57 protein-coding genes and 2 tRNA genes (1 of these 59 cut by a window edge) are annotated in these 57,671 nt (G+C 43.2%); 45 read left to right on the top strand and 14 right to left on the bottom strand.

All coding sequences use genetic code 11. The annotated features are described in order from the left end of the window. Positions 1–48: 48 nt before the first annotated feature. Together ABFV72_RS12450 and metH are read right to left on the bottom strand one after the other, a co-directional pair. Positions 49–3,957, bottom strand: a complete 3,909-nt coding sequence (locus ABFV72_RS12450; RefSeq protein ID WP_347163976.1) for a restriction endonuclease subunit S — start codon at positions 3,955–3,957, stop codon at positions 49–51. Positions 3,958–4,223: 266 nt separating this feature from the next. Then, positions 4,224–8,039: a methionine synthase gene (gene metH, locus ABFV72_RS12445; RefSeq protein WP_347163974.1), complete on the bottom strand. Its 3,816-nt coding sequence runs from the start codon at positions 8,037–8,039 to the stop codon at positions 4,224–4,226. A 572-nt stretch (positions 8,040–8,611) separates the two neighbouring features. On the opposite strand from metH, the gene ABFV72_RS12440 reads away from it, so the two are divergent. Together ABFV72_RS12440 and ABFV72_RS12435 are read left to right on the top strand one after the other, a co-directional pair. Then, positions 8,612–9,166, top strand: a complete 555-nt coding sequence (locus ABFV72_RS12440) for a fasciclin domain-containing protein (RefSeq protein WP_057758533.1) — start codon at positions 8,612–8,614, stop codon at positions 9,164–9,166. Between the two features lie 415 nt (positions 9,167–9,581). Further along, entirely contained in the window at positions 9,582–10,187 is a 606-nt protein-coding gene (locus tag ABFV72_RS12435) for a fasciclin domain-containing protein (RefSeq protein ID WP_057758535.1), read from the top strand. Between the two features lie 407 nt (positions 10,188–10,594). Here the strand turns inward: ABFV72_RS12435 and ABFV72_RS12430 are convergent, their stop codons facing one another. Next, positions 10,595–12,142, bottom strand: a complete 1,548-nt coding sequence (locus ABFV72_RS12430; RefSeq protein WP_347163973.1) for an alanine/glycine:cation symporter family protein — start codon at positions 12,140–12,142, stop codon at positions 10,595–10,597. A 956-nt stretch (positions 12,143–13,098) separates the two neighbouring features. Here ABFV72_RS12430 and ABFV72_RS12425 point away from each other — a divergent pair. The 4 genes from ABFV72_RS12425 to ABFV72_RS12410 all read left to right on the top strand — a co-directional run bounded on the left by ABFV72_RS12425 (position 13,099) and on the right by ABFV72_RS12410 (position 16,845). Further along, positions 13,099–13,731, top strand: a complete 633-nt coding sequence (locus ABFV72_RS12425) for a LemA family protein (RefSeq protein WP_057758539.1) — start codon at positions 13,099–13,101, stop codon at positions 13,729–13,731. A 123-nt stretch (positions 13,732–13,854) separates the two neighbouring features. Beyond that, on the top strand, positions 13,855–15,051 hold the full coding sequence (locus ABFV72_RS12420) for a TPM domain-containing protein (RefSeq protein ID WP_347163972.1): 1,197 nt from the start codon (positions 13,855–13,857) through the stop codon (positions 15,049–15,051). 70 nt (positions 15,052–15,121) lie between these two features. Further along, positions 15,122–15,646 (top strand): TPM domain-containing protein, encoded by a 525-nt coding sequence (locus ABFV72_RS12415; RefSeq protein WP_347163970.1) that lies wholly within the window; start codon positions 15,122–15,124, stop codon positions 15,644–15,646. Positions 15,647–15,846: 200 nt separating this feature from the next. Beyond that, positions 15,847–16,845, top strand: a complete 999-nt coding sequence (locus ABFV72_RS12410; protein WP_347163969.1) for an adenosine deaminase — start codon at positions 15,847–15,849, stop codon at positions 16,843–16,845. Between the two features lie 100 nt (positions 16,846–16,945). Here ABFV72_RS12410 and ABFV72_RS12405 read toward each other — a convergent pair whose 3' ends face one another. Further along, positions 16,946–17,746, bottom strand: a complete 801-nt coding sequence (locus ABFV72_RS12405) for an SIR2 family NAD-dependent protein deacylase (protein ID WP_347163968.1) — start codon at positions 17,744–17,746, stop codon at positions 16,946–16,948. A 35-nt stretch (positions 17,747–17,781) separates the two neighbouring features. On the opposite strand from ABFV72_RS12405, the gene ABFV72_RS12400 reads away from it, so the two are divergent. Beyond that, a complete protein-coding gene (locus ABFV72_RS12400) occupies positions 17,782–18,144 on the top strand; it encodes a hypothetical protein (RefSeq protein WP_102091131.1) in 363 nt (120 codons plus the stop codon). A gap of 136 nt (positions 18,145–18,280) precedes the next feature. Here the strand turns inward: ABFV72_RS12400 and ABFV72_RS12395 are convergent. Beyond that, positions 18,281–18,357, bottom strand: a tRNA-Arg gene (locus ABFV72_RS12395). 367 nt (positions 18,358–18,724) lie between these two features. Between ABFV72_RS12395 and ABFV72_RS12390 the strand changes: the two genes are divergently transcribed. The 4 genes from ABFV72_RS12390 (at position 18,725) to queF (ending at position 22,325) form a co-directional block, all read left to right on the top strand. After that, the gene (locus ABFV72_RS12390; RefSeq protein WP_431192104.1) at positions 18,725–19,291 is read left to right on the top strand and encodes a c-type cytochrome; all 567 of its coding nucleotides are present in this window, start codon (positions 18,725–18,727) and stop codon (positions 19,289–19,291) included. A gap of 318 nt (positions 19,292–19,609) precedes the next feature. Further along, positions 19,610–20,572, top strand: coding sequence for an ABC transporter ATP-binding protein (locus tag ABFV72_RS12385; RefSeq protein WP_101204942.1), 963 nt, complete (start codon positions 19,610–19,612; stop codon positions 20,570–20,572). Between the two features lie 29 nt (positions 20,573–20,601). Next, positions 20,602–21,375, top strand: coding sequence for an ABC transporter permease (locus ABFV72_RS12380; RefSeq protein ID WP_057762348.1), 774 nt, complete (start codon positions 20,602–20,604; stop codon positions 21,373–21,375). A 65-nt stretch (positions 21,376–21,440) separates the two neighbouring features. Further along, positions 21,441–22,325 (top strand): NADPH-dependent 7-cyano-7-deazaguanine reductase QueF, encoded by an 885-nt coding sequence (queF, locus tag ABFV72_RS12375; protein ID WP_347163965.1) that lies wholly within the window; start codon positions 21,441–21,443, stop codon positions 22,323–22,325. Between the two features lie 123 nt (positions 22,326–22,448). Here queF and ABFV72_RS12370 read toward each other — a convergent pair whose 3' ends face one another. After that, complete coding sequence (locus ABFV72_RS12370; protein ID WP_102093514.1) at positions 22,449–24,167, bottom strand: proline--tRNA ligase; 1,719 nt, start codon at positions 24,165–24,167, stop codon at positions 22,449–22,451. A gap of 592 nt (positions 24,168–24,759) precedes the next feature. Between ABFV72_RS12370 and ABFV72_RS12365 the strand changes: the two genes are divergently transcribed. After that, positions 24,760–25,500, top strand: a complete 741-nt coding sequence (locus tag ABFV72_RS12365) for a DUF4230 domain-containing protein (protein ID WP_347163963.1) — start codon at positions 24,760–24,762, stop codon at positions 25,498–25,500. Positions 25,501–25,521: 21 nt separating this feature from the next. Here the strand turns inward: ABFV72_RS12365 and ABFV72_RS12360 are convergent, their stop codons facing one another. Beyond that, entirely contained in the window at positions 25,522–27,138 is a 1,617-nt protein-coding gene (locus ABFV72_RS12360; RefSeq protein WP_347163961.1) for a cryptochrome/photolyase family protein, read from the bottom strand. A 171-nt stretch (positions 27,139–27,309) separates the two neighbouring features. Between ABFV72_RS12360 and ABFV72_RS12355 the strand changes: the two genes are divergently transcribed. The 7 genes from ABFV72_RS12355 to ABFV72_RS12325 all read left to right on the top strand — a co-directional run bounded on the left by ABFV72_RS12355 (position 27,310) and on the right by ABFV72_RS12325 (position 35,561). After that, positions 27,310–28,011, top strand: a complete 702-nt coding sequence (locus ABFV72_RS12355; protein ID WP_347164009.1) for a phosphoribosylanthranilate isomerase — start codon at positions 27,310–27,312, stop codon at positions 28,009–28,011. Between the two features lie 161 nt (positions 28,012–28,172). Beyond that, complete coding sequence (gene trpB / locus ABFV72_RS12350; protein ID WP_057758619.1) at positions 28,173–29,447, top strand: tryptophan synthase subunit beta; 1,275 nt, start codon at positions 28,173–28,175, stop codon at positions 29,445–29,447. Between the two features lie 142 nt (positions 29,448–29,589). Continuing rightward, the gene (gene trpA, locus ABFV72_RS12345) at positions 29,590–30,414 is read left to right on the top strand and encodes a tryptophan synthase subunit alpha (protein WP_102091139.1); all 825 of its coding nucleotides are present in this window, start codon (positions 29,590–29,592) and stop codon (positions 30,412–30,414) included. A gap of 397 nt (positions 30,415–30,811) precedes the next feature. Next, positions 30,812–31,759 carry an acetyl-CoA carboxylase, carboxyltransferase subunit beta gene (accD, locus tag ABFV72_RS12340; protein WP_201556172.1) on the top strand — a complete coding sequence of 316 codons (948 nt, stop codon included), beginning with the start codon at positions 30,812–30,814 and terminating at the stop codon, positions 31,757–31,759. 182 nt (positions 31,760–31,941) lie between these two features. After that, positions 31,942–33,315, top strand: coding sequence for a bifunctional tetrahydrofolate synthase/dihydrofolate synthase (gene folC, locus ABFV72_RS12335; protein ID WP_347163959.1), 1,374 nt, complete (start codon positions 31,942–31,944; stop codon positions 33,313–33,315). A 258-nt stretch (positions 33,316–33,573) separates the two neighbouring features. Beyond that, on the top strand, positions 33,574–34,779 hold the full coding sequence (locus ABFV72_RS12330; protein ID WP_347163958.1) for an SPOR and LysM peptidoglycan-binding domain-containing protein: 1,206 nt from the start codon (positions 33,574–33,576) through the stop codon (positions 34,777–34,779). Between the two features lie 251 nt (positions 34,780–35,030). After that, positions 35,031–35,561: a DUF2726 domain-containing protein gene (locus ABFV72_RS12325; protein ID WP_347163956.1), complete on the top strand. Its 531-nt coding sequence runs from the start codon at positions 35,031–35,033 to the stop codon at positions 35,559–35,561. 81 nt (positions 35,562–35,642) lie between these two features. On the opposite strand, the gene ABFV72_RS12320 is transcribed toward ABFV72_RS12325, so the two are convergent. The 7 genes from ABFV72_RS12320 to ABFV72_RS12290 form a co-directional block, all read right to left on the bottom strand. Beyond that, the gene (locus tag ABFV72_RS12320) at positions 35,643–36,620 is read right to left on the bottom strand and encodes a DUF1853 family protein (RefSeq protein WP_347163954.1); all 978 of its coding nucleotides are present in this window, start codon (positions 36,618–36,620) and stop codon (positions 35,643–35,645) included. A 372-nt stretch (positions 36,621–36,992) separates the two neighbouring features. Continuing rightward, positions 36,993–37,988, bottom strand: a complete 996-nt coding sequence (locus tag ABFV72_RS12315) for a hypothetical protein (protein ID WP_347163953.1) — start codon at positions 37,986–37,988, stop codon at positions 36,993–36,995. 214 nt (positions 37,989–38,202) lie between these two features. After that, a tRNA-Pro gene (locus ABFV72_RS12310) sits at positions 38,203–38,279 on the bottom strand. 114 nt (positions 38,280–38,393) lie between these two features. Then, positions 38,394–39,920, bottom strand: coding sequence for an Asp-tRNA(Asn)/Glu-tRNA(Gln) amidotransferase subunit GatB (gatB, locus tag ABFV72_RS12305; protein WP_347163951.1), 1,527 nt, complete (start codon positions 39,918–39,920; stop codon positions 38,394–38,396). Then, positions 39,920–41,416, bottom strand: a complete 1,497-nt coding sequence (gene gatA, locus ABFV72_RS12300; protein WP_347163949.1) for an Asp-tRNA(Asn)/Glu-tRNA(Gln) amidotransferase subunit GatA — start codon at positions 41,414–41,416, stop codon at positions 39,920–39,922. The genes gatB and gatA overlap by 1 nt, the downstream gene beginning before the upstream one ends. Before the next feature lie 81 nt (positions 41,417–41,497). Beyond that, a complete protein-coding gene (gene gatC, locus ABFV72_RS12295) occupies positions 41,498–41,812 on the bottom strand; it encodes an Asp-tRNA(Asn)/Glu-tRNA(Gln) amidotransferase subunit GatC (RefSeq protein WP_057758683.1) in 315 nt (104 codons plus the stop codon). Positions 41,813–42,337: 525 nt separating this feature from the next. Continuing rightward, positions 42,338–42,466, bottom strand: coding sequence for a hypothetical protein (locus ABFV72_RS12290; RefSeq protein WP_347163947.1), 129 nt, complete (start codon positions 42,464–42,466; stop codon positions 42,338–42,340). Between the two features lie 25 nt (positions 42,467–42,491). Between ABFV72_RS12290 and ABFV72_RS12285 the strand changes: the two genes are divergently transcribed. From ABFV72_RS12285 to rplO, 26 genes are all read left to right on the top strand, one after another. Then, entirely contained in the window at positions 42,492–43,529 is a 1,038-nt protein-coding gene (locus ABFV72_RS12285; RefSeq protein WP_057758685.1) for a rod shape-determining protein, read from the top strand. A gap of 313 nt (positions 43,530–43,842) precedes the next feature. Beyond that, positions 43,843–44,703 (top strand): rod shape-determining protein MreC, encoded by an 861-nt coding sequence (mreC, locus tag ABFV72_RS12280; protein WP_102077941.1) that lies wholly within the window; start codon positions 43,843–43,845, stop codon positions 44,701–44,703. Between the two features lie 141 nt (positions 44,704–44,844). Next, on the top strand, positions 44,845–45,330 hold the full coding sequence (mreD, locus tag ABFV72_RS12275) for a rod shape-determining protein MreD (RefSeq protein ID WP_347163945.1): 486 nt from the start codon (positions 44,845–44,847) through the stop codon (positions 45,328–45,330). Positions 45,331–45,435: 105 nt separating this feature from the next. Next, entirely contained in the window at positions 45,436–46,119 is a 684-nt protein-coding gene (locus ABFV72_RS12270) for a Maf family protein (protein WP_347163944.1), read from the top strand. A gap of 120 nt (positions 46,120–46,239) precedes the next feature. Further along, positions 46,240–47,841, top strand: coding sequence for an Rne/Rng family ribonuclease (locus tag ABFV72_RS12265; RefSeq protein WP_102092408.1), 1,602 nt, complete (start codon positions 46,240–46,242; stop codon positions 47,839–47,841). Positions 47,842–48,255: 414 nt separating this feature from the next. Further along, the gene (gene rpsJ / locus ABFV72_RS12260; RefSeq protein ID WP_010196670.1) at positions 48,256–48,567 is read left to right on the top strand and encodes a 30S ribosomal protein S10; all 312 of its coding nucleotides are present in this window, start codon (positions 48,256–48,258) and stop codon (positions 48,565–48,567) included. A 49-nt stretch (positions 48,568–48,616) separates the two neighbouring features. Next, positions 48,617–49,255 (top strand): 50S ribosomal protein L3, encoded by a 639-nt coding sequence (rplC, locus tag ABFV72_RS12255; RefSeq protein WP_057758696.1) that lies wholly within the window; start codon positions 48,617–48,619, stop codon positions 49,253–49,255. A gap of 14 nt (positions 49,256–49,269) precedes the next feature. After that, on the top strand, positions 49,270–49,872 hold the full coding sequence (gene rplD / locus ABFV72_RS12250; RefSeq protein WP_057758698.1) for a 50S ribosomal protein L4: 603 nt from the start codon (positions 49,270–49,272) through the stop codon (positions 49,870–49,872). Next, positions 49,869–50,219, top strand: a complete 351-nt coding sequence (rplW, locus tag ABFV72_RS12245; protein ID WP_057758700.1) for a 50S ribosomal protein L23 — start codon at positions 49,869–49,871, stop codon at positions 50,217–50,219. The genes rplD and rplW overlap by 4 nt, the downstream gene beginning before the upstream one ends. Positions 50,220–50,230: 11 nt before the next feature. Next, entirely contained in the window at positions 50,231–51,058 is an 828-nt protein-coding gene (gene rplB / locus ABFV72_RS12240) for a 50S ribosomal protein L2 (protein ID WP_057758702.1), read from the top strand. Between the two features lie 12 nt (positions 51,059–51,070). Then, positions 51,071–51,346 (top strand): 30S ribosomal protein S19, encoded by a 276-nt coding sequence (gene rpsS / locus ABFV72_RS12235; RefSeq protein ID WP_010196682.1) that lies wholly within the window; start codon positions 51,071–51,073, stop codon positions 51,344–51,346. Between the two features lie 10 nt (positions 51,347–51,356). Further along, entirely contained in the window at positions 51,357–51,686 is a 330-nt protein-coding gene (rplV, locus tag ABFV72_RS12230) for a 50S ribosomal protein L22 (RefSeq protein WP_021813373.1), read from the top strand. Positions 51,687–51,689: 3 nt separating this feature from the next. Further along, a complete protein-coding gene (gene rpsC, locus ABFV72_RS12225; RefSeq protein ID WP_057758704.1) occupies positions 51,690–52,412 on the top strand; it encodes a 30S ribosomal protein S3 in 723 nt (240 codons plus the stop codon). Positions 52,413–52,415: 3 nt separating this feature from the next. Then, entirely contained in the window at positions 52,416–52,829 is a 414-nt protein-coding gene (gene rplP / locus ABFV72_RS12220; protein WP_025644399.1) for a 50S ribosomal protein L16, read from the top strand. Then, positions 52,829–53,026 carry a 50S ribosomal protein L29 gene (rpmC, locus tag ABFV72_RS12215; RefSeq protein WP_025644397.1) on the top strand — a complete coding sequence of 66 codons (198 nt, stop codon included), beginning with the start codon at positions 52,829–52,831 and terminating at the stop codon, positions 53,024–53,026. The genes rplP and rpmC overlap by 1 nt, the downstream gene beginning before the upstream one ends. After that, the gene (gene rpsQ / locus ABFV72_RS12210; RefSeq protein ID WP_021813375.1) at positions 53,023–53,298 is read left to right on the top strand and encodes a 30S ribosomal protein S17; all 276 of its coding nucleotides are present in this window, start codon (positions 53,023–53,025) and stop codon (positions 53,296–53,298) included. The genes rpmC and rpsQ overlap by 4 nt, the downstream gene beginning before the upstream one ends. A gap of 183 nt (positions 53,299–53,481) precedes the next feature. Further along, positions 53,482–53,850, top strand: a complete 369-nt coding sequence (rplN, locus tag ABFV72_RS12205; protein WP_010196702.1) for a 50S ribosomal protein L14 — start codon at positions 53,482–53,484, stop codon at positions 53,848–53,850. Positions 53,851–53,858: 8 nt separating this feature from the next. Next, complete coding sequence (rplX, locus tag ABFV72_RS12200; protein WP_101204866.1) at positions 53,859–54,176, top strand: 50S ribosomal protein L24; 318 nt, start codon at positions 53,859–53,861, stop codon at positions 54,174–54,176. A 21-nt stretch (positions 54,177–54,197) separates the two neighbouring features. Continuing rightward, entirely contained in the window at positions 54,198–54,734 is a 537-nt protein-coding gene (rplE, locus tag ABFV72_RS12195) for a 50S ribosomal protein L5 (protein WP_101204865.1), read from the top strand. A gap of 12 nt (positions 54,735–54,746) precedes the next feature. Next, positions 54,747–55,052, top strand: a complete 306-nt coding sequence (rpsN, locus tag ABFV72_RS12190; protein WP_010196705.1) for a 30S ribosomal protein S14 — start codon at positions 54,747–54,749, stop codon at positions 55,050–55,052. Positions 55,053–55,063: 11 nt separating this feature from the next. Then, positions 55,064–55,462, top strand: coding sequence for a 30S ribosomal protein S8 (gene rpsH / locus ABFV72_RS12185; RefSeq protein WP_101204864.1), 399 nt, complete (start codon positions 55,064–55,066; stop codon positions 55,460–55,462). A gap of 176 nt (positions 55,463–55,638) precedes the next feature. Continuing rightward, complete coding sequence (gene rplF / locus ABFV72_RS12180) at positions 55,639–56,172, top strand: 50S ribosomal protein L6 (RefSeq protein WP_057758710.1); 534 nt, start codon at positions 55,639–55,641, stop codon at positions 56,170–56,172. An 11-nt stretch (positions 56,173–56,183) separates the two neighbouring features. Further along, positions 56,184–56,534, top strand: coding sequence for a 50S ribosomal protein L18 (rplR, locus tag ABFV72_RS12175; protein ID WP_057758713.1), 351 nt, complete (start codon positions 56,184–56,186; stop codon positions 56,532–56,534). A gap of 2 nt (positions 56,535–56,536) precedes the next feature. Further along, a complete protein-coding gene (gene rpsE, locus ABFV72_RS12170) occupies positions 56,537–57,052 on the top strand; it encodes a 30S ribosomal protein S5 (RefSeq protein WP_057758716.1) in 516 nt (171 codons plus the stop codon). 20 nt (positions 57,053–57,072) lie between these two features. After that, the gene (gene rpmD / locus ABFV72_RS12165) at positions 57,073–57,252 is read left to right on the top strand and encodes a 50S ribosomal protein L30 (protein WP_057758718.1); all 180 of its coding nucleotides are present in this window, start codon (positions 57,073–57,075) and stop codon (positions 57,250–57,252) included. Further along, on the top strand, positions 57,252–57,671 hold the 5' portion of the coding sequence (rplO, locus tag ABFV72_RS12160; RefSeq protein WP_057758719.1) for a 50S ribosomal protein L15. The gene runs 21 nt beyond the window's last position; 420 of the gene's 441 nt are visible here — the first part of the coding sequence; its start codon is at positions 57,252–57,254; the stop codon falls past the right edge of the window. The genes rpmD and rplO overlap by 1 nt, the downstream gene beginning before the upstream one ends.

Here is a 57,671-nt window from a genome sequence, read left to right as displayed (position 1 = left end):
CTTAAAAAACATCTACATTATCGATACGATGAAAATCACCCTACAAAACTATAAATAGCTCTTAATAATTGCGTGTTTTTTATCTGTGCTTGTATCAATGATAGCTTGAGCTTCTTCGAGCTTGAGTTCTAAAACCTTTATGTCATTAGCTATTTTGTTTTGCTCTTCAATAGTGTTAATAACTATATCGATATTATCTATATTTGTGACGGATAATCCAGGCTGTGCAACGCCTGTAGCATATTGATTTAAATCCAAATTGACTAATTTATAATATAGCCAAGTTTCGTTTATATCTGTCAAAGGAGTAACGACTACAGCATGTTCAGTAGCGTGAAACTTGCCTGACACGCGAGTAATATTGCCACATAATGCGCCTTGTCTACCTATAAGACAATAATCTCCTTCGTGAGTAAACGTTCTAGTATATCCGCGCAAACCATTACCCCCATAACAAGGGTATAATGATTCGTGATAATTATTAGTTATATCAGAGGCAGAAATAAATTTTCCAGCTTTCAAATCTAATGCTGAACCTATTTTAGTTTTTTGGCTATTAAGAGAGTTGGCTGATTCATTAATAATCTTATCAATCTCATTTCTTAATTCTTCAGTTTGATCTTTAGCCTGTTCAGCTTCGTTGTCTACTATCTGACAGTCATTTATAATCTGTTCTTGGACTTTTATTGGAGGTAATGGAATTTTGACATTACTCTCGAGGAATGATTTATTTAAACTCTGTCCAAAAGTATTTAAACCACTTTTAGTTAATGGAATAATACCTGCATTAAATATTTGAAAAATGAAACTGTTTAGTAACTTGGAATTATCCTTGGGTACAAGTCCTGCTATAGCTTCATTAGTATACAAATCTTGTCCTGCTATTGCTGTTTTACCTATAGATAATTTAAAACTAAGCAAAGTTGTACCCTTGGGTATAAGTTTGACATTTGAATTGGCAACACCTAAATCAGTGATCTTCTCTTTAGTATCAATAATGGTATGACCGTTCATCTCTGAAATTGATAACCATAGGTGATTACCATCAAAATAACTATTATTGCTTCTTGAAGGCGTACCACCGATCAACACATCGACTACATCACCTAAATAGCTAATATTCCACTGTGTATCAATGTTTAAATCTATTTTAGGAGCTAAACTTATTGCTTTGTTAAAATCTACGACTTTGAAATCTAACATATCAATCAAACTAGATTGGGTTACAAAACTTTCTAATTCATCTGGAATCAAGAAGTTCTCTTTCTGAAAGTTTTGGCTAATCAAATAATTAATCTTAGTATCGTCACTTTTATCTTTAGGGTTATAAAGTGGTGTATTGATATTATCCAAATTATATAGGTTACTTAGTACTCTTTTGTCCTCTTCTTCTATCGCCACCTCTCCGCTGTCCTCATCGACTGCTTCTAGGTCATCCATTTTGAAACCGCCTAAATATTTAATACCCTCATTACCTTTGGCGCTGCTCCATTCATACCCCAAAAAGGCTTTCATCTCTTTGGTTTTGCTTGGGCTTTTTATTATAAGCACAGGTTGCGAGTTTAGGCTGGCTAGGACAAAATAATACACTTTGTCTTTTTCAGTCGCTTTTAGATAATTTACCAAACGTCTATTTAACTCTGCCTTTTGCTTATCTTTAGAGAATGCTTTAAACGTTTTACTGTTTTTTAGCCTTTTAATCTCTGTCCACTTATCAAACTCTTTGACATAACTTGCAAAGTATTCGCTATTCATCAGCGCTTCATTAGGAGTACCAGCCAGTAGCGTTTTATAATCATCAGCATCTAATGCAAGATGCGTACAGTAATCATCAATAAAGTGACTGTCAGCAAATACTGCACCAGTATCTACAACCTCATTCGAAGATAAGCTACTATTTTGAATAGGATTAAACCAGTTATCTACTCTCTGTGCATAGTGGTCAGCTTCAACAGGCGCATCCGTTGTTTTGCGTCGCAAGAATAAAGTGACAGTATTCGTACCTGTCTTGCCAAAAGTACCGCTACCAAATTCTGCTATAGCCACGATATCGAAGTGTTTTAATATGATTTCACGAGTAGCGACGTATATATTTTTAGATGATGAGGTACTACTGGCTTTACCTTTGGTCAAAATAGAGGACGGCACAATAATAGCGGCAACTCCGCCCGTTTTGAGTAATTGCTTGGCACGTTCGATAAAAAAGGTTTCAATGCTATTATTGACGGTATAGCTTTTTTCCTCAATATACTTGAGCAGCTCAAACTGCTTACGTTCGCTAGGTTTTAGCGTATCCAAAAAGCCTTTGACACTATAGGGCGGGTTGGCAACCAATACTGAATAACTGTTGTTCTGGATATCTTCGTTACTACCTAAAGCATCTGCATAAATAATATTGATATCGTCTTGCCCATACATGAAGGCGGAAACTTTAGCGACTTTTGATAGTCGATACTCTTTTTCAATCCCAGTGATATTGTCATAATATTCTGACAAGTTTTTATCAGAGTTATTCTCGATAGTTGGTCTTATCGAGGTGGCATACTCGTTTAAAAAATGTCCTGCACCGCAAGCGTAATCAATGACTTTGGGTATGTCATCCGAAGTTGCAATTAGATTATCCAAAGGTAGCGCATTCATAATAAACTTTACAATCGGCATCGGTGTAAAAAACTGCCCTTCGGACTGCTTAACGCCTTGATCGAGAAAGCCCTCAAACATATCGCCTAAGAATTGATTTTCCTCATTCGTTTTTAAGCGAATATCCTGTAGCATCTTGACTATTTTAAGCAAGACATCAGAGTTCTGCCCAAATAGTCTTTCATTGTGGACATCGATAAAAGCAAAGTCATTGTTAGTAAAAAACTTTAAACGGCGAAACATTGCTTTAATGGCTTTTTGCGTCTCTACTGGGTCATTCTTATAAAACCGAAAAGCTGTTTCGACTTCATCGTCGCGCACATAAGTCACTTCTTCATCCAAAAACTTCTTCATACCTTGTTGATACAAGGCTTGCAGACGGTCTTGCAAATCAAAAGGACTATCGTAACTAATACCTTTCCAGTTAAACTTTAAATCCTGCGGATTATGCGTCTCATCAACAATCTTGCATAAGAATAAATTAACTAATTTATCAAAAGCATTTTCACGACCTGAGACGTTATGTTGACGCATAATAGTCGCAAACTCGTTATATTTACCTTGAATATCATTACTACTAATAGCGACAAGATCATCCAGTGAGTAGTTTTGCTTACCAATATTATAGGGTTGGATATCAGGCTCAAATAATCCGCGCGTCGTATAATCACTTTGATAAGTATCTTTCCAAGTGGCAACGATATCCTCAACATTACGTAATTTGCTGTCTGCATACGTTGACACAGGATCATCACTAACTTCACTAAGTTCATTAATCAGCTTTTCATTATCATTCAATGAAATCAGGTAATAATTAGGTTTGACCTGATCATCAATCCAGTTAGAGGCATACAGACAAATAAACTGTGTGGTACTTGTTTGTTTAACATAACTAAATAACTGACCGCCATCTTGCTGCGTACGATTCCATGCCTTATTAAATTCGGAACCAGCGGTTTTACATTCAATAATAAGCAACGTATCGCCTTGATTGTCTTTAATTAAAACATCCGCGCGACCGCCACTTGCACCGTGACCCACTTGCCATTTTGGTTCAAGCTCAATATGTTCAGGTTTATACCCTTGAACAAGCAAACGATGTACACATTCAAATACGACAAAGTTTTCATTCTGCGAAAAGTTGCACGTTTGACGCTCGTTAACAGTCAGACCTTGATCTTCTGGATAAATTAAATGTTCAGTATTGAAGTCAACTTTCAAATAAGAATTGCTATCGTATTGATTGAGAAAAACATTATTATTTTCTTGAAAGTCTAAAGATCTCAGTACATCTGGAAAATTATTTTTATCAATCATTTTGTCGTTCCATTGGAGTATTTAAAGTTTAGTTACGATGGATAGTAGCAAGAACAAGATGCTGCCGCTAGCCCCGATTGTCGTGGATATCCTGATGGGTTTGGTAAGTTGCGGTGGATCGTTTTGAGACGGTATCGAGGAAACAGGAACTGCTCAAAACTTAACCACCGCCTAACCTAGACTGGCAGATAGAAGTAAAAGCGGTATTGGCTATAAAAACCAATACCGCTTCAAGTAACTTTTATAGAATTTTAGCCAAACTATCCTTACAAATTCGGATTCAACCACTTCTCAGCAGTTTTCATATCCCAGCCTTTACGCTCAGCATAACTCTCTAACTGGCCACGGCTGATTTTACCGACGTTGAAATACTCACTATCAGGATGCGAGTAATAGAATCCGCTGACAGATGATGCAGGCCACATCGCATAGCTTTCGGTTAGCGTTGTACCGATTGCATCTACTGTACCTAGCCAATCAAACAATTTACCTTTTTCCGTATGCTCAGGACAGGCAGGGTAGCCAGGTGCAGGGCGGATACCGACGTATTTTTCTTTAATCATCTCATCATTGGTGAGTGACTCGGTCGGCTGATAGCCCCAGTACTCTTTACGGATGAGCTCATGTAAATGCTCGGCGAAGGCTTCGGCTAAACGGTCAGACAGTGCCTGTACCATAATCGCATTATAGTCATCACCTGCCGCTTTATATTGTTCAGCCAGTGCTTCTGTACCGACGATGGAGACAGTAAAGCCGCCCAAGTGATCGGTATGCGTCTCTGATGGCGAGATAAAGTCTGCCAAGCTAAAGTTTGGCTTGCCACTGGCCCCCTCTTGTGAACGGTTGCTTTGCTGACGTAAATGCTCAAACTGGTAAGTCGGTTTACCGCCATCAGCAGGCGCATTGTCATAGACCGTGACCGTATCGGATCCAGTACGGCGCGCGGGCATGAGTTTAAACACACCTTTCGCTACGATTGATTTTTCATCAATCATCTTTTGTAGCAGCTCTTCTGCATTTTCAAACAGATCGCGAGCCGCTTCACCAACCACATCATCTTGCAATATTTTCGGGTATTTACCAGTCAGACCCCAAGAGATAAAGAATGGTGTCCAGTCAATATAAGGCAGTAGGTTGGTGATTGGATAGTCATCCAGTATCACTTGTCCTAGCTTATTTGGCACTGGTGGCACGTAGGTTTCCCAATCATACTGAAACCCAATCTTGACCGATTCAGCATAGGTGACTTTGGCGGCTTTTGGTTGACGCTTAGCCAGACGCTCACGAACTTTGACATACTCTTCACGGGTCTCATCGATGAGCGCTTGACGGTGCTCTTTCGACAGCAATTTGGTCACCACGCCGACTGAGCGCGAAGCGTCCGATACATAGATGACGCCATCATTTTGATATTGCGGCTCGACCTTGACGGCAGTATGCGCTTTCGACGTCGTTGCACCGCCGATCATCAATGGTAGCGTCATGCCGCGCTCTTGCATCTGCTTGGCGACATAGACCATCTCATCGAGACTTGGGGTAATCAGACCAGACAGACCGATGATATCGACTTTTTCTGCGATGGCAGTATCGAGGATTTTTTCACATGGCACCATGACGCCCAAATCGACGATATCATAGCCGTTACAGCCAAGCACCACGCCGACGATGTTTTTACCGATATCATGCACGTCGCCTTTGACGGTTGCCATTAGGATTTTACCTTTGACTTCGCCTTCGACTTTTTCCGCTTCGATATATGGGTTTAGCCATGCGACAGATTGCTTCATTACACGGGCAGATTTTACGACTTGCGGTAGGAACATTTTACCAGCACCGAATAGGTCACCGACGATATTCATACCGTCCATGAGTGGCCCTTCGATGACTTCTAGCGGTTTAGGATACTTCTCCCATGCTTCTTTGGTATCCGCTTCGATAAAGGTCGTCACGCCTTTGACCAGTGCGTGGGCGATACGTTCTTCTACCGTACCTTCGCGCCAGCTCATATCGACGGTACTGTCTTTTTTCTTGCCGCCATCTTGGTAGTTTTCAGCGACCGTCATCAGACGCTCAGTCGCATCCTGACCAGTTTCACCTTGATTGCGGTTGAGCATGACGTCTTCGATAGCGTCACGGGCTTCCTTTGGAATATCATCGTACAGCTCAAGCATGGCTGGGTTGACGATACCCATGGTCAGACCGTTTTTGATCGCGTGGTATAAGAATACGGAGTTGATCGCTTCACGGATTGGGTTACCACGGAAACTAAACGACACGTTGGATACGCCGCCCGAGACCATCGCGTTCGGTAGATTTTCCGTAATCCAACGTGTGGCATTGATAAAGTCAGCACCGTAGTTGTTGTGCTCGGTGATACCCGTGGCAACGGCAAAGATATTTGGGTCAAAGATAATGTCTTCTGATGGAAAGCCCACTTCATTGACCAGTACGTCATAGCTGCGTTTAGATATTTCAATCTTGCGCTCGTAAGTGTCAGCCTGTCCGTCTTCATCAAATGCCATGACGATAATCGCAGCACCATAACGCATGCATAATTTGGCACGCTCAACGAACTCAGCATGACCTTCTTTTAACGAGATAGAGTTGACGACCGACTTACCCTGTGTACGTTTAAGACCTTCTTCGATAATGTCCCATTTAGACGAGTCAATCATCAGTGGCACACGGCTGATATCTGGTTCGCCTGAGACCAAGTTGACGAAGTGAATCATCGCCTGCTTGGAGTCAAGCATGCCTTCGTCCATATTGATATCGACGATTTGCGCGCCGCCTTCTACCTGATCGCGAGCGACATCGAGTGCTTCGGTATAGGCTTCTGTTTTGATCAAACGTAGGAATTTTTTAGAGCCTGTGACGTTGGTACGCTCACCGACATTGACGAACAAGCTATCAGAGTTGATTGTAAATGGCTCTAGACCAGACAAGCGGCAGGCAGGTGCTATCTCAGGGATGACACGCGGCGGATAGTTCGCCACGACTTTAGCGATTTGACGGATATGCTCGGGCGTTGTACCACAGCAGCCACCGACGATATTTAAGATACCTGCTTTGGCAAACCCTTCGAGTAGGGCAGCCGTTTCTTCAGCGGTTTCATCATACTCACCAAACTCATTGGGCAGGCCAGCGTTTGGATGCGCAGATACAAAAGTATCAGCGATATTCGATAGCGTTTGGATGTGCGGGCGCAGCGCATCCGCCCCAAGCGCGCAGTTAAAGCCAACGGATAGTGGCTTGGCATGGCGGATAGAGTTATAAAACGCCTCGGCTGTTTGACCCGATAACGTGCGACCTGAGGCATCGGTGATCGTGCCCGAAATCATGATTGGCAGCTCAAAGCCAATATCGTCGAACACACCCGTGATGGCAAATATTGCCGCCTTGGCATTTAACGTATCAAATATCGTCTCAATCAAGATTATATCGACGCCGCCTTCTATCAGGCACAAGGTCGCTTCACGGTAGTTGAGTACCAACTCATCAAAGGTAATGTTACGAAACGCAGGATCATTGACATCAGGCGATAGCGAGCACGTACGCGAAGTCGGACCCACGACGCCCGCAACGAAGCGCGGTTTCTCAGGCGTTGTTGCGGTAAATTCATCCGCTGCTTCTCGAGCAATCTTGGCTGCTGTCCTATTCAGTTCTGGCACTAGATACTGCATGTCATAGTCAGCCATCGACAGACGCGTACCGTTAAAGGTATTGGTCTCGATGATATCAGCGCCCGCCAGCAGATGATCGTGATGAATGTCTTTAATCATGTGCGGCTGAGTCAGTACCAGCAGGTCGTTATTGCCGCGTACATCTTGGTCGATATCAGCAAAACGCTCACCACGATAATCTGCTTCTTCTAACTTATAGGTCTGAATCTGCGTACCCATCGCACCGTCTAACATCAAAATGCGTGATGCCATCTGCTCAGTGATACGTGCACGTGCGGTTAGCTGCTGCTCTTTAAACGGAAATACAGCAGGTGGCGTCAATATAAAGTCATTAGCGGATGAGGAGGTAGAGGCGGTATCGGTATGAGAATCGTTTGGTGAGGTCGTCGTTGGAATCATAGGTGTGCTGCTTATATCGTAATTATTAAAAAAAGAAGGAATAACAAACCAGTAGCGTGCAGAGTCTCACGAAGAGGACCGCAAATTTGCATTATTTTAGCATGAAAAATTTGCTACATAGGGATACTGCATATTCCTCTTTGGCAATAGATAAATAAGAGGAAAGCTAAGTAACAAAGCAAGGTATTAGAGTCTATTTCATAAAGCAGATACGCACAAATGAATATCATTTCGCTAGGGGCTTACATAAAGCTTTTCTTTTGCAAATGAAAGCCAACGGGAATGCTCAGAAGTCAGACAGAATTTACACCCGTACTACAAAAAATTGCGCAAAGGCAGGTTGATAAAGATTGCTTACATGTTAATTTAATTTCAGAAATACAAGGTCTTAGTAAGTCCTACTTATAAATATAGGCTCATTTATTAGCAATAACTTGTATCAAAAGTATCGGTATTAGCAGTGCAGTACAGTGAGCAAATGGCATTAGCAGGCAGGATGATCTGTAAGACAGTAATACCATAGTTGAAACAATACCAACGTCAAAGAAATTCAAATCATTAAGGAAAATGTTATGAAACTTACTAAAATTGCCACCATCGGTACATTGGCTATCTCGATCGCAGGACTAAGTGCTTGTAATAATATGATGCCAGCAAAGACGGGCGATATGAAAGCACCGATGCACAGTCAGAGTATGGCTAAGATGAATGTTGTACAAATTGCCCAAAGCAATCCTGACTTTTCAGTATTGGTAGAAGCGGTACAAGCAGCAGGTCTAGTCGATATGTTGTCTGATCCTAATGCTCACTATACGGTATTCGCACCAACCAATGCCGCCTTTATGCAAGCATTGCAAGAAACAGGTATGACCAAAGCGCAGTTATTTGCCAATAAGCCACTATTGACCAAAGTATTGGGTTATCACGTAGTCGCTGGCGATATGGCTATGTATGCCAAAGATGTGAAGCCTGGTAACGTAATGACCGCTAGCAAAGATACGTTGATGGTAACCAAAGAAGGCAAATTGATGGATGAGAATGGTCGCACAACAAACATCGTGAAGACTGATATCGCTGCCAACAATGGTGTTGTCCATGTAATCGATAGAGTATTGTTGCCTAAATAAGTATTAGCTGAGGCATACCTACTGTATTCATTATAAGACTAAGCAGCCATTGTTTGTGATGATTTCATTATCAAACAATGGCTGTTTTAGACTTTTATCTATACAAATTTCTGTTCAGATTAAAATTTTAAAATAGAAATCTAAAAGTAGTTAATCAACAGCATTTTGTCTCAAACATCGCAATAATTGATATACAAGTAAACAATGCTATATACGTGATTGATACAGTGTTGCTACCTAAGTAAATACCATTTAAAAATTAAACAGTTAGACTGAGAACTATCAATATAACGGACTAAATAGTATGACTAAGTAATTGGTACATTTATCAATTATTGGTCGCCATTATATTTATCGAAAGTTATTAATTTAAATAAATCCCTTAATCAATTATTTATCCAAAAAGGAATTACCTATGTTAAAGAAGAACTTGTTATCTATCGCAGTTGTAACCGCAGCCATGTCACTAGCCGCGTGTAACGACACTGAAACTGTTGCAGAGCCAACTGAACCAGAAGCGACTGAAGAGATGGCAGTTGAGCCAGTTGCTGAGACAGAAGCTGTTGAAGCAGAGCCAATGGCCGAAATGGACATGGAAGCGACTCAAACTATCGCTGAAATCGCAGCAGAAAATGAAAACCTAACTATCCTAACCGCTGCGCTACAGGCTGCTGGTCTTGATACCATGCTGATGGAAGAAACTAAGCATACTGTATTCGCCCCAACTGATGATGCGTTTGCTCCAGTACTAGAAAAACTAGGCGTGACTAAAGAAGAGTTGTTGGCCAATACAGATTTGCTAAAAACTGTCCTTCCTTACCATGTACTAGCAATGGAAGTTAAAGCGGCTGATATCCCATACGGTACTGAGATTGAAACGGCGAACGGTAAAACCATTACTATCAGTGAAGACAACGTAATTACTGATGCTACTGGTAACACAGCAAATATCACTGGTACAGATATCATGGCAACCAATGGTGTGGTTCACACTATCGATGCAGTGTTAATGCCTGAATAAGCTATTCCTTAATTTGTAGGTTTTGAATCTACAAGTTAGTCAAAGAAAGCCTAGTCATCGTGCTAGGCTTTTTTATGTCTATAAATTAAGAATAGGGGAACTGTGGCTTACCTATACTGGTACGACGACTTAATATAAATTAGTCTAATGCTAAAACGAGCTCTATAAAGAGGACAACCAAAATACAAAATGCCAGTTATATGTTGTGTCGAATATAGGTTAACTTTGAGAGATAAAAAGGTATTTTCAAGGTATTCAACTAGATTGTATGAACGTGAATTTTGATATTTTCTCGGTAAGCTATTCTGTAGCAGTGTAGAAAAATATCCAAACAAAAAAGCCCGAGAACATGGTCTCGGGCTTTTTATTTATTCAATAAGGTTAAATAGCAATCTTACTAAATTGTCTTACATTTTATCTTTACGTAATGGATCAGCGTTCATGCTTTTTTGCTGTGCTAGATGACGCTCTTCCCAATACGGTGCGTTTTTGATACCGAATTTAGCAGGATCAAAACTATAGCGAGTTACGCCAGCTTTGCGCTGAGCTTCATAGTCTTTAAGCATAGTAAGTGTTGGACGAGCCACGATAAAGATGACAAGAATACCAACAATGTTAAGCCAAGCCATAAGACCAACACCGATATCACCGATTGCCCAAATATAACCAGCTGAGTTTAGACCACCATAAGCAACCATCGCCATGATAAGAATTTTCACTAGGAATAGACCAGTTCTGTTCGCACTACGACCAAGGAAACGTGTTAAGTAAGCGACGTTTACTTCAGCGATGTAGTAGTAAGCCAGAATTGTTGTAAAGGCAAAGAAGAATACAGCGATTGCGATAAAGGCATTACCAAACGTACCGTATACAGATTCCATTGCCATTTGCGTGAACGCAGGAGCATTGATTTCAGTAGTAGCAGCAACGTTCTGTACGATGAACTGACCATCTGGTAGCGTACCTTGAATGTTGTACATACCAGTAGATAAAATCATGAATGCAGTAGCAGAACATACTAGTAATGTATCAACATATACTGAGAATGCCTGAACTAGACCCTGCTGTGATGGATGCTCAACTTCAGCAGCAGCAGCAGCGTGAGGACCCGTACCCTGACCAGCTTCGTTAGAGTAGATACCACGTTTCACACCCCAACCGATAGCAGCACCAAAACCTGCTTGTGCAGTGAATGCATCACCAACAATCATACCAAATACATCTGGAATCAAGCTAAAGTTGCTGAACATGATGATTAGCGCTAGGGCAATATAACCTAATGCCATGAAAGGTACTGCAAACTCAGTAAAGGTTGCAATACGCTTAATACCACCAAAGATGATGATACCTAGCACCACTAAGATGATAGCCAAGCCGACCAAACGCATAGAGCCAACTTCTAGGCCTGCAACGTTCATGATCGTACCTTCGCCCATTACCTGTGCAAATGCACTGATAACACCGTTCGCCTGTACACCAGGTAAGAACATACCACATGATAAAATAGAAGCGATTGCGAAGAGGATACCGTACCACTTTTGTCCAAGGGCACGTTCAAAGTAATAAGCTGGGCCACCGCGATATTCGCCAGTTACCACATCTTTTTCTTTGTAAATCTGAGCAAGAGTAGATTCGACATAGGCTGTAGATGCGCCTAGAAAGGCTACGACCCACATCCAGAATACGGCACCTGGGCCACCGAAGCCGATAGCAGCAGCTACCCCAGCGATGTTACCCATACCCACACGACCAGCGAGTGAGACGGCAAGTGCCTGAAATGATGAGATACCCTGTGCACTAGATTTACCAGTGAATAGGAGTTTGATCATCTCACCGAATAGACGTACTTGTACAAAGCGCGTCATAATGGAATAGAACAGACCGGCACCCAAGCAGAGATAAATCAGCGCTGGGCTCCAGATAATTCCATTTACTAAGTTAACTAAACCTTCCATATTTATGTTCCTAGTACTGTCTCAAGGTGGCACTGTTTGCTAGGAGTAAACTAACTGGTTAACTTACTTATTTAAGTTAAGCAGTTAAAGTCTCTGCATCGACTTATTTATTGTCTAAGTCTCATGTGCTTGGCCACCAAGAATGGACTGTAGTTGTCTGTATTTACCCGCGTATTTCATCAGTAATACGGACTATTTGCATAGCGCTTATCACTGACAATATTAATATCAGCTGCGTTTACTATTATTCTACAACCTCAACTACTGCGGTCTTCTATCATCATGTTATACATCAGATGAGTCATAAGTTGACCGGCGGATAAAACAGGCGGTTATATAATTAAATATCCATCACCATGATGGCATTCAACTTACTATGAGCTGTCTTGAATAAATACATGACTGGTATGGCGAATTGACAGTATTAAGCGATAATTTGACAGTTAATTGATGTTTTTATTAAGAAATTAACAACTCGCTAATACTAATCAAACTATAAGTCCACTACCAAATGTATTCAAACCGTACGGCTACGTAACTGCAATTTGCCATATTTTTGTACTAATTACTAGAAATTTCTTTATAGATGGTAGATATATTCGTATTTTATTTAGCTGATACATTAGCAAGATTTAGATTATATATAAATAATTGTTTGTATTTTCATAACATTTAGTCTGATTACTCTAGACTGCTAGATTTTTGCTCTATATCTATCATGATAAAAACGCGTTATCGTTGACGCTATGCGGTTGTGTTTTGGTAACGGTCAATTGTAAAAAGCCGTATATAACGCCATCATTAGGACAACTTCTTTTGATATCATGCTGATAGAGTAATGCGCAGATATACAATATATAGAGTGCATGACTGCCGTATGAATACCAAGAAAATTTAAAAATATTAAAAACGTGGTACTGGATATTTGTTATTTATCATTATTAGGAGAATCAACAATGACGCGTAAATCTATTATGAAGCCGATGTTGCTAGCCGCTTTATTGACAACTTCTACGGTTGGTCTAAGTGGCTGTGGCTACAACAACCTGCAGGCACAAGATGAGCAGGTCACTGCTTCATGGTCAGAAGTGGTCAACCAGTATCAGCGCCGTTCTGATTTGGTGCCAAACTTAGTCAAAGTCGTACAGCAATATGCCGAGCAAGAGCAAGAAGTCTTCACCCAAGTGGCAGAAGCTCGCTCACGTGCAGGCGGTATCACGGTGACGCCAGAAGTGCTTAATGATCCAGAAGCGATGGAGCGTTATGCAGCAGCGCAAGAGCAGATGACAGGTGCCTTGTCACGTTTGATGGCGGTGTCTGAGCGTTATCCTGATCTAAAATCAGATGCACTGTTTCAGGACCTGCAGGCACAGTTAGAAGGTACTGAGAACCGTATTGCTGTGGCTCGTAACCGCTATATTCAAGAAGTGCAGGGATACAATACAACGGTACGTCAGTTCCCAACCAACATCACTGCAAAAGTATTTGGTATGGATACTAAGCCCAACTTTAGTGTGGCCAATGAAGAGGCGATTTCAACCGCACCAAGTGTTGATTTTGGCGATTCTACAGAAAAGTCAGCTGAATAAAATTTAGAATGAACGTGACGACAGAGCGGCATAGGCAGCTCTGTTCATTTAGCTAATGGTTTAATGATGATTAGTTAGAGTCTATCAATTGGTAAAGATGTTATCTGAGGTGGTATAGATTAGATGAATAATTCAAAAGCAATCTTATCAGCATTACTGTTTACATTAGGTGTCGTCAGCGTGCCTGTATTGCACGCTGCACCCAATGATACAGCGGTGGCGACAGATAGCACCTCGAATCTACAAAACCGTAGTGTCGAAGAGTTGGTGGCTGTTGCTAAAGCAGGCGAGTCTAACGAAGCAATCAATGATGCTGTATTAAATAATGATGCCATCAATGGGGCGGTGCTCGGCAACGACGCTATCAATCAAAACGCAGATAACCAAAGTACAGCAAATGATACAGCCAATGATACAGCCAATGCTCAAGCAACCGCTCAGCCACCAGTACGCTCCAGTGCCGAGGGTGTTGACGCTGATAAGTTGATACTCAATGAACCAGTCGTTGATCAGGCCAATATTTTAAATCCTCAAGAGAAGCTACGTCTAGAGGCGCAGCTTCGAAGTATCTATCAGCAGGGATTAGCACAAGCAGCAGTGGTCATCGTACCGACTACCAATGGCGTACCAATATTTGATTATGCATTGCAAGTTGCTGAGAAGTGGGAATTGGGTGATGAAGCTATCGATGACGGTCTGCTAATTGTCGTCGCTGTCAATGACCGTGATATGTATATCTTAACTGGTTATGGATTAGAAGGAGTCTTGCCCGATGCGGCGGTTAACCGTGTCATTCGCGAAGATATCACGCCGTTATTTAAGCAAAATAACTATGGTGCAGGGATAATCGCTGGCGTTGAATCGCTCAAAACACGCCTAACTGCTGATCCTGAAGTCTTAGCCCGTGCTGATGCGCAAGCCGCAGAGCGCACTGCCCAGCAAAGCTCAGACGAGCTGCCGTCACCTATTTTCTTATTTATCATGGCGATGATTTTCGGTAGCTTTATTACTAATATATTGGGCCGGGTATTTGGTTCTATTATTACCGCTGGCGGGTTTTTCGCAGGTTCGATGGCTTTAGGCGGCGGTTTCTTCATGACGCTGATTATGGCAATCTTTATCTGGATGTTTTTGATCTCACGCGGCGGTGGCGGTGGAAAAGGCGGCGGCGGTAAAGGTGGGCGCAGAGGCGGTATGATTTTCTTACCCGGTATGGGCGGGGGCAGTGGAGGCGGCTTTGGCGGTGGTGGTTTCGGAGGCGGCGGCTTTGGCGGTGGCGGCGGTGGTTTCGGCGGCGGCGGTGCAGGTGGCTCGTGGTAAGTATTCCACATACGCAAACAAGATAAACTCTACATAACCATCGAAATGACGTACTTGAGGAAATAATATAATGGTAGAAGACAACGCTTCAAACCCCAGTTTTGCCCGCTGGTGGCGTCAAGTTTTGTTCGTCCCTTTATTACATAGTAAGTGGCTAACAACAGAATCCAAGGCGCGTTTAACAGATGCTGTGACACGAGCCGAACGTAGGCATCGTGGTGAGGTGTTCTTAATTGTAGAAAACCATCTGCCTATCCAAGAGGCCTATCGCATGAACTGCCGTGAGCGTGCGATTGATTTGTTTAGCGAATATCGCGTCTGGGATACCGAAGAAAATACGGGCGTCTTGATCTATGTCAATGTATGTGAGCGTAAATTAGAGATTGTCGCAGACCGAGGTATCAGCGCTCACGTTAGTCCAACAGTATGGAATGCAATGTGCGAAAAGGCAGTATCTGGTATCGCTACTCAAAAGACAGAAGAGAGCTTGGCTGAACTGCTGGATGAAGTGGGGCAGGTATTACGTCAGTATTATCATTTAGAGCATGATCCAGAAGGTAATGAGCTGTCCGATACAGTGGTGTTTTTAAAGTAGTTTGCGCCTTATACGGTTGTATTAAGAAGGCTACTTTTATAAGTAGCTTGTCTATACGGTCAAAGGGTTTTGTTTTAGGTGATATACTTTTAGTGTTAAAATGACTCTTCTAGGACAGATAACGCTTTATATACAGTTTGATTACCCTACTGTGTAACATTTACTGTAGCTCGTCTCGATAACACCATTATTGGAATACTATGATTGAATTAATAAAGAAACTACCGAAAGCCGAACTTCATCTACATATTGAAGGTTCGCTAGAGCCTGAGCTGATGTTTAGACTGGCCAAAAAGAACAACGTAGAGATACCTTATAAAGATATCGAAGATGTACGCAGTGCCTATAACTTCACCAATTTACAGACCTTTTTAGATATCTACTATGCGGGTGCCAACGTCCTGCTCACGAAAAATGATTTTTATGATTTGACGTGGGAATATATTCTTAGATGCGTTGAAGACAATGTCATCCACACAGAGATATTCTTTGATCCGCAGACGCATACTGAACGCGGCGTACCTTTTGAAGCGGTTATCACAGGTATCAAAGAAGCGCTTGCAGATGCCAAAGCAAAATACGGTATCACGTCATGCATCATCATGTGTTTCTTGCGTCATTTATCGCAAGAAGAAGCATTTGAGACGTTAGAGCAAGCACTGGATTATAAAGACGACATTATCGGTGTTGGTCTTGATTCATCAGAATTGGGCAACCCGCCATCGAAATTCAAAGAAGTCTTCCAAAAAGCCAAAGAAGAAGGCTTTAAGTTGGTCGCTCATGCAGGCGAAGAAGCAGACTTCTCGTACATCTATGAAGCATTAGATTTACTGAATATCAATAGAATCGATCATGGTGTGCAGTCTATAAAAAGCCCAGAATTGATGCAAAGACTCAAAGATGAGCAAATGCCACTGACCGTTTGCCCGAACTCGAATATTGAGCTAAAAGTCTTTGAGACTTATAAAGAGCACAATATCAAAGAGCTTTTAGACTACGGTCTGAATATTAGCGTTAACTCAGACGACCCTGCGTATTTCAAAGGGTATGTGAATCAAAACTTTATCAACCTCTATGAAAATCTACCGATTACGGAAGACGATGTTATTACCTTAGTAAAAAACTCGTTTAAATCGGCATTTATCAGTGATGAGTTAAAAGAAGCTTACTTGGCGAGAGTTGATCTTGCATTGAAATAAGCTACAACAAGTTTATTATTAGTAGCAAGGGCTTAACGGTTTATACAAATCGTTAAGCCTTTTTTACTGTCTATCATTCAGTAATATCTATAAATAGTAGTTATAGAGCAGTAATCTCTGCTATAAGCAGCGGCAAAACGATTCCTGCTTTTTCTGCTAGTGTGATATCGACGATAGTATTTGGTGTTGGGTCAGGGTTTATCTCAATAACTTGCGCGCCATTCTGTTTGGCTGATTGTGCCAATCCAGCAGCAGGATAGACCAAGCTTGAGGTACCGATACTGATAAATACTTCGCAATTAGCCGCAGCATCTTCGGCAGTCTGCCATGCCTGTACAGGTAGGGCTTCGCCAAACCAAACAATATCTGGTCTGATGTAACCGTCGCAATGCGGACAGTTAAGCAGTGTTTCATCAAAGTTCATGGTGCCTTGATTGTCGTATGACGCTCTCGATTGATCTTGATAGGGTATCTCGCACTGACCACAGCGGTTGCGCCACAAATGACCATGCAGGTGAGTCACCGCGCTACCAGCTTGCTCGTGCAAATCATCGACATTTTGGGTGATGAGTGTCACCTGCTGATCGGAGGTTTGCGAATGATACTGCCATTGAGCCAACGCATGATGGGCAGGATTTGGTGCTTTGTCTGCGACCATTTGCCGACGCCATTGATACCATGACCACACCAGCTTTGGATCACGAATGAACGCTTCAGGGGTTGCCAAGTCTTCGACACCATAGTTCTCCCAGAGTCCTGTTTGCTTATCTCGAAACGTTGGGATGCCGCTTTCTGCTGAAATGCCAGCTCCAGTCAAAACGCAAATACGCTGTTTCGACGCCAGCAGTTGTGCTGCAAGTTTTACTTCTGCTATTAACGCTGGTGATAATTCTGCTAACATGAGCCAACCCTTGCTAATAATGGATATTTTTACTTATGATAGACGGAATTTGGTGGCTTGTCATATTGTTCGCTGTCATCGCAGTTTTATGGTTCGTGGCAAAATCGCGCGGCGCAAAAGCAGGTGAAAAGCATAGCGGCGCAAAATCAAAAAATGCAACACCGAATGATGCGCTGCAAAAAACATCAGCGATATTAAAACAGCATTTTGCTGATTATCGAGTCACACGTAAGGCAAATCATTTGCTCGTTAGCAAACAAGATAAAAAAATTGCAATGATTACGATTGATAAAAAAATTGCTGAAGGTCAGCGCCGTTTGGGTGATGTGCCAGTGATTAATTATCACCGTATACCCAGCCGTGCTCAGTTGACTGCCAATTTACAAGATGCAGAGTAAGTTCTATATAGGTGAGACCCTCAGAAGTATACAAGCACAGAAAAACCGCAAACATTTTGAAGTGTAGGTTTGATGAGTATAGGTAGTTTAAGATAGTACTAAGGGAAGGGTAGAGCAAGATTGTAAACATTATGATTGGTGCGCTCGGCGGGAATCGAACCCACGACCCTCGGCTTCGGAGACCGATACTCTATCCAACTGAGCTACGAGCGCATATGATAACGATATGTCTGACTGTCACGCTTAGATGCGCATGATAATTAGCATAAGGTGTCTAGAAATAAAGACCGCTTAGTCTAACAAATAAAAAGCATAAAGCCAATAAATGACAGTCGCGATTGAGGTTTTTTAAGAAAAAACAGTCAAGTCATTAAACAAGCATGGCAATTTACCTGCCTTTTCCCTTATAATGTTGGGGAGAATTCATATTTATAATCACCGATTGCAAGTGCGCTGGCACGCGGGATGGCTGTCTGCTATTGAAGACTTAGAGGTCGTCAAAGGAGGACAGACAGAATGTCCGAGCCGTGCTAGTCCTTGTATACGTAATAAGAGAACGTGACGAATGAGAAAAGTAGTTATGTTATCGGCAGCTGCCATTCTAGGAATCGCTAGTATCGCGGTGAGCCAAGCTGAAGATGTTGTAGACACTCCTGTAACTGCGTCAGACGTAGCAGAAGGCCAAGAGGTCGTAGAAGCCGCTCCAGCAGAAGACGAAAAAACTGCTGCTGCAGCGCCTGCCGCTGATGAAGAGCCAATTCCACAAGATACGCCGCAAGTACAGAAGCTAATTGCTTTGTATCCTAATCTGATTGCGCGTATCCAGCCTGTTGCCAATATTTGTTTTGAAGATGGTGAAGCTTGTGATGTAACGGCACGCTCATCTGGCCCAGCTGCTGGCGACGGTCCTCGTGACGGTAAAGCAGTATATAACGCCGTATGTCATACTTGTCATACAGCAGGCTTGTTAGGCTCTCCTATCTTTGGTGATGCTGGCGCTTGGGGTCCACGTATCGCAAAAGGTAAAGACACGCTATATACCCATGCTATCAATGGTTTCAATGCGATGCCTGCTAAAGGTGGCGCGGATATTCCTGATGAAGAAGTTCAAAATGCCGTAGATTATATGGTCGCAGAAGCAAGCTAATCTTTGTTGATTACCTTCCGAGCTTTTACGATGTATATCTATAAAGCGCCTATTTCAGTGATGAGATAGGCGCTTTTTCATGATGAGTATTATTAATATGGTACTTCGAATATAAGGCAGTTGAAATTCGCTATGAGTAGCCTCATTTTATGAGATTAGTTCATTTATTACCGTACATTGTCACCTTATAGATAGTAGAGTGTGTTGAACATTCTTATACGGCTTTTGCCTATATGATAATGATAGTCGAATGTTCAACACGGCCTATTATTCTAAAATCGCATTTTATACAAATTGATAACAAATAAAGAGGTCTTCATGTCTGATGCACCAGCACTCTCCATAAAAAACCTATCCAAAACCTACGACAATGGGTTTTCGGCATTAAAAGGGGTTGATTTAACGGTACCACAAGGTGGTTTCTTTGCGTTACTTGGGCCAAACGGCGCAGGTAAATCTACCATGATTGGTATTATTAGCTCATTGTTTAAGCCAACCACCGGTAGCGTTCATATTTTCGGCACAGACCTATTAGAGAACCCTTCGATTGCCAAGCAATACCTTGGTGTTGTACCGCAAGAATTTAACTTTAATATGTTCGAAAAAGTCGAAGATATCCTGATTACGCAAGCGGGTTATTTTGGTATTCCGGCAAAAGAAGCCAAACCACGCGCGAAGAGACTATTAACCGCGCTAGGATTATGGGATAAACGCGACAGCAAATCACGTGAGCTATCTGGTGGTATGAAACGCCGTTTGATGATTGCCCGTGCATTAATTCACAAACCAAAACTATTGATTCTTGATGAGCCAACGGCGGGTGTCGATATCGAGCTTCGCCGCTCGATGTGGGAATTTATGCAGCAGATTAATATCGAAGAAAATACCACTATTATTCTGACGACTCATTATCTCGAAGAAGCTGAGCAATTGTGTAAACGCATTGCGATCTTGGATCACGGCGAGATTCGAATCAATACGGAAATGAAAGAGCTACTGGCGCAGTTATCCGTAGAAACCTTTGTATTTGATTTGGATACGCCGCTCACTGAACAATTGGCTCTGACAGGAGTGACAGGGGTCTCGCAACCAGATGAGCAAACGCTAGAAGTTACCTTGACAGAAGGTGAGTCACTAAACGGTGTCTTTGATCAGTTGTCTGATAAAGGTATCAGTGTGGCGAGTATGCGCAATAAAGCCAACCGACTAGAAGAGTTGTTTATGCGCTTGGTAGACAAAAACATTCAGAGTGCAGATAGCATGAAGGAGGCGGGATTATGAGTCAGGAACTAGTCGATCATAATAAAACAATGTCATTGAGTAAGAAGTGGATTGCGTTTCGTACTATTTGGTTCAAAGAAGTGCGCCGTATTTTACGTATTTGGCCGCAGACATTACTACCACCAGTTATCACGATGAGTCTGTATTTTGTCATCTTCGGTAAAATGATTGGCTCGCGTGTGGGTGAGATGGGCGGTGTGCCATATATGCAGTTTATTGTGCCTGGTTTGATCATGATGTCGATCATTACCAACAGTTACTCTAATGTGGTCTCAAGCTTCTTTAGTGCTAAGTTCACGTCTAGTATCGAAGAGCTTTTGGTCTCGCCCGTATCCAAGCATGCTATTTTGATGGGTTATATCAGTGGTGGTATCTTCCGTGGACTGGCCATCGGCGTGATTGTCTCGATAGTGGCGCTGTTCTTTACTGATCTTGGTATCGAGCATTTATTTGTGACCGTATTTACGGTACTTGGCACGTCTATCTTATTTTCATTAGGCGGCTTTATCAATGCGGTATTTGCACGCTCATTTGATGATATTTCTATTATCCCGAGTTTTGTACTGACGCCACTGACCTATCTTGGTGGTGTGTTTTACTCGATGGAGAATTTATCGCCATTCTGGCAGAATATCTCGCTACTGAACCCTATCGTCTATATGGTCAACTCATTCCGTTACGGTATTCTTGGCTACTCTGATGTCAATGTTTGGTATTCAATGGCGGCTATTTTTGTGTTCTGTGCGATATTTTATACCATCGCTTATCGCTTGCTAAGTAACGGATCGCGCGTGCGTTTATAGTGTATATGATTCGCTAAGCATATTATTTAGAGTAAATTTTAAACGGTTTAATATTAGGAAGACAGATGAGTATTCATGGTATCTTGGGTGAGCAAACCACAGACTATCCAACTGAGTATAGCCCAGAGACGCTATATCCGATTGCGCGTAGCATGGGGCGTGATGCGATTGGTTGGCAAGACGATAAGTTAACCGTTGGTGTCGATTGGTGGCAGGCCTTTGAGATATCTTGGTTAAATCCGCAAGGTATCTCGCAAGTAGCGATTGCACGCTTTAGCATTCCTGCTAGCTCACCGTTTATCGTAGAATCAAAATCGCTTAAATTATATTTGAATAGTATTAATTTTACCGAGTTCGCCAGTTGGAACGTCGTACAAGCATTGATTGCGAAAGACCTGTCAGCTTGCTTGCAAGCAGATGTACAGGTAGCGTTATTTGGTTTAAACGATGATATAAATGGTCATGAAACAGCGTTATTGATTGCTCAGCCTGAGGGTGTTTGTATTGATGAGGCATTAGCAGATAGCACGGACAAAGTTGCGTTAACGGAACATCCTGACGCGTCGTTGCTGAGTGAAAACGAAGTAGGGGCTAGCGATGAAAGCGTGGCAAATGATGGTACGCAGCCGTATACTTTTTATTCCAATCTACTGCGTAGTAATTGCCCAGTGACCAATCAACCAGATTGGGGTACTTTGGCCGTATCGATTACAACTGATAAGCCTTTTGATAATGCAAATATGCTGCGCTATATACTGAGTTTCCGTCAGCATAATGGCTTCCATGAGCAGTGTGTTGAGCAGATATTTGCTGATTTGAGCCAGTATTATCAGCCAAGCGAGCTAATAGTACGGGCGTGGTATACGCGTCGCGGCGGTATCGATATCAATCCTTGCCGTGTCAGCGATATCAGTCTATTGCCTAAGCCAAGCCGTTTAATCCGCCAGTAAGTTCTTGCTAAAAATACGATGTTCATAAAAATACAATGTTAAGTAGTTTTTAAGCCAATAAAAAAGCGCCTATCTCATCATGTGAGATAGGCGCTTTTTGTTATATAGTCTTTAATTACAAAACTATTTACCGCTTACTTTTGCCATGACTTCTTCACGGCTCAGCATTTGTTTTTCGGCTTCACGACGATTGACGTACTCATACTTATCTTCCGCCAAGTTGCGATCAGACACGACGATACGATGCGGTATACCAATCAATTCAAGATCAGCAAACTTAACGCCTGGGCGCTCGTTACGATCGTCCAGTAGTACGTTGATGCCTTGAGCTTTTAACTCTTCATACAGGGCGGTTGCCGTCTGCATGACAGTCTCTTCTTTAGACTTCATCGGGATGATAGCGACTTCAAAAGGAGCGATTGAATCATCAACCGTTGGCGTTTTTGGCCACATGATGCCGTTTTCATCATTGTTCTGCTCGATAGCAGCGGCAATGATACGGCTAACGCCAATACCATAACAGCCCATCATCAAGGTAACAGGTTTGCCATCTTCACCAGAAACCGTACAGTTCATCGCTTGTGAGTATTTATCACCCAACTGGAAGATATGACCGACTTCGATACCGCGTTTGATTTTTAGGCTGCCTTTACCATCAGGAGACGGGTCACCTTCTTGTACATTGCGTACATCAACGATGCGAGTAATGCGAGTATCACGTGCCCAGTTCATACCGATAGTATGTTTGTTCACTTCGTTCGCACCGCAGACAAAATCTGACAACGCAGCTGCCGAACGATCAACGAATACAGGCATATCTAAATTAACACCGATATAGCCTTTGTGCAGGCCTGCCGCTTTTAGCTCTTCGTCAGATGCTAACGTCAATGGTACATTTGCTTCTTCGATTTTCTCAGCTTTAATAGTGTTGAGCTGATGATCGCCGCGCAACACGATAGCAATCAGTTGTGGCTCATCATTCTCAGTATGACCATGAACGATTAAGGTTTTAACCGTCGTTTCTAACGGGATATCCAAGTGTTCAGCAACCATTTTGCAGCTGGTCATGCCTTCGGTCAGAACGTCTTCACGCTCCATTTTCGGCGGTTGACGCTCAGCGGTGCTGACAGACTCTGCTAGCTCTACGTTGGCTGCATAGTCAGATGAGTCCGAAAACGCAATATCGTCTTCGCCGCTATCTGCCAATACATGGAACTCATGTGAGGCAAAGCCACCGATAGAGCCTGTATCTGCTTGTACGGCACGGAAATCTAAGCCCAAGCGGGTAAAGATGCGTGTATAAGCGTCATACATATCATGGTAAGTCTTGGCCAATGAAGCTTGATCCACATGGAAAGAGTAGGCATCTTTCATGGTGAATTCACGGGCGCGCATCACACCGAAGCGTGGACGAATCTCGTCACGGAATTTACCTTGAATCTGAAAGAAGGTAATCGGTAGTTGTTTATAACTACGTAGCTCACCTTGTGCTAGATTGGTGATGACTTCTTCGTGCGTTGGACCAAGCACAAAGTCGCGATCATGACGGTCTTTGAAGCGCAATAGCTCAGGACCATAATCATCAAAACGTCCGGTCGTTTGCCAAAGTTCAGCAGGCTGAGTCATCGGCATTAGCACTTCTTGTGCGCCGACATTTTGCATCTCTTCACGAACAATGCGTTCGACCTTTTGTAAGACGCGCAGACCCATAGGCAACCAAATATACAATCCAGAAGCAATCTTGCGGATAAGACCAGCACGCACCATCAATTGGCTTGAGGCGATGTCGGCGTCACTTGGGGTTTCTTTTAGTGTGGCAAATAAAAATTGACTGGCTTTCATAAATAAAGCGTAACCTTATCAACGATAAAAAAATAAGAAATAGTAGGATGTTGAGCGTATGGCTAATCGTTTCATTGCCGCCGCAAGCTTACCTTTATCACTTAGCAATAATCTAGGGTATTTCCTAGTTACCAACCTGCTTATATACAAAGCACATCAGTAAAAACCACTCTTATAAAAGAGAGGCAAATTTGATTTGATGTATCAATATGCCAAAATGCAATATATTCAGGTTAAAACCCTGATAAATGCTTTGAGACTGACATTTTATTCATACAATCTGACTATGTTAGGTAAAGTTCGCCTAAGACGCAATGACTTTTTGTCTTTTCAGACCGAACGTGACGCAAAGGCCTCAATAAAGGATAAATAATTGAGCTATTCATATGATTTTATAGCGAAAGCACTACTTATTTGGGCGATAGTTTATCAAGGTGGTTGCGTAGAGGTTTATGGATAAAGTTATGTAGAGGAATGGTAGCCACTACTTGAAGTTACTGCACAATAGTCGCATTTATAGAATAAGCATCTGTTCCATTTTTACAACGCTCTTAGCCTTACCAAACGATGCAACATTATAAAGGTAGCTTCTATGGATAATCCTGATATGAATAACGCTAATGCCACTCAAAAGCCTGCGAAACGTCCTATTGCGACAATGTCATGGGTGATATTACTCATCGGTCTAGCCGCGATTGTTTTTGCTATTTATAGCGCGCAAAACAAACCAGAAGAAGCGCCGATAGAAACTATTACTCGCGAAGGGGTGGTTACGCAAATTCAGCAGTTAAATCGTTTACATACCGTCGCATTCAGTGTCGATACAGTAATTACGAGCGAGAGACCCGGGAGCTGGATGAAACTATGGCAAGACGAGCAAAAGGCCTTGTTTATCGCTCATGGTCGCGTAGAAGCAGGCGTTGATTTGAGTGCACTGACACCTGAGATGGTACAGGTAGTGCAACCTGCTCAAGCTAATGTAGACGAAGAGCAAGTAGCTGATGCCAAGTCATCAGCTGCCACTATGCCGCAAATCAATATTACTTTGCCTCCTACAGAGATATTTTCAGTATATCTAGATGATATCGAGATTTATGACTGGCAGACAGGGGCTTTTGGCATGATGCAAGTCGACCCTAAGATATTGGCACAAGCACAGACCATGGCAAAAAAAGAAGTGCTTGAGCGTGCCTGCCGAGGTGATGTCATGAATATGGCACTGCAAAATGCGCAAACACAATTGCAGCAGCTATTTGCACTCACGGGAGCGGTAGTGACGGTTACTACTCAGGGTGCAGGCGCGTGCCAGTTGCCAGTCACTACCAATGGCTAGTCTGTTAGTTGTTTTCTAAAATTAAGCTTCTTTTTTAAATTCGGCGATAGCTAGCTTGCGTACTGATTTATGCTCGACCATTGGCGCAGGATAGTCGACATCGGCAAACTTACCATCTTTTGCCAATTCTTTACGCATCTTATCTTCGTTGTGCAAGATACTGTTAGGAATATCTTTTAACTCTGGTAGCCAAGTTTTAATAAACAGAGCTTTAGAATCGTGCGTATTGGCTTGGCTAAAGGGGTTCATAATGCGGAAGTAGGGCGCTGAGTCAGTACCTGTCGATGCGCTCCATTGCCAGCCGCCGTTATTGGACGCAAAATCGCCATCTATCAGCTGCTGCATAAAGTAACGCTCACCCAAGCGCCAATCAATCAATAAATCCTTCGTTAAAAACATCGCCGTGACCATTCGTAAGCGATTATGCATAAACCCTGTTGCATTTAGGCAACGCATTGCTGCATCTACGAGCGGCACGCCTGTCATGCCTGCGCACCATGTCTCAAAATCATCGTTGTCATATGACCAATTGATCTTAGTGTCAGTCTCTTCTTTATAGGCTTTATGACGGATCAGGTTTGGTTTTTCGACCAGTACATGACGATAAAAGTCTCGCCACGCAAGCTCACTTATCCAACGATTGATGTCTTCGTTATCGCCGTCATTGCCGTGTAGCTTCTCTTGTGCTTTGCTCGCTTGTAGATAGCAGAGTCTAGGACTGATAGAGCCTATAGTGAGATAAGCCGATAGCTGACTGGTTGCATGCAAATGGGGGACATCACGGCTCACATCATAATCATTAATATCATCATCGACGAATGCCTCTAGACGCTGGCAAGCGGCCGACTCACCTGCAGGATAAGCGTCTCTTGCTTGGTCAAGCTGAGCTATCATATCGATATGCTGCAATGACTCATTCTTTTCTAATGTCTGCTGATAGTCACTCAGCATTTTTTCACTTAGTGTTTTGATATCGTCGATTGTATTGGCAAACGTTTGCGATGATGGTAGTTTGATTTTATAATCGCTATCCACTGCGGGTGCTTCATGCATTTGAATGGTGCTGACGTCCAACGTATGTCGCCATTTTTTATAAAATGGGGTAAAAACTTTATACATACTATCGCCATCATTGGTCGTAATGCTTTGCGGTGGCAAAATGCATTGGTCATGCCAGCGGACAAACTCGATATCGTCTTTTGTAAGTTGTTTACTTAATTGTTCATCACGATCAATCTCATTGCCTTCGTACTCGTGATTGGCCATGATGCAGCTGATTTCATTGTCATTGCATAAAGTCGTGAGCGCCTCTATACAGTCAGCAAAGCTTGGACAGAGCTGTACTGTTAAAGTGATATTCAGTTGCGATTGCAAGTCCTTTGCTAAAATAGGTAACGTGCGGGCAATATGATCGACTTGTACAAGGGATGTATCGTGCGCTTGCCACTGCTCAGGGGTTAAAAAGAATACTGCAGATACTGAAGCGTTGTCTTCTTTTGCACGTTCGCAAAGCGCTGCTAAAGCAGTATTGTCATGGATACGCAGGTCACGGCGAAACCACATCAAGTAATGCGGTGGATTTTTGCTAGTAGCATTGTCGTCAGTATCAGTAGCGGCTGTCTGTGCAGTCTTAGACATCAAAGTATCCCTATATTAATCAATCGCAATCATAAACAAAACTAAGGATAAAAGTATGCTAGGATAAGTTTTTGGATGCAATGGCTTTGCCGTTTGGTTAACAAAACCTCATCACATCTAACGATTTATCTTTAGCTTGAACCTATCTGATACCGCTATAATCGGTGTCATATTCAGCACCATGAAACGCAAGGTCACAAAATGCACGTTAAGTTTTGCGGGTTTACTCAGCTTAGTGATATACAGACTGCGGCACAGCTAGGTGCAGATGCAGTGGGTTTGGTGTTTTATCCACCAAGTCCACGTGCGGTCACAATAGCGCAGGCGCAAACTCTGAGCGCTGCCGTACCTGCTTTTGTCAGCGTGGTGGCACTGGTAGTCAATATGCCCAAAGATGAGCTGATTAACTTAGCAAGCAACGTCTCTTTTGATATTATCCAGTTCCATGGTGATGAAACGCCTGAGCAATGCCAACAGCTGGCAGGTATGGTCAATAAACGTTGGATCAAAGCATTGCGTATCAATACAGAGCAAGACAGTCTCGATAGCGTTCGCGCCCAAATTAATCAGTTTGCGACCGCAGGTGCCAGTAGTATTTTACTGGATGCTTATCATCAGCATAAGTATGGCGGTACAGGCGCACGTTTTGATTGGAGTCTCATTCCACATAACAGCGCACTACCGATCGTTTTGGCCGGTGGACTCGATGCCGACAATGTTGCCGCGACATTAGATTTGCCTATTTATGGCGTCGATGTGAGCGGTGGTATTGAGGTTGATAAAGGTAAAAAAGACGCTGCCAAAATGCGTGCCTTTATGAAAGCGGTCAAGCGTGATCGATGGCAAAACGCTACGGTCACTGGCGCCATCTAAGTAGGTTTGTATCAAGCTATTTGCGATACGTAATCTGCTTAGTTGATCGTTATTCCGATTTTTCTGCTTAAATCTTATTAGATTGTTATCTCTTTTTATTATTTTCTCTCTATTTATCTAAAGTTATCTAAAAAATACCACTTATTACAGTAGGAATTATCATGAGTCATGTCGAGAACAAGGATTTATCTGCTACCGCACAGTCTGTAAACACTTTTACCAATCCTGAAAACGTACAGGACTTCAACCAGTATCCTGATGCACGCGGTCATTTCGGTGTACATGGGGGACGTTTTGTCTCTGAGACGCTAATGGCTGCTCTAGAAGAGCTAGAAACGCTTTATACCAAAGTAAAAGCAGACCCAGCATTCTGGGAAGAGTATCACAACGATTTGGTCAATTATGTCGGTCGTCCAACGCCGCTGTATCATGCTAAGCGTTTGAGCGATGAGATTGGCGGTGCGCAAATTTACTTCAAACGTGAAGATCTAAACCATACAGGCGCGCATAAAGTAAATAACACCATTGGTCAGGCACTGCTTGCCAAAATGTGTGGAAAAAAACGTATCATCGCTGAGACTGGTGCAGGACAACATGGCGTAGCCACGGCAACCATTGCGGCACGCTTAGGGCTAGAATGTATCGTCTATATGGGTGCTGACGATGTCGAGCGTCAAAAGATGAACGTCTATCGTATGCGCTTGCTTGGCGCAACAGTTGTGCCAGTCACTTCTGGCTCACGCACTCTCAAAGATGCCATGAACGAAGCTATGCGTGACTGGGTGACCAATGTCGATAGCACCTATTACATTATCGGTACTGTGGCAGGCCCGCATCCTTATCCGCTATTGGTTCGTGACTTCCAAGCGATTATCGGTAAAGAAGCACGCATTCAGCATCTAGAAAAAACAGGAAAAATGCCTGATGCATTGGTTGCCTGTGTTGGCGGTGGCTCAAACGCGATTGGTTTGTTCTTTGATTTCCTAAACGATACTGAAGTTAAAATGTATGGTGTCGAGGCAACAGGTGATGGTATTGAGTCAGGTCGTCATTCAGCACCATTGGCGGCTGGTCGTATCGGCGTGCTACATGGTAACCGTACTTATCTGATGGCAGATGATGATGGCCAGATTCAAGAGACACATTCTATTTCAGCGGGTCTTGATTATCCTGGTGTCGGTCCAGAGCATAGCTTCCTAAAAGATATGAAGCGTGTTGAGTATGTTGGTTGTACGGATAAAGAGGCTCTAGAAGGCTTCCATGAAGCAACTCGCAAAGAAGGTATCATTCCTGCGCTTGAAACTGCTCATGCTGTCGCCTATGCATTGAAACTGGCTAAAACCATGACGCCTGATCAGACGATTATCGTTAATATGTCAGGTCGCGGTGACAAGGATCTGCATTCAGTGATGAAGGCGGAAGGGATTGAGTTGTAGTAACGAGTATCTTTATAAGTTATCAAATTTATAAGTTACTAGATTCTTCTTTATAAGAAAAATTGTTTGACCTTTTATTGTTCGATATACATTATTAGATAAAGGGTCAAACAAGCCAGTTTATAACAATTAAGAGACCACTATGACCAGAATTGAAAGTACCTTTGAAACCTTAAAATCACAAAATAAAAAAGCCTTGATTCCTTATGTAATGGCAGGCGATCCTAATCCGACCACTACTGTAGGTCTGTTGCATGACTTAGTGAAACACGGTGCCGATATGATCGAAGTCGGTTTACCATTCTCTGATCCAATGGCAGATGGCCCAACTGTAGCGTTGGCTGGCGAGCGTGCATTAGCAGCAGGTACGAGTACTCGCGATGCATTAAAGATGGTTGCAGAGTTCCGTCAAACAGATACGCAAACGCCAATTATCCTAATGGGTTATCTAAATCCTGTTGAAATCATCGGCTATGATAACTTTGTGGCGCTATGTGAGCAGTCAGGTGTTGATGGTTTGTTGATGGTAGATTTGCCGCCAGCAGAAGCGGGCAGCTTCACTCAGCATTTGACTGATCATTCGATGAATGAGATTTTCTTGCTATCGCCAACGACTTTGCCTGAGCGCCGTGAGCAAGTATTGACTCATTGTGGCGGCTATATTTATTATGTATCACTAAAAGGTGTGACTGGTTCAGCCACGCTAGATACTGACGATGTAGCAACTCAAGTTCAAGCAATCAAAGCGGAAACAGACCTGCCAGTATGCGTCGGCTTTGGTATCCGTGATGGTGCCTCTGCTAAGGCGATCGGTACTCATGCAGATGGCGTTATCGTCGGTAGTGCATTGGTACAGAATTTTGCCGATATTGATGCTAATGATACCGCCGCGGTTGCAAATGCACAGCAGAACATCATGGCAAAAATGGATGAGCTACGCGAAGCGTTAGACAGCTTAAGTGCTTAATAGCTATTGCTTTCATATTATTGTTACTTGAAGAAGTAGTTATTTGAAGAAATAGTTATTTGAAACGGCAAAGTCAAATTGGAGCTATTGTTTACCTAAGACTTTACTTAAAAGCTTTACGTGAAGACAATACTAAATGACTTTGCTAAAATTAGTTTACGAGTGTAAACTAACATCACTATTATATGGTGTCTGATAGCAGTGGTTTATTCGTCATTTTGATTGGCAAATACATTATCTATCAACAAGCGCATAATCAAATTACCGACATACGAGATTTATTTATCAGTATGTCGCATGACTGCTCATGTTATGACTGTGTTAGACGTTTTGTTTAGACAACCATTAAACTCTCAATGACAAGCGAATGAGCAAACTTGTCAATAAGCCTTTTATGATGGCAAATAATATGACTGATACAATAACAAAACCCGATAACAATACTGCTAAAGCCGCGCCAAACAGCAATACGGATAGGCAGTCATGGTTTAACCGTCCTATACCAGGTATCAAGCAGCATTTGACTGCGCCACTGTCTGCGGTAGAGACTGAACCGTCAACTAAGTGTAGCAATTGTCATTCGATGATTACCAACACAGCGCTGATCTTTAACTGTTATGTGTGCCCGCATTGTGATCATCATTTACCGATGAGTGCTCGTGAGCGCTTGAACTGGTTACTTGATCAAGTAGACGGCGAGACAGGACAAGAATTTACGGCAAAAGATCCATTGAGCTTTGTGGATAGTAAGCCATATCCTGCGCGTATGAGTGAAGCACAAGAAAAAACAGGTGAGACTGAGGCGTTGGTTGCTATGTATGGCAAACTGCGTAACCTTGATATCGTCGCCTGTGCTTTTGACTTCCGTTTTATGGGTGGGTCAATGGGTTCAGTCGTTGGTGATCGTTTCGTTCAAGCAGCTGAAAAAGCGCTAGAGCAAAAAGTACCTTTGGTTTGCTTTGCTGCTTCTGGCGGTGCACGTATGCAAGAAGGCCTATTGTCATTGATGCAAATGGCACGCACGGCAGCAGCGATTGAGCGTCTAAGAATCGCTGGGATTCCTTACATCGTGGTATTGACCAATCCTGTGTACGGCGGCGTAACTGCATCACTGGCGATGTTGGGTGATATCCATCTAGCAGAACCAAAAGCGATGATCGGTTTTGCTGGTAAGCGTGTAATCGAGCAGACCGTACGCGAGACGTTAGAAGAGCCATTCCAGCGTGCTGAATTCTTATTAGAGCATGGTGTGGTGGATGAAGTGGTACATCGTCATCAGCTAATCGATACGATATATCGTCTACTTGCAAAACTATGCCGCGTACCAAATGTAGATGCTCAATAAGGTAAATGACTCAGTATAATGAGTTATTTATTGAGTGCATAATGACTTAGCTGCGTGCTAACATCTACTGCATATGCAAGACCCCTAATAGCATTTATCGTCATTGCACGGTAAGTGCTATTTTTGGTTTTAGCTAACACATATATTTTTATCTCTTATTAAATTTTATATAGGTTTTATTCATGTCTGACCTTTTAGCATCTGACCTTCGCAGCCCCAACGCCCATAGTCCTAATGAAAGTGCTAGCCTAACTGAATGGCTCGATTATATGCAACAGATTCATGTATCTGCAATCGATATGGGATTGTCACGTGTGTTGCCTGTTGCAGATGCATTAGGCGTGGTGCAGTCAGCGAAAGATGACGCTTATGTATTTACTGTGGCAGGTACCAATGGCAAAGGCTCTACAACCGCTGTCATCGCCGAAATGTGTAAAGCCGCAGGTTATAAGACTGCACTATATCAGTCGCCACATCTTAGTGCTTTCAATGAGCGTGTACGTATCAATGGCGAGATGGTCAGCGACCAGACGCTGATTGAGGCTTTTAGCAAAGTAGAAGCAGCACGTTTACAGTGCGATTTGACGTTGTCGTTCTTTGAGATGACCACACTAGCAGCGTTATTGATATTCGCTGAAGCAGACTGTGACGTGTGGGTATTAGAAGTAGGGTTGGGTGGACGCCTAGATGTGGTCAATATTATTGATCCTGACATGGCAGTCATTACCAATATCGGCATCGATCACGTTGACTGGTTGGGTGACAATGTCGAGGATATTGGCCGTGAGAAAGCAGGTATCTTGCGCAAAGGCATTCCTCTGATTTATGGTGCTATTGAGATGCCAGCTAGCGTGCAACAATCCATCGATACCCAGCAGGCAACTTGTTATCAGATTGGACAAGATTTTAGCTACCGCGATATTGATGCAACGACTTGGCAATACAGTAATGCGGCGGTTACCTTACAACTACCACGTCCTGCGCTATCGTTAACTAACACTGCCAATGCACTATCAGCAGTATTAGCAAGTCCATTAGATGTGGATATCAATGCTATTGAGCAAGCACTACAAACTGTCAAATTAGGTGGTCGCTTCGATTATCGTGAAAGCCATAGTCGCCATTGGTTGTTTGATGTGGCGCATAATGAGCAAGGCGTTGAGTTCTTATTAGCGCAGCTATTACCGTTTTGGCAGCAGCATGTAGCCAAGCAAAGTAATCAAGATAGCTCAGCGAATATCCCTACACCAAAGATAAAAATGCTATTTTCTATGTTAGGTGATAAGGATATTGATAAAGTTGTGCAGCGCTTAACTCAAGCAGGCTTACCGATTAGTGATTGGTTTGTCGCTGAGATTGATTACCCTCGTGCCGCGACTACTGAACAGCTGCAAGATGTTTTGGTTAAATATGTTGATAGCACCAATATGTATGAGTTTGATGGTCTGCATACAGCGACCCATGCAGTGATAGAGGCGAGCCAGCCGCAAGATCTTATCGTCGTATGTGGCTCGTTTCATACGATTGGGGAAGCGTTAAGTGCCCTTAGCGTATGATAATTTAAGTTAAAGTAGTGCCTGTTTAATGTTAATCTTAGTCGTAGCCTCATAGCAGACAGCATGAAAAATATGCTTTATAATCAAAATGATTTGCCAGACCAGTAGAAGACGGTCGGCACAAATTTTGAACCCTGATGGCATTAACTGACAGTAACTGGCGGTAAGAGATCATGATTAAAGCGATTTGATATACTGCTTTGAGATAGTCGCTACGCCGCTCAATCAACCTTATTACCAACTAAGAGACGTAAACGGATGAACTTTTCGAGACAAGCCTTATTGGGCATTGGGATGATTATCGGCGGTAGCGTGATGCTATACGCCATGGTGCAACAGATTGGCGATAGCGACCAACCAGAGCCGATGTCAGCGATGGTCGACAAACTAAGCTCGGAGCAAGAGTCTCCGCAGCCGCTCACAACTGATATCGAGACAGAAAAACGTATCCTTGCGCAAAAGCAAAAAGAGCGTGCAGCCCGTGTTGCAGAGCAAGAAAAACGTGCAAAAGAGTTTTTGACAGAGCAAGAAGTTGCTGAGGCAGAAGCATTGGCTAAGGCACGTGCTGAGAGCCAGCAATATGTTGATAATAGTGCGCCAGCTACTGATGAAACCAGCAGTACAGAGTCTACAAAAGACGTTACTACAGATCTGACCGTTCAGCCTCGTACGGAGAGTCAGTCTACTACTGATACTACAAAGTCTAGCGAAGTCGAGAAGCAAAAAGCGGCTCAAGAGCAACAAGAAGCTCAAAGGCAAGCTGCTATCAAAGAGCAAGCGGCTGCCAAAAAACTTGCCGAGAGTAAAAAACAAGCGGAGGCAGAGAGACTAGCCGAAGCAAAAAAGCAGGCTGAAGCCCAAGCAGCGGCTGAGAGAAAAAGAGAAGCAGCTGAAGCGGCTAAAAGTGAGCCACCAAAATCGCCTTCTGAATACCAGATTAAGAAAGGTGATGGACTCATCAAACTGGCAAGACAGTATAATATGCCTGTAGAAGTATTGGCTCAAGCTAACAATCTATCGCCATCGGCAGCGCTACAACTGGGTCAAAGTATCACTATCCCATCGAGCAAACAGGTACAGCGTTTAGAGCGTGAAGCGGCAGCCGCTGAACAAGCACGTGAGAAGAAGCGTCAACAAGAAGAAGCCCTTGCGAAGAAATCTGCCGATGCAAAACGTGAAGCGCAGCAAAAACTGAGTGAAGCGCGTAAAGAAGTCAAAGAAACCGACGCTAAGGGTAGCTTTGGAGTGCAAGTAGCTCTAGCAAATGACCAAGCCAAAGCGGATGAGTTAGCGAAGAAGTTCCGAGCAGCAGGTTATCAAGTTAAGACAAGTGCGACTAGCCGCGGAGTTCGTGTCGTGGTTGGGCCTGAACGCGGCAAAGTCGCAGCATTGGCATTAAAAGATAAAATCAATAGTGACCCTAAAGTAAATACGACCAGCGCTTGGGTGCTTTACTGGCGTTAAGCTAGAGCGTTTCTAACGGTCTTGATTCGGCTTTTATCTACTTTATATGAAAACACGACAAATACTGTCGTGTTTTTTGTTTTATAGATTGCTGATTGGCGCTGCCTTAGTTAAGATGAGCGCCATTTTTATAATCCGTTGTTGTATAACCTGTCAGCCTATATAGGTTGCCTTGTGGTGATCGGCGCATTATTAATTGCTATCAATAATGACAATTAACCCATCACTCTCATACTGTATAAGGTAGAACCATGTCGTTTGGTGTTATATTTTTAGTATTGGCCGTTGGGTTTCTGGGGCTGATTACGTTACCGAAGCTATTAGCAAAACGCCCTGTCGTTGAGCCAGATCCAAAACCTGTGCGCGGTGATGAGTTGGCTATTTGGCCATTTGCGCCGATGCCGATTATGACCGATACGGAAGTGATATTTTTTAATAAGTTAAAAAATGCGCTGCCGGAGTATCACATATTTGTCCAAGTACAGCTGTCACGGATCATTGAAGCCAATAGTAGTGAGACATCAGAGCGTAGCTTTTGGTTCAATCGTATCTGCCGTCAGAGCGTTGACTATGTGATTGTGGATGTCGATGCTCAGACTACCTTGGTCGCTATCGAGCTTGATGACTGGACGCATAGTAGCAAAGCCCGCCAAAAAGCGGATGATAAAAAAGATAAGGCGCTTGCTAGTGCAGGTATTGCGATGGTGCGCTTCCATGCTGAGCGTATGCCGAGTGCCGATATGCTTAGATATGAGTTGATGCAAGTGATTGAGAGCTATTAAGCATTCTGTGAAAGCTGTCCGATTGTTAAGACCAGAATATTATCTAAGCAGTTTCATCTTAAAAGTTTAGGTTAGCTAAATTTATTCATCGATTTGGTCTGACTGCCTTGGATAAATAACGATTGGTCGATTACCTTCAAAATATAAACCTGTCTTAGGTAGCTCGCTATCTGACCAAACTATCGGCTGCTGCCGACTATCATAAGCATTTCGCTCATCATAAAAGTCGCGTTTGGTGAACCATTCAATATAATGCGCGGCTCGCAAAGCTGTAGTGTCAATCGTTGCAAGACCTGCCATGTCCCTCTTATCGCACCATTCGTGTATCGGAAAACTCGGCGTTAGCCAGTATGGCCAGTCACCATCACCGCAATCAGTTGTATTAATCGGTAAAAAGAATCGCCCTTTGATCACGCCATAACGCTTATCGATTTTTACTTGTCCGTGATTTTCTGTATCTACCCACACCGCTCGAAACTGCTTGGTTTGCATGTGCGTCATTTTGCGCTGTAGATTATCATTAGAGTTAATCCCAACCCAATTCACAGGCTCAAAAGGTGCTGACCCCATAAAAAACTTAATGGCTAGCTCCCAATGTTCAACCAGCTGTTCTGCATGGTTATACAAAATCAAATCCAGCTCACCAGTCGTCTGCTTGCCATTATAGAGCTGTACATTGCTAGCCAATGTCTCATACGGATGCAGCTTGCGTGCAAACCCATCCTCTAACCAAAATGACAATAAGCCTTCAAAATGAAAACCCAGACGATTGGGGCTAGGTCGTTTGAGTAAATAGCGAGTCAGCTCTTGATAGGCGGCAGTGGTGTCTAGCTCGGTTAATCGTCGCTCATACGCCTCAAATTGCGTCTGCCAAAATTGCGCGCTATGCACAGCAACGGTATGTGTATTTTGATGCGGTGCAAAGTCTAGCCACTGCGTCAAAACATTGGGACACGACAGTACATAAGCCAAATCACGCACATAAGGTCGGCGGTAACGTACCCAAGGTGCGTTATCTATGAGGCTATTAGATATGGGCTGATTGACAGGCTCGGACATAGGGTAAACCAGTGTAAAGATGTAGCATTTACCCTAACGGCTCGCTCTATAAAAGTCTATAGATGACAAGTATCCGCTAGGGCAGTGCTCAGTTTTTTGGCGCTAAAATATGATATTAATGTGATGAATATGAATGCTGATATCAGGCGGTGATAGCAAGTAAGGTAATAGAATGCTAACTACCGCTTTAAGTAGAGAGAGTTGCCATTTAGGCCGATATTGAAATGGCTTTTGTTTTGAATTAGTTGGAATGTGAATTTTCTGTTTCATGTGTCTAGCTCCATATTTACCGTAACTTGATTGCTACGGCTTATGGTTGCCATTTTATGAAGTAAGGTCATTCGATAGTTCTATATAGAAAATGGCAAGGTTCTATAGAACTTCATCAGCTTTCTTTAGCCATTTTGCAATGAAGTCTTTTTTAACTGACAGCTCTAGTCCCTCGGCTTTGGCTTGAATAAGCCTATTAAGTTCTCCATAAGGATCGGCTAGGTGCTCTTTATCATATTCAGCCATCTTAATAAGTGTGGTCACTAATACTTGCATAGAACCTACGCTTTTATGGTGTGTTGGCTCGTCATTAGCTGACTTGTCTTCTATTTCAGTTTTGGCTTGTGCTAGTTGGTTTTCAAGTTCGGCTACTTTGTCCTGTGCTTTGTTACGATAAGTAGTAAGCTGCGCTACTTGCTCCTGAAGTTCATTAATAATTTGTTTGTCACTCTTAAATCCTGTTTTTCGCTGTGGAAGATCTCCTCTTGATGCCATTGTAATAAGCTTATGAAAGTTATGAGCTTGTGAGTTCTCGCCATACTCATCTATTATAGACTGCTCTTGCTTGGCTCTTTCAGCCTCACTTACGACATTAGTGTCTATTAGTTTAAATGTTCTTATCCCGTCTTTAGGCTCTTTTGCTGTTACCATATCATCGCCAGTCACGCTATAATCTAGCGTCCTACCTTTCTCTAAAGGCAAGTTGAGCTTCTTTAAAAAGCCAATTTTCTGCAATTCTTCCAAACTATAATAAAAGTCTATTTCAATAGGCTCATAAAAATCTAAATCTGCATCATCATCTTCTAGGCAATCATCATAAAAAGAATTACAAAACATCATATAGTCGAGAAAGCCATCTTTTGCGATCTCATGAAATAGCGTACTGGTTTTATACTTACGATCAATATCGTTGCACGAGTAAATGCGGTAATGTCGGTCTATGTAATATTCGTTTACTAGCTCATCAAAATTGTTATACAGCAAAAAAGATACGATCTCTTGAATTGGCTCTCCTAGCTTATACGACATGAAACATAAGAAATCTTTTGGTGATATATAGCAGTTCGCTTTCTCTCTTGCTTCATCTAGTAATCCCACAATTCACACCTCTACACCCTTAAACCAAAGTAGGTACAAGGCAGTGCCAGCCTAAAGGTGTATGAACGGCTGGATTTCGATTACTTGTCATGCCTTGCAAGATTTTTATTATTGTTTGCTCAATCAAAACATCATACAATTACCAACCAAATTTAGCACAAAAAAAAGCCAACCATTGAAAACAATGGTTGGCTTTTCTCTTTACTGCTATGTTTGGTCGGAACGGCAGGATTTGAACCTGCGACCACTACACCCCCAGTGTAGTGCGCTACCAGACTGCGCTACGCCCCGAGTGACTGACTATTTTACGCAAAATTATGTATATTGCAAGGGCTATTTATAGCAGCCAAAATCTACAATATTATTCTGCCTAGCATAGTCAGTATAATCGCTTAGCAGCCAACGTTAACCCAATAATTCTTTTAGAATTTGGTTCACTTGCTGTGGGTTAGCACTGCCGCGACTGGCTTTCATGACCTGACCGACTAAACCGTTAAAGGCTTTTTCTTTACCGCCGCGATATTCCTCGACCATCGCTTCATTTTTTGCGATGACTTCTTCTACCATCGCTTTGATAGCGCCAGTATCGGTCTCTTGTTTGAGGCCTTTGTCTTTGATGATTTTATCTGCTGCATCATCGCCATCGCCGCCTTCGCGCTCGTATAGAGCACTAAAGACTTTCTTGGCCAGTTTGCCAGATAGCGTGTCGTCTTTGATACGTTTGAGCATGCCAGCCAATTGTTTGGCGCTGATAGGGGAGTCGATGATATCGGTGTCATCTTTGTTCAGGGCGCCGAGTAAGTCGCCCATGACCCAATTGCCAGCCATTTTGGCATCTTGCTGACCGACTTCAGCCACCACATCTTCGAAGTAGTCAGCAATTTGGCGACTACCAGTTAAGATACGAGCGTCATATTCTGACAGACCAAGTGCTTCTTCAAAGCGTGCGCGACGAGCAACTGGTAGCTCTGGCATCGCTGCTTTGATTGCATCAACCGTATGCTGCTCGATACGGACAGGTAGCAGGTCAGGATCAGGGAAGTAGCGATAGTCGTTAGCGTCTTCTTTGGTACGCATGGTACGCGTTTCATCACGCTCTGGATCATATAGCATCGTCGCTTGTACGACTTTGCCGCCATCTTCTAAGATATCGATTTGACGCTCGATTTCACGATTGATAGCACGCTCGATAAAGCGGAACGAGTTTAGGTTCTTTAGCTCAGTACGCGTACCAAGATCAGCGCCTGGCTTGCGCACAGAGACGTTACAGTCACAGCGGAATGAGCCTTCAGCCATCACTGCGTCTGAGATACCTAGCCACGTGACTAGCTGATGGATAGCTTTGATATAAGCAAGTGCTTCGTGGGCTGAGCGCATGTCTGGCTCAGAGACGATTTCGATCAGTGGCGTACCAGCACGGTTGAGATCGACACCTGTCATACCGTCGACTGCGTCATGGACAGATTTACCTGCATCTTCTTCTAGATGCGCGCGAGTGATACCCATACGTTTAGGGTATTCGTTCTTTTCGCCTTCGTTGACGACGACATCGATATAGCCTTCACCCACGATAGGATTGGCCATCTGGGTGATTTGATAGCCTTTAGGCAAGTCAGGGTAGAAGTAGTTTTTACGGTCAAACGTATTAAACAGACCCAGCTCAGCATTGACACCGATACCGAATTTTAGCGCGCGATCGACCACACCAGCATTTAACACTGGCAATACACCAGGCAAACCCAAATCGACGATGCTAGCTTGGCTGTTTGGCTCATGACCAAAGTCAGTCGCCGCACTTGAGAAGATCTTACTTTCCGTATTTAGCTGGCAGTGAATCTCGATACCGATGACCACTTCATAGCCATCGACGAATAGCTCTTTACGCACGGCGTGTTCACGGACGGCATTGTTATCAGTAGTAGCTGTACTCATTATACCGTCTCCTTTGCGATGGTAGAGTGTTGTAGATGATGGTCGGTATGCTGCTGAAACAGGTGCGCAGTCGTGAGCAATTGACTCTCTTGCCAGTGCTTACCGATTAATTGCAAGCCAATAGGTAGGCCTTCTGTCGTCAAACCAACTGGCTGACTGAGGGCAGGTAGACCTGCTAGATTGACCGCGATGGTATAAACGTCACCTAAATACATCGTTGCAGGATCTAGGTTGTCAGTAAGCTTATAAGCCGCAGTCGGTGCAGTTGGGCTAGCAATCACATCACAGCTAGCAAATGCTTCATCAAAGTCTTTAACGATTAAACGGCGAATCTTCTGTGCTTTAGTATAGTAAGCATCGAAGTAGCCAGCCGATAGCGCATAAGTCCCTGTCAAAATACGGCGCTGTACTTCAGGGCCAAAGCCTTCAGAGCGTGAGCGTGTGTATAGATCGATAAGATCCGTTGGATTCTCACAGCGATAGCCAAAACGTACGCCATCGAAGCGTGATAGGTTCGATGATGCTTCGGCAGGCGCTAGCATATAGTAAGTGGCAAGTGTGATCTCAGGATCAGTAATGTTCACTTCTACAATCGTTGCACCTAGCTCTTCGTATTTTTTGAGCGCGGCACGTGCTGCTTGCTCGACTTCGCTATCAAGCCCTGTACCAAAGTATTCTTTGGCCACACCAATACGCAAGCCAGCAAATGGCTTATCACCAGCAGCAGCTTGGGCATCATTGATGTCTTGTATGTAGTCAGGCATCTCGTACTTAATAGAAGTTGCATCGCGCGGATCATGACCAATCATTGGCTGTAGCAAGTAAGCACAATCTTTAGCGCTACGTCCCATGCTACCTGCTTGATCCAAACTTGAAGCGTAGGCAATCATACCAAAACGTGACACACGGCCATAAGTAGGCTTGATACCTGTTAGACCACAGAATGAAGCAGGCTGGCGAATAGAGCCACCCGTATCACTACCAGTAGCAACAGGAACAAAGCCTGCGGCAACAGCAGCAGCACTACCACCTGACGAGCCACCAGGGACGCGCTCTAGGTTCCAAGGGTTCTGTACCGTACCGTAGTATGAGCTACTGTTGTCTGAGCCCATCGCAAACTCATCCATATTGAGCTTACCTAAGCTAATCATGCCAGCTTTGTCGATGTTAGAGACGATAGTCGCGTCATATGGTGAGACAAAGTTATGTAGCATCTTTGAGCCACAAGTGGTCAGTACGCCTTGGGTACAAAAGATGTCTTTGTGCGCCATTGGTACGCCAAGTAGTGGACGCTGATCGCCCTGAGCACGCATCTCGTCTGCCGCTTTTGCTTGTGCGCGTGCTGTTTCAGAGGTATGAGTGATAAAGCTGTTAATTTTACCGTCTAGCGCATCGATGCGCTTGATGTAGTGTTCGGTTAATTCGGCGCTGCTAAATTGTTTGTTTTGCAAGCCAGTAATGAGCTGCTCGGTACTTAATAAATGAAGTTCAGACATAAGGTGTCGTCCGTCAAAATGTTAATAGCATAAAATAAAATAGGATAATGGCAAATGCGTGATTTTATTACTCAGCCACTATTATTCAATCACCTGAGGCACTAGATATAAGCCTTCTTCTACGGCAGGTGCGACTGACTGATTGCGCTCACGATTGATGTCGTGTTTTGCTACATCAGCACGCAGCTCTTGGCAAGCTTCATGGATATTGGCTAGTGGCTTGATGTCTGTAGTATCAACGTTAGACAGCGTATTCATCAATTTTAATACTTTACTGATATCATCAGCATAGCTATCGGCTGTACTTTCATCGACACCTAAGCGGGCAAGGTTGGCAACTTCTAGGATTTCTTCACGGCTGACGTTGCTGTCAGACGTTGCTGGCTGCTGAGACATAGTTTCTCCAGTTAAGGACAGTTTTTGTTAGAGTAGTTTACGAAAACGAAAATACGTAAGCGCTAAAATAGAAACAATTAAAATATAAACAAATAGTAAGTGGGCTTATTATAAAGCATCTGACTCAAGTTTACAGAGCATGACGCTTGATTGATGCACAATCTCAACCAAGAGGCTGAGTTGATAAAGATGTAATATTAAATAAGATATGGTGTCAGACAAGCCATAATGCCAATTAAGACACAATGATTTACAGAGAATTGCAAAACTGACCCCCTAATTCATCATTGTTCCTCAATTGCTCTCCAATTAGCTTCTAAAATACGTTACAGTATGCATCTGCTATTAAGCAAAACATTCATCTGCCTGTAGAGCCTTGTTAGTTATCAGATTAAATGATGTTTCATTGAGTTGAATGATATTCACTACTATTTCAAACTTTGTAACAACTTTTGGCGTCTAAGACAAAAATCCTTACTTACTGATGCAAATATCTATGTTTTTTTTGAGCTAAATCGGTATAATTTAGCTCAGTTTTTTCATTTCATCATTATTGCTTGGATTTTGACTTGTTGGGATGATTAACTGTTGCCACAAGTAATGTTTAACGACGACCTGCTCAACACTGACGAGTAACACCTCAGTCAATCTCATTCGCCTCATTCGTAAGACGCTGGATATATTAGTCATGAACCTGTTTGGATTTTTATCAAATAATATCGCTATCGACCTCGGTACTGCGAACACCCTAATTTTTATTCCTAATAAAGGCGTCGTGCTTGACGAGCCTACGGTGGTCGCGTTACGAAGCAATCGTACTCAGAACCCGACCGTCGCCGCTGTTGGTATCGATGCCAAGCAGATGCTAGGTCGTACGCCTGCGAACATCACAGCAATTCGCCCGTTGAAAGACGGTGTGATTGCTGATTTTGAAGTGACGCAAAAAATGCTTAAGCACTTTATCGCTAAAGTAAAAGCCAAGCGTTTTATGGCACAGCCTAACGTTGTGGTTTGTGTACCATGCAAGTCTACTCTAGTTGAGCGTAAGGCGATTCGTGAGGCAGTATCATCAGCAGGTGCGAGTAAAGTACTATTGCTAGAAGAGCCAATGGCTGCGGCAATCGGTGCTGGTATGCCAGTTCACGAAGCCAGTGGTTCTATGGTGGTGGACATCGGTGGTGGTACAACTGAGATTGCTGTTATCGCCCTGTCTGGTTGCGTATATGCTGAGTCAATTCGTATCGGTGGCGATATGTTTGATGAAGCGATCATCACCCATGTACGCCGTACGCATGGTTGTGTCATCGGTGAGACGACTGCTGAGCGCATCAAAAAAGAAGTCGGTTCTGCATTGAATGAAGACAGCCAACTAGAAGTAGAAGTTCGTGGTCGTAGCATGGCAGAAGGTGTGCCAAAGACCTTTACTGTCAATTCAGAAGAAGTGCAAAAAGCATTGACTGATCCATTGAGCGGTATTGTTAGCGCTGTAAAAGTAGCACTTGAGCAGACTCCGCCAGAGTTGTCATCAGATATCGCTGAGCGTGGTATTGTATTGACAGGTGGCGGCGCGCTATTACGTGACTTAGACAAACTTATCTCGCAAGAGACCGGTTTGCCAGTGACGGTAGCAGAAGACCCACTAACCTGCGTTAGTCGTGGCGGTGGTATCGCGCTTGATTTCATCAATAATAAAAGTTTAAACATGATTTTTGTTTAAGTCATCTTTATCCTTAGTTGCTATATAGTCTTGGCAATATATGATGATGTATGTGAATGATGAAACTATCAATATAGTCGGTTTAATAAAACTTGGATACAGGGAAGGCAAGCGAAAGTACTACAAATAGTAGGCTGAGCGTGACTGACACCGTATCCAATTTATAGAAAATTGACTATATATAAAATTAAAGGTAGCCGATTGTGCTACCTTTAATTGCATTCATTTGTGCTAGAACCCAATATCCTCGATAAACACTCATGCTGTAAATAAGTGCTATTGTTCATTTTAGAATCCTTAAATCAGACGACTTATGACTCCAAGTATTTTTGCTCGCCAGCCGTTATCACTTCGTAAGACTGTTATTGTATTGATAGCAGCCTTAATTTTGATGTGGTTTGATAGCAAAAACTCTGATTGGTTTAAGCCAGTACGTAGTACCAGTCATGCCGCCATGCAGCCAATCTATGAGCTGTCTCTATTACCAAGCTATGCCAAGCATTGGGCAGGTGGTAGTCTACAATCTAAAGAAGCACTGCGTCGCGAAAACATGCAGCTAAAGTCGCAATTGATACACGCGCATGCCAAGCTACAACAGCAAGATTATATTTTGGCACAGAACGCACGCCTGCAAGGTATATTATCTACCACCAAGCCTGAGCAGTTCGATCTTAATTTGGCGCAAGTCATCGGTACAGATACCAATTTGCTCAGACAGATTGTCGTGCTTAATAAAGGTGAGCAAGATGGCGTACAAGTTGGGCAAACGGTCATCGATGAAGACGGTGTATTAGGACAGATTATCAATGTCTATCCGAATACTAGCCGTCTGTTGTTGATTACAGATGAGCAGCAGTCAGTTGCGGTTACCGTTAAGCGTACTGGTCAGCGTGCTATCGTCACAGGCCAAGGTATCCCATCTTCATTAAGTCTCAATTACGTCTTCAAAACATCGGATGTGCGAGTAGGTGATGAGCTAGTGTCGTCAGGATTGGGCGGTCGTATTCCGGCAGGCTATCGAGTAGGGCGTATCGCGCATGTCAAAGACGAGCAAACCGATAACTTTAGAACGATCGAAGTTACTCCAGCAGCTAACTTTATTGACAATGCTTATGTATTAATACTTCAAGACAAGCTGCTAAATGAGAACAATGCTGCTGCTATTGCTCCATAGATAATGACGTAAGCCACGGTATTGACGGCTAATGAGCTGGCTTATTAATGTTTTAAAGCTTTCCATTTATGGTATTCACCTTGCCAATATCCAATCAACAATATAACAGCAACCATCAAACACTCGCTAAGGTAAGTACCCATGTCGTATCCTGATTCTGAGAATGCCACGGTACTATTGATAGTTGTGATTGTTCTAAGTTTCATCGCTGCATCATCACTCAATGTCTATCCATTAAGCCCAAGCATGGCCACACTGCGTCCCATGGTCATGATCATGGTGCTGATCTATTGGTTGCTGTTTCAGCCGCGCTATGTTGGCATTTTTACCGCATTTACGGTTGGACTGATTGCTGATTTATTGATGGATACCCATTTAGGACAGCAAGCGTTCGCCGCTGTTGTGGTTGCACTGGTTATCAAAATTACCAGTATCTACGTCAGACAGTTGAATACCGTTAGCGCGTGGTTAATTGCTAGTCTAGGGCTGATTGTCTTTCAGTTAAATCTATGGATATTACAGATGTTTATTCAAAACGTCTTTGTCGCCCAGTCTGCTTTGTCATTATTTATGAGTATCATTAGCTGGCCACTCGTGCTGTTTGCTTTACGCAATTTTTCGCGTTAATGAGTTACTAGCTATAGCTGTTACTCTGATTAACAGCTTAGCTTGCTCTGTCCATAATACTGTATGACCACACATACCATAAATTTATAAATAAAGAGAATATCGATGGATATCGTTTTAGCGTCTGGTTCTCCGCGTCGTCATGAGCTACTAGAAAGAGCGCAACTAAACTTTACTACCTTAAGTGTAGATATCGATGAGACGCCGTTGGATAATGAGTCGCCAACAGACTATATCGAACGCATGGTCGCAACCAAAGCTAATGCCGCGATACAACAATTAAGCGACACATCTCAAGTAAATCACGATAGCCTTACATCACCGTTTATTATTTTGACTTCTGATACTATTGGCGTGCTGTCAGATGGTAAGACAGTATTGGTCAAGCCCGTCGATCGTGAGCACGCATATAGTATGTGGCAGCGTATGTCTGATAACGTCCACGAAGTATGGACTGCCGTTCAAGCGACTCAAGTACAGCTATTGCCTAAAGTAGAGCAAAGCCCATCAGAACCTACACGGTGCTTGCAAATTATTAATCAGCAGCGAATCACTGAGCGTACGGAAGTGGCCTTTATACCACTGACGACACAGATGATGAGCGATTACTGGGACAGTGGCGAACCCGTTGATAAAGCAGGTGGATACGGCATTCAAGGACTGGGTGCTGCTTGGGTTAGTCGTATTAATGGCAGCTATACCAATGTCGTAGGTCTGCCACTGGCACAAACACTGGCACTAATCAAAGAAATGACAGAAGGCAGTATGGACATAGTCAACCCGTTATAATGGGATATGCACATAATGACACGGTAGGGTAATGGGCAAGAGCAAGTCGCATTTGTTACACTGTCAATCTAATAGACGATGACCGTCTAATAAGAAAGCTGAGAGATAAGAGAAAAAACTATGTCCGAAGAGCTGCTGATTAATATTAGTCCAATGGAATCCCGTGTTGCGGTTTTAGACAATGGTATTTTGGGCGAAATTTATATTGAACGACATCACAAACTGGGGTTGGTCGGCAATATCTATCTGGGGACGGTCGTACGTGTCCTTCCTGGTATGCAGGCAGCCTTCGTAGATATTGGTCAATCGCGGACCGCATTTCTACATGTCAATGACATGCAGCGTGAACCACGTCCCGTTGCAGAAAAAAACAAAGCAGCTAAGGCCACTAAGCACGAGATAAATGAGGACGATGCGACTACCAATGCCTCTGCTGATAGCTTGGCTGTGACACCGCCTATTGTCAGTGCGCAAAGCACAGAAATCGTACCAGCGTCTAAAACATTGATTCAGCATCGTCTGCATGAAAGTCAGCGTATTTTGGTACAGGTAACCAAAGACCAGTTAGGAAGTAAAGGTGCTCGTTTAACGACCAATATCTCGCTGCCATCACGTTATCTAGTATATTTGCCATCGAGTGATCATATTGGCATATCGCAGCGTATTGATGGCGAAGAAGAGCGTAGCCGATTAAAGACTGAGCTTAGTAGCCTAATGCAAACGGTCAATCTAAAGGGTGGACTGATTGCCCGCACCGCTGCTGAGCGTGTGCCTGTCGATAAGCTAGAAGAGGACATATATTATCTATTGCAGCTGTGGCGTACTATCTGTGCTCGTCGCCAAGAGATTAATCATCATCAGAGCTCAGAGCTGATCTATCAGGAACTATCATTACCATTACGTTCTATCCGTGACTTGGTTCACGCTGATACCGAAAAAGTCATCATAGATAATACTCAGATTTATGAGCAAGTCAGATACTTTGCCAAAGAGTTTGTTCCATTCGTCTATGACCGAATCGTGCATTATACTGCTGAGCAGTCGTTGTTTGATGTACACCGTGTCGAGGATGACTTACGTGATGCACTAAAGCGCCGTGTCGATCTTAAGTCTGGCGGTTATCTGATTATCGATCAGACCGAAGCTATGACCACGATTGATGTTAATACAGGTTCTTTTGTGGGCGGTCGCTCATTAGAGGATACGGTCTATAAGACTAATCTAGAAGCCACACATGCTATCGCCCGTCAGCTACGACTACGTAACCTAGGCGGCATTATTATTCTAGATTTTATCGATATGCTTGAGCAACAGCATAAAGATGACGTGCTTGAGAGCTTACAGGCGCAGCTTACCCAAGATTATGCAAAAACTAAGATTACGCAGGTTAGTGAGCTTGGACTGGTAGAGATGACACGTAAGCGCACGCGTGAATCATTAGGCCAACAGCTTTGTGAGCCGTGCTCGACTTGCCAAGGACGAGGGTTTGTTAAAACCGCAGAAACCGTTTGCTTTGAGATTTTCCGTGAGATTATGCGCTGCGCACGCACTTATAATTCTCCCAAAAAGTTCACAGTGGTGGCTCATGCGGCAGTCATTGACTTACTGCTTACGACAGAGTCAGACACAGTGGCCGATTTAGAGTATTTACTGGGTAGGGTGATTACTTTTGATGTAGAGAACCTATATACCCAAGAGCAGTATGATATTGTTTTAGATTAATTTTATTCAAAACAAATGATAGTTCTAGATGAAAATGTTTGTATGGTTAGTAACCAGTCTAAGTAAGAAGGAGCATCTCTAATCACATTAGAGATTGCTCTTGCAATACCTAAAATACTATGTATAATATACACCACTGAATTATATATGCGCAGCTGAATAAAAAAAGCTGGCGCTATGACAGCTAGAGCATCGTTTCTAGCACTATTTCATTATGCCTTTGCTACTTTCCAATTAATAGGAGGGTTGGCGGGGCTTTAAACTATTTTGCTTTTGGCACGCTATAAGTTCGGATAAAGAACTCATTCTGGTTAAGAACAGAAGGCCGCTTTAAGTGAATATTTAACCAAACTGCTTTTGATCATGGTCTTGCAACGCAAGAATGACAAAGGCACATATTAGGAGCTTGCTGGCATGGCTAACCAGAGAATCCGTATCCGTCTTAAGTCTTTTGATCATCGTCTGATTGATCAATCTGCACAAGAGATTGTTGATACTGCAAAGCGCACCGGTGCGCAAGTTTGTGGTCCTGTACCGTTGCCGACTCGCATTGAGCGCTTCAACGTTCTAACCTCACCACACGTTAACAAAGACGCTCGTGACCAGTACGAAATCCGTACTCATAAGCGTATGGTTGATATCGTTCAGCCAACTGACAAAACTGTGGATGCGCTAATGAAATTAGATTTAGCGGCGGGTGTTGACGTTCAAATTGCTTTGGGTTAATGCACATTAAACACCCAACCCATTAATATAAGATATAAAGAGGTCTAAAATGGCGATCGGTTTAGTCGGTAAAAAGTGCGGCATGACCCGTGTCTTCACTGAAACAGGCGCATCTATCCCTGTAACAGTTGTTGAGGTCGATGCAAACCGCATTACTCAAGTAAAAAATACTGATGTAGATGGTTATCAAGCCATCCAAATTACCACAGGTACTCGTCGTGACAGCCGCGTAACAGCTGCACAAAAAGGTCACTTCGCTAAAGCTGGTGTTAAAGCTGGCCGTGGTGTTTGGGAATTCCGTGCCAACGAAAGCGATCTTGAAGGTCGTGAGATTGGTGGCGAGATTCTAGCTGACTTGTTCGAACAAGGTCAGATGGTTGATGTGACAGGACAGAGCAAAGGTAAAGGTTTCCAAGGCCCTGTTAAGCGTCACAACTTTAGTATGCAAGATGCTACTCATGGTAACTCAGTGTCTCATCGTGCGCATGGTTCAACTGGTCAAAACCAGTCACCAGGTAAAGTATTCAAAGGCAAGAAGATGGCGGGTCAGATGGGTAACAAACGTGTTACCGTTCAGGGCCTAGAAGTGATTTCGGTTGATGCCGAAAAAGGGTTACTTGTCATCAAGGGTGCTATCCCAGGTGCCACCGGTGGCGATGTTATCGTACGTCCGTCAGTCAAAGCCTAAGCAAGGGGATTAACGTGGATTTAAAAACAGTTACAGGTGCGGCGGTTGAGCTTTCTGATACGGCATTTGGTCGTGAATTCAACGAAGCACTAGTGCATCAAGTCGTCACCGCTTATTTAGCTGGTGCTCGCCAAGGTACACGCGCACAAAAAACACGTGCCGAAGTTTCTGGCGGTGGTATTAAGCCATGGCGCCAAAAAGGTACTGGTCGCGCTCGTGCGGGTTCTATTCGTAGCCCAATCTGGCGTTCAGGTGGTCGTGCATTCGCTGCAAAACCACAAGATTGGTCACAGAAAGTAAACCGTAAAATGTATCGCGGTGCGATGCAGTGCATCCTAGCAGAATTGATTCGTCAAGAGCGTCTGATTTTGGTAGAAGAGTTGAGCGTTTCTGGGCCGAAAACCAAAGAACTGATTGCTAAGTTAAACGATTTGAATGCACCTCGTGCACTAATCGTTACTAAAGAAGTTGATGAAAACTTATACTTAGCTGCTCGCAACATTCCACATGTCAATGTACTTGGTACAAATGAAGTGGATCCAGTGAGCTTGATCGCATTTGATAAAGTGATCATGTCAGTTGAAGCTGCGAAACAATTTGAGGAAGCACTAGCATGAATAACGCAAGACTTTATCAGGTCTTAAGAGGGCCTGTATTCTCAGAAAAATCTCAAATGCTTGGCGACTCACTTGGTGTGCAGGTATTTAAAATTGATTCTAATGCTACTAAGCTTGAAGTCAAGAAAGCAGTTGAGTTGATGTTTGAAGGTGTTGAAGTCACTAAAGTAAACACTTTGAATGTTAAAGGTAAGACAAAGCGTTTTGGTAAAAGCATCGGCCGTCGTAACGACTACAAAAAAGCCTATGTTACCTTAAAAGCTGGTCAAGATGTACAAATGGCTGATGCTGGTGAAGAAGTAGCGAATACTACTGATTCTACTAGTGAAACAGCGAATAACGAATAAGGATTACACTCATGCCTATCGTAAGAGCAAAGCCAACATCACCAGGCCGTCGTTTTGTTGAAAAAGTAGTGCATCCACACCTGTACAAAGGTCGTCCGTTTGCAGCACTTCTAGAATCAAAAAGCAAGTCAGGTGGTCGTAACAATAATGGCCGCATTACTACTCGTCACATTGGCGGTGGTCATAAGCAACATTATCGCATTATCGATTTCAAACGTACTAAAGACAATATCCCAGCAACGGTAGAGCGTATCGAATACGATCCTAACCGTACTGCTCATATTGCTCTACTTAAGTATGCTGATGGCGAACGTCGTTACATTATCGCTGCTAAGAAACAAGTAGTTGGTGATACAGTAATGTCAGGCGAGACTTCTCCAATTCGTCCAGGTAACTGCTTACCGCTAAAAAACATCCCATTGGGTACTGTGATTCACAATATCGAGCTTAAAATCGGTAAAGGTGCACAGATGGCTCGTTCTGCGGGTGCTAGCGTTCAGTTACTAGGTCGTGACGGTGTTTATGCTATTCTACGTATGCGTTCTGGCGAAACTCGCCGTGTACACGTAAATTGCCGCGCTGTTATTGGTGAAGTTTCTAACACTGAAAACAACTTGAAATCACTTGGTAAAGCCGGTGCTTCACGTTGGCGTGGTGTTCGTCCTTCTGTTCGTGGTGTCGCTATGAACCCGGTTGATCACCCACACGGTGGTGGTGAAGGTCGTAACAAAGGTCGCCATCCAACCAGCCCTTGGGGTCAGAAGTCTAAAGGACTTAAAACGCGTCACAATAAGCGTACTGACAACATGATCATCCGCCGTCGCGCCAAGAAGAAATAAAGGAAGAATTTCATGCCTCGTTCATTGAAAAAAGGTCCATTCATAGACGCGCACTTGTTTGCTAAAGTTGAGAATGCATTAGACACCAACTCACGCAAGCCAATTAAGACTTGGTCGCGCCGCTCGATGATTCTGCCACAAATGGTTGGCCTAACTTTATCTGTTCACAACGGCCGTACTCATGTACCGGTTATCGTGAGCGAGCAGATGGTTGGTCATAAACTAGGTGAATTTGCCCCGACTCGTACGTATCGTGGTCACGGCATTGACAAAAAAGCTAAGAGATAAGGTGCTTACCATGGAAGTAACTGCAAAATTACGCGGTGCCGCCATATCGGCACAAAAAGTTAGACTCGTTGCTGATGAAGTTCGTGGCAAATCTATTGAGCGTGCTTTGGATATCCTAACGTATAGCAATAAAAAAGGCGCTGTGTTTGTTAAGAAATGCCTTAACTCAGCCATCGCCAATGCCGAACATAATCACGGCTTAGATATTGACGACCTAAAAGTCGCTACTATCTATGTTGATGAAGGCATTACGCTAAAACGTATCCTACCACGTGCCAAAGGCCGTGCTGATCGTATCAGCAAGCGTACTTGTCACATCACTATAAAGGTAGGAGAATAAGTTATGGGTCAAAAAGTACATCCAATCGGAATTCGTCTTGGTGTTGTAAAAAAGCATAACGCAAACTGGTATGCTAACCCTAAACAATACTCAGAATACCTAATCAACGACATTCAAGTTCGTGAATATCTACGCAAAAAGCTAGACAACGCTATGATCAGCAACATCATGATCGAGCGTCCTACTGGCGCTGCTAAGATTACCATCGCCACTGCGCGTCCTGGTATTGTTATCGGTAAGAAAGGCGAAGATATCGAAAGACTTCAAAAAGAATTGACCAAAATTATGGGCGTACCTGCTCAGGTCAACATTGAAGAAATCACGTCACCTGACCTTGATGCACGTTTGGTAGCAGACGGCATCGGTAGCCAGCTTGAGCGTCGTGTTATGTTCCGTCGTGCGATGAAACGCGCAGTACAGAACAGCATGCGTTCTGGTGCTAAAGGTATCAAGGTTGAGCTGTCTGGCCGTCTAGGCGGTGCTGAGATTGCTCGTAGTGAATGGTACCGTGAAGGTCGTGTGCCATTGCATACACTCCGTGCTGATATTGACTACTCGTCAATTCGTGCAGAGACAACTTACGGCACCATCGGTGTTAAAGTTTGGATTTTCCGTGGCGAAATCCTTGACGGTATGAACAGTGTATATAATCCCGTCAAAGAAGAGCAGACTCGTGCGCCAAAACGCCGTGGTCGTGGAAACCGTCGAAACTCAGACAGAGGTTAAACTATGTTACAGCCAAAACGTACCAAGTTTCGTAAAATGCACAAAGGTCGTAACACTGGGCTAGCTCATCGTGGAAGCACCGTTGCATTCGGACAAATTGGTCTAAAATCATTGACGCGTGGTCGTATGACAGCTCGTCAAATCGAAGCAGCACGTCGTACCATCACTCGTAAAATTAAGCGTGGCGGTAAGATTTGGATTCGTGTATTCCCTGACAAACCAATTACCAACAAACCATTAGAAGTACGTATGGGTAAAGGTAAAGGTCCAGTAGAATATTGGGTATGCGAAATCAAACCTGGTAAAGTGCTATATGAAATTGAAGGGGTATCTGAAGAGCTTGCTCGTGATGCATTAACGCTCGCTGCAGCAAAATTGCCCTTTAAAACTACCATTGTTAAGCGGACGATAATGTAATGAAGATCAGTGAATTACGTGATAAATCATTAGAAGAACTGACCCAGTTACTTGATGAAAAGCAACTTGATGCTTTCCGTATTCGTATGGCTAAAGCAACTGGTCAGTTGGGTAATACCCATGAAGTTAGAGCCAATCGTCGCACGATTGCCCAGCTTCAGACTTTGATTAACGAGAAACAACGAGGCGACTCATGAGCGATAACAATCAAACAGCTACCAATGCTAGCGTATTGACAGGACGAGTTGTCAGCGACAAGATGGACAAGTCCATCACAGTTTTGATTGAGCGTCTGGTTCGTCATCCTTTGTATGGCAAGCAGCTTCGTCGTTCTACGAAAATCAAAGCTCATGATGAGAATAACGTTTGCCAACAAGGCGACCTTGTCCGCATCAAAGAAACGCGTCCAATCTCAAAAACTAAGTCTTGGACTTTAGTTGATGTGGTTGAAAAAGTAGAAAAAATCTAAGTAAATTGCATTAAAAGCCAGAAGCTGTTAAAATAGCCGCCTTTTTAAGGATGCTGATTGCGCCGAGCGTATATCACTCACATTAAGAGTAAGTCGCGGTTATTTATATTAAAATGCCGTCCTACTCATTCTGTGCTAGCGGCAGCAACTGGTTTTTATTGCTCATACGTGTGGAGTAACGCTATGATTCAGGTTGAGTCAATGCTGGAAGTTGCAGACAATAGCGGTGCAAGGCGAGTTCAGTGCATTAAAGTACTGGGTGGTTCTCATCGTCGTTATGCATCAGTTGGCGACATTATTAAAGTAACGGTTAAAGAAGCCATTCCTCGTGGTCGTGTTAAAAAAGGCGACGTGATGAATGCAGTAGTTGTACGTACCAAAAAAGGCGTTCGTCGTCCAGATGGTTCTGTGTTACGTTTTGATGACAATGCTGCGGTATTGTTGAACCAAAACAAAGCGCCGATTGCAACTCGTATTTTTGGACCGGTAACTCGTGAACTACGTGGTGATCAGTTTATGAAAATTGTATCACTAGCACCAGAAGTATTGTGAGGTAATCCATGTCAAAATTACGTAAAGGCGATACAGTTATCGTGATTGCTGGGAAAGACAAAGGCAAGCAAGGTACTGTACAAGCTGTAAAAAACGATCGTATTAAAGTTGAAGGCATTAATATTGTTACCAAACATCAGAAGCCAAATCAGGCAACTGGCGTTGAAGGTGGCATTCTTAAGCAAGAAGCTTTTCTGCATATCTCAAATGTCGCAATCTTAAATGCGCAAACCCAAAAAGCAGACCGTATTACTTATCAGTTTGGCGAAGACGGCAAGAAACAACGCGTCTATCGTTCAAGCGGTGAAGTAGTGGCGACTGCGTAAGACACTAAGGGTGTAATGGTAATGGCAAGATTAAAATCTTTATATAACGATGAACTAAAGCAGCAAATCAAAGAAGAGCTTGGTTTGGCAAATGTGATGCAAGTGCCTAAAATCACTAAAATCACACTTAACATGGGTGTAGGCGGCGCGTCTCAAGACAAGAAATTGTTGGAAGGTGCTGTAGCTGATATGACCGCGATTGCTGGTCAAAAACCTGTTGTCACCAAAGCGCGTAAATCAGTTGCTGGCTTTAAGATTCGTGAAGAATGGCCAATTGGCTGTAAAGTAACGCTACGCGGTGAGCAAATGTACGAATTTTTAGATCGTCTCGTTGCCATTGCAATTCCTCGTATTCGTGATTTCCGCGGTTTTTCACCTAAAGCCTTTGACGGACGTGGTAACTACTCACTGGGTATCAAAGAACAAATCGTATTCCCAGAAGTAGATTTTGACAAGATTGATCGTATCCGTGGTATGGATGTGACAATCACCACGTCAGCTCAATCTGATGAAGAAGGTCGTGCGTTGCTTAAAGCATTCGGCTTCCCATTTAAATAAGGTAAAGACGTTATGGCAAAGAAGAGCATGATTAACCGCGAATTAAAGCGCGAAAAAATGGTTGCTAAATATGCTGAAAAGCGTATCAAGCTAAAAGAAACTATCAGTGATATGACTGCAAGTGACGAAACTCGTATGGAAGCGATGTTAGAGCTACAAGCTCTTCCACGCAACTCATCACCAGTACGTCTGCGTAATCGTTGTGCTATCACCGGTCGTCCTCACGGTTACTTCCGCAAGTTTGGCTTATCACGCAATATGCTGCGTGAGCGTGTCATGCAAGGCGATGTGCCTGGTGTTCGTAAAGCAAGCTGGTAAGGAGTAACTATATGAGTATGCAAGATACCGTTGGGGATATGCTAACCCGTATCCGTAACGCACAAATGGCTAACAAAGTATCGGTAGCAATGCCGAGCTCTAAATTACGTAAATCAATTGCTGATTTACTAGTTAGCGAAGGTTATGTGGCTAGCGCTGTTGTTGCTGAAGAAGAAAACAACAAAGCAACCCTTACTATTGAATTGAAATATTTCGAAGGCCGTGCTGTCATCGAAACTATCCAACGTTATAGCCGTCCTGGTTTACGCCAGTTCCGCGGTAAAGACGCTATCCCTACTGTTAAGCAAGGTATGGGTGTTGCTATCGTATCTACTAGCCAAGGTATCATGAGCGATCGTGCTGCACGCGCTGCTGGTATCGGTGGTGAAATCGTCGCATTTGTAGCGTAAGCTATACGACGATGAAGTCTATTTGATGGTTGTTAGGCTTCTATTGGTTGAGTAATATTAAATTATTTCGAATTGATAGATGTCTAACACAGTCAACTATGCTAAACTAACACGCTTTTTAGCCTGTTAGTTTTTTCGCTAATATAAAGAAGTTAAATTTTTTAAGGAATATTCCTATGTCTCGTGTGGCTAAAGCCCCAGTGACGCTGCCAAACGGCGTAAGCGTTACTTTGAACGATCGGCAGGTCGAAGTTAAAGGCAAGAACGGTTCTATGTCTTTACGCCTGCATGAATTGGTCGAGCTGAAACAGGAAGATGATGCTATCATTTTCTCACCTACAGTCGATTCAAAAGAAGCTATGATGCACACTGGCACCATGCGCGCTCTTGTTAACAACTATGTTACTGGCGTAAACGAAGGCTTTGAAAGACGTCTTCAGTTGATTGGTGTTGGTTATCGCGCGCAAGTTACTGGTAACAAAGTAACCTTGAACGTTGGTTATTCTCATCCAGTAGAGTATACGTTACCTGAAGGTGTATCAGCTGAAACGCCAACGCAAACTGAAATTGTTTTGAAATCAAACAATAAACAGCAGCTTGGTCAAGCAGCCGCTAACATCCGTGGTTTCCGCCCACCTGAGCCTTACAAAGGCAAAGGTATTCGTTATAGTGACGAGCATGTGATTCGCAAAGAAGCTAAGAAAAAATAAGGTGAGTTGAAATGTTTGATAAAAAAGCAGCTCGTCTGCGTCGAGCTAAGAAAACACGCGCGCATATCCGTTTCTTAGGCGTTCATCGCTTAACGGTTAACCGCACGTCAAAACATATTTATGCCCAGATTATCTCTCCAAATGGTGGTGAAGTGATTGCTCAGGCATCTACCTTAGACAGCAGCTTGCGTTCAGGCGCGACTGGTAATGCTGATTCAGCAACGTCTGTAGGCCAAATGATCGCAGAACGCGCAAAAGCAGCTGGCATTACTAAAGTTGCCTTTGACCGTAGTGGTTTCAAATATCATGGTCGAGTTAAAGCTTTAGCAGAAGCTGCTCGCGAAAACGGATTGGAGTTTTAATCATGGCTAGAAATGATAAAAATGATAAAAATGAACAGACTGACGGTCTAGTAGAACGCTTAGTTACCGTTGATCGCGTAGCGAAAGTTGTTAAAGGTGGTCGTATTTTCTCTTTCACTGCATTGACTGTAGTGGGCGATGGCAATGGTCGTGTAGGTTTTGGTCGCGGTAAAGCACGTGAAGTGCCAGCTGCTATCCAAAAAGCACTAGAAGCTGCCAAACGTAATATGATTACTGTTGAGCTAAATGATGCAACTTTGCATCATCCAATCAAAGCACGTCATGGTGCTAGTAAAGTCTATATGCAACCTGCATCTGAAGGTACTGGCGTAATCGCTGGTGGCGCAATGCGTGCTGTATTAGAAGTTGCTGGTGTCAAAGATGTTTTGACTAAATGTTATGGTTCTACCAATACTGCTAACGTTGTTCGCGCAACGTTTAACGGTTTACGTGATATGTCAACTCCAGAGAAGATGGCAGCTAAACGTGGTAAATCTGTAGACGAAATCTTGGGTTAACTTAGACTAGGTGAGTTACGATGAAAAAAATGAAAGTCACTCAATTTAAATCGGGTGCCCATCGCCTAAAGAGCCACAAAGCGAGCTTGAAAGGATTGGGTTTACGCCGTATTAATCATACTGTAGTAGTAGAAGATACTCCTTCGACTCGTGGTATGGTCAATCGCGTTAACTACATGGTAAAAGTGGAGGAAGCGTAATGGGTCTTAGATTAAATGAATTATCACCAGGTGTTGGCGCAAAGAAAACTGCCCAACGTCGTGGTCGCGGTATCGGTTCAGGTCTTGGTAAGACTGGTGGTCGTGGTGTAAAAGGTCAGAAATCTCGTTCAGGTTCTAGCATTCGCTCAGGATTTGAAGGTGGTCAGATGCCTTTATATCGCCGTCTACCAAAATTTGGTTTTACCAGTAAACTGGCTATGAAGACTGCTGAAGTACGTCTTTCTGAACTGAATAAAATTGAAGGCGATGTAGTTAGCCTTGAAACACTTAAAGCTGCTAACCTTATCCGTCACGATATGAAACGTGCTCGTGTAATGCTATCAGGCGAAGTCACTAAAGCTTATACTTTCAAAGGTATTAAAGTGACTAAAGGTGCTAAGCAAGCTATCGAAGCTGCT

The sequence above is a fragment of the Psychrobacter proteolyticus genome (assembly GCF_039762275.1).
Classification (GTDB): Bacteria; Pseudomonadota; Gammaproteobacteria; order Pseudomonadales; family Moraxellaceae; genus Psychrobacter; species Psychrobacter proteolyticus_C.
Note: the sequence above shows the minus strand (reverse complement) of the source record. Positions and strands in the feature narration are given on the sequence as shown.

Coding starts and splice junctions, on each gene's coding strand:
- ABFV72_RS12450 (WP_347163976.1), bottom strand. CDS start 3,957: ATGATTGATAAAAATAATTTTCCAGATGTACTGAGATCTTTAGACTTT.
- metH (WP_347163974.1), bottom strand. CDS start 8,039: ATGATTCCAACGACGACCTCACCAAACGATTCTCATACCGATACCGCC.
- ABFV72_RS12440 (WP_057758533.1), top strand. CDS start 8,612: ATGAAACTTACTAAAATTGCCACCATCGGTACATTGGCTATCTCGATC.
- ABFV72_RS12435 (WP_057758535.1), top strand. CDS start 9,582: ATGTTAAAGAAGAACTTGTTATCTATCGCAGTTGTAACCGCAGCCATG.
- ABFV72_RS12430 (WP_347163973.1), bottom strand. CDS start 12,142: ATGGAAGGTTTAGTTAACTTAGTAAATGGAATTATCTGGAGCCCAGCG.
- ABFV72_RS12425 (WP_057758539.1), top strand. CDS start 13,099: ATGACGCGTAAATCTATTATGAAGCCGATGTTGCTAGCCGCTTTATTG.
- ABFV72_RS12420 (WP_347163972.1), top strand. CDS start 13,855: ATGAATAATTCAAAAGCAATCTTATCAGCATTACTGTTTACATTAGGT.
- ABFV72_RS12415 (WP_347163970.1), top strand. CDS start 15,122: ATGGTAGAAGACAACGCTTCAAACCCCAGTTTTGCCCGCTGGTGGCGT.
- ABFV72_RS12410 (WP_347163969.1), top strand. CDS start 15,847: ATGATTGAATTAATAAAGAAACTACCGAAAGCCGAACTTCATCTACAT.
- ABFV72_RS12405 (WP_347163968.1), bottom strand. CDS start 17,746: ATGTTAGCAGAATTATCACCAGCGTTAATAGCAGAAGTAAAACTTGCA.
- ABFV72_RS12400 (WP_102091131.1), top strand. CDS start 17,782: ATGATAGACGGAATTTGGTGGCTTGTCATATTGTTCGCTGTCATCGCA.
- ABFV72_RS12390 (WP_431192104.1), top strand. CDS start 18,725: ATGTTATCGGCAGCTGCCATTCTAGGAATCGCTAGTATCGCGGTGAGC.
- ABFV72_RS12385 (WP_101204942.1), top strand. CDS start 19,610: ATGTCTGATGCACCAGCACTCTCCATAAAAAACCTATCCAAAACCTAC.
- ABFV72_RS12380 (WP_057762348.1), top strand. CDS start 20,602: ATGTCATTGAGTAAGAAGTGGATTGCGTTTCGTACTATTTGGTTCAAA.
- queF (WP_347163965.1), top strand. CDS start 21,441: ATGAGTATTCATGGTATCTTGGGTGAGCAAACCACAGACTATCCAACT.
- ABFV72_RS12370 (WP_102093514.1), bottom strand. CDS start 24,167: ATGAAAGCCAGTCAATTTTTATTTGCCACACTAAAAGAAACCCCAAGT.
- ABFV72_RS12365 (WP_347163963.1), top strand. CDS start 24,760: ATGGATAATCCTGATATGAATAACGCTAATGCCACTCAAAAGCCTGCG.
- ABFV72_RS12360 (WP_347163961.1), bottom strand. CDS start 27,138: ATGTCTAAGACTGCACAGACAGCCGCTACTGATACTGACGACAATGCT.
- trpB (WP_057758619.1), top strand. CDS start 28,173: ATGAGTCATGTCGAGAACAAGGATTTATCTGCTACCGCACAGTCTGTA.
- trpA (WP_102091139.1), top strand. CDS start 29,590: ATGACCAGAATTGAAAGTACCTTTGAAACCTTAAAATCACAAAATAAA.
- accD (WP_201556172.1), top strand. CDS start 30,812: ATGGCAAATAATATGACTGATACAATAACAAAACCCGATAACAATACT.
- folC (WP_347163959.1), top strand. CDS start 31,942: ATGTCTGACCTTTTAGCATCTGACCTTCGCAGCCCCAACGCCCATAGT.
- ABFV72_RS12330 (WP_347163958.1), top strand. CDS start 33,574: ATGAACTTTTCGAGACAAGCCTTATTGGGCATTGGGATGATTATCGGC.
- ABFV72_RS12325 (WP_347163956.1), top strand. CDS start 35,031: ATGTCGTTTGGTGTTATATTTTTAGTATTGGCCGTTGGGTTTCTGGGG.
- ABFV72_RS12320 (WP_347163954.1), bottom strand. CDS start 36,620: ATGTCCGAGCCTGTCAATCAGCCCATATCTAATAGCCTCATAGATAAC.
- gatB (WP_347163951.1), bottom strand. CDS start 39,920: ATGAGTACAGCTACTACTGATAACAATGCCGTCCGTGAACACGCCGTG.
- gatA (WP_347163949.1), bottom strand. CDS start 41,416: ATGTCTGAACTTCATTTATTAAGTACCGAGCAGCTCATTACTGGCTTG.
- gatC (WP_057758683.1), bottom strand. CDS start 41,812: ATGTCTCAGCAGCCAGCAACGTCTGACAGCAACGTCAGCCGTGAAGAA.
- ABFV72_RS12290 (WP_347163947.1), bottom strand. CDS start 42,466: ATGAGATTGACTGAGGTGTTACTCGTCAGTGTTGAGCAGGTCGTCGTT.
- mreC (WP_102077941.1), top strand. CDS start 43,843: ATGACTCCAAGTATTTTTGCTCGCCAGCCGTTATCACTTCGTAAGACT.
- mreD (WP_347163945.1), top strand. CDS start 44,845: ATGTCGTATCCTGATTCTGAGAATGCCACGGTACTATTGATAGTTGTG.
- ABFV72_RS12270 (WP_347163944.1), top strand. CDS start 45,436: ATGGATATCGTTTTAGCGTCTGGTTCTCCGCGTCGTCATGAGCTACTA.
- ABFV72_RS12265 (WP_102092408.1), top strand. CDS start 46,240: ATGTCCGAAGAGCTGCTGATTAATATTAGTCCAATGGAATCCCGTGTT.
- rpsJ (WP_010196670.1), top strand. CDS start 48,256: ATGGCTAACCAGAGAATCCGTATCCGTCTTAAGTCTTTTGATCATCGT.
- rplC (WP_057758696.1), top strand. CDS start 48,617: ATGGCGATCGGTTTAGTCGGTAAAAAGTGCGGCATGACCCGTGTCTTC.
- rplW (WP_057758700.1), top strand. CDS start 49,869: ATGAATAACGCAAGACTTTATCAGGTCTTAAGAGGGCCTGTATTCTCA.
- rplB (WP_057758702.1), top strand. CDS start 50,231: ATGCCTATCGTAAGAGCAAAGCCAACATCACCAGGCCGTCGTTTTGTT.
- rpsS (WP_010196682.1), top strand. CDS start 51,071: ATGCCTCGTTCATTGAAAAAAGGTCCATTCATAGACGCGCACTTGTTT.
- rplV (WP_021813373.1), top strand. CDS start 51,357: ATGGAAGTAACTGCAAAATTACGCGGTGCCGCCATATCGGCACAAAAA.
- rpsC (WP_057758704.1), top strand. CDS start 51,690: ATGGGTCAAAAAGTACATCCAATCGGAATTCGTCTTGGTGTTGTAAAA.
- rplP (WP_025644399.1), top strand. CDS start 52,416: ATGTTACAGCCAAAACGTACCAAGTTTCGTAAAATGCACAAAGGTCGT.
- rpmC (WP_025644397.1), top strand. CDS start 52,829: ATGAAGATCAGTGAATTACGTGATAAATCATTAGAAGAACTGACCCAG.
- rpsQ (WP_021813375.1), top strand. CDS start 53,023: ATGAGCGATAACAATCAAACAGCTACCAATGCTAGCGTATTGACAGGA.
- rplN (WP_010196702.1), top strand. CDS start 53,482: ATGATTCAGGTTGAGTCAATGCTGGAAGTTGCAGACAATAGCGGTGCA.
- rplX (WP_101204866.1), top strand. CDS start 53,859: ATGTCAAAATTACGTAAAGGCGATACAGTTATCGTGATTGCTGGGAAA.
- rplE (WP_101204865.1), top strand. CDS start 54,198: ATGGCAAGATTAAAATCTTTATATAACGATGAACTAAAGCAGCAAATC.
- rpsN (WP_010196705.1), top strand. CDS start 54,747: ATGGCAAAGAAGAGCATGATTAACCGCGAATTAAAGCGCGAAAAAATG.
- rpsH (WP_101204864.1), top strand. CDS start 55,064: ATGAGTATGCAAGATACCGTTGGGGATATGCTAACCCGTATCCGTAAC.
- rplF (WP_057758710.1), top strand. CDS start 55,639: ATGTCTCGTGTGGCTAAAGCCCCAGTGACGCTGCCAAACGGCGTAAGC.
- rplR (WP_057758713.1), top strand. CDS start 56,184: ATGTTTGATAAAAAAGCAGCTCGTCTGCGTCGAGCTAAGAAAACACGC.
- rpsE (WP_057758716.1), top strand. CDS start 56,537: ATGGCTAGAAATGATAAAAATGATAAAAATGAACAGACTGACGGTCTA.
- rpmD (WP_057758718.1), top strand. CDS start 57,073: ATGAAAAAAATGAAAGTCACTCAATTTAAATCGGGTGCCCATCGCCTA.